Source organism: Halomonas sp. GD1P12 (assembly GCF_025725645.1).
In the GTDB taxonomy this organism is placed as follows: Bacteria; Pseudomonadota; Gammaproteobacteria; order Pseudomonadales; family Halomonadaceae; genus Vreelandella.
On the sequence record NZ_CP107007.1, the window covers coordinates 2098287 to 2153771 of the forward strand.

Annotated in this window: 58 protein-coding genes and 1 other RNA gene (2 of these 59 running past the window's edge); 23 read left to right on the top strand and 36 right to left on the bottom strand. The window is 63.2% G+C overall.

Going from position 1 to position 55485, the window contains the following annotated elements:
• The 7 genes from OCT39_RS09790 to rsmI form a co-directional block, all read right to left on the bottom strand.
• On the bottom strand, positions 1-858 hold the 5' portion of the coding sequence (locus OCT39_RS09790; RefSeq protein ID WP_263584288.1) for a UDP-N-acetylmuramoyl-tripeptide--D-alanyl-D-alanine ligase. The gene continues 486 nt to the left of window position 1, outside the view; the window shows 858 of its 1344 coding nt (coding positions 1-858); it begins with the start codon at positions 856-858; its stop codon lies beyond the left edge, outside the window.
• On the bottom strand, positions 858-2351 hold the full coding sequence (locus OCT39_RS09795) for a UDP-N-acetylmuramoyl-L-alanyl-D-glutamate--2,6-diaminopimelate ligase (protein WP_263584289.1): 1494 nt from the start codon (positions 2349-2351) through the stop codon (positions 858-860). Before OCT39_RS09795 ends, OCT39_RS09790 begins: the two co-directional genes overlap by 1 nt.
• Before the next feature lie 15 nt (positions 2352-2366).
• On the bottom strand, positions 2367-4073 hold the full coding sequence (locus tag OCT39_RS09800) for a peptidoglycan D,D-transpeptidase FtsI family protein (RefSeq protein ID WP_263584290.1): 1707 nt from the start codon (positions 4071-4073) through the stop codon (positions 2367-2369).
• The gene (gene ftsL, locus OCT39_RS09805) at positions 4070-4402 is read right to left on the bottom strand and encodes a cell division protein FtsL (RefSeq protein ID WP_263584291.1); all 333 of its coding nucleotides are present in this window, start codon (positions 4400-4402) and stop codon (positions 4070-4072) included. Before ftsL ends, OCT39_RS09800 begins: the two co-directional genes overlap by 4 nt.
• Before the next feature lie 2 nt (positions 4403-4404).
• Positions 4405-5355, bottom strand: coding sequence for a 16S rRNA (cytosine(1402)-N(4))-methyltransferase RsmH (gene rsmH / locus OCT39_RS09810; RefSeq protein WP_263584292.1), 951 nt, complete (start codon positions 5353-5355; stop codon positions 4405-4407).
• A 45-nt stretch (positions 5356-5400) separates the two neighbouring features.
• An RNA gene (gene rnpB, locus OCT39_RS09815) (RNase P RNA component class A) lies at positions 5401-5748 on the bottom strand.
• A gap of 76 nt (positions 5749-5824) precedes the next feature.
• A complete protein-coding gene (rsmI, locus tag OCT39_RS09820; protein WP_263584293.1) occupies positions 5825-6682 on the bottom strand; it encodes a 16S rRNA (cytidine(1402)-2'-O)-methyltransferase in 858 nt (285 codons plus the stop codon).
• A 128-nt stretch (positions 6683-6810) separates the two neighbouring features.
• Here rsmI and OCT39_RS09825 point away from each other — a divergent pair, with 128 nt between their 5' ends.
• The 4 genes from OCT39_RS09825 to OCT39_RS09840 are packed head-to-tail and all read left to right on the top strand — an operon-like array spanning position 6811 to position 9908.
• Positions 6811-8313, top strand: coding sequence for a penicillin-binding protein activator (locus OCT39_RS09825; protein ID WP_263584294.1), 1503 nt, complete (start codon positions 6811-6813; stop codon positions 8311-8313).
• Positions 8303-8674 (top strand): YraN family protein, encoded by a 372-nt coding sequence (locus tag OCT39_RS09830; protein WP_263584295.1) that lies wholly within the window; start codon positions 8303-8305, stop codon positions 8672-8674. Before OCT39_RS09825 ends, OCT39_RS09830 begins: the two co-directional genes overlap by 11 nt.
• Positions 8675-8693: 19 nt before the next feature.
• The gene (locus OCT39_RS09835) at positions 8694-9287 is read left to right on the top strand and encodes a phosphoheptose isomerase (RefSeq protein WP_252107541.1); all 594 of its coding nucleotides are present in this window, start codon (positions 8694-8696) and stop codon (positions 9285-9287) included.
• 48 nt (positions 9288-9335) lie between these two features.
• Positions 9336-9908: a BON domain-containing protein gene (locus OCT39_RS09840; protein WP_263584296.1), complete on the top strand. Its 573-nt coding sequence runs from the start codon at positions 9336-9338 to the stop codon at positions 9906-9908.
• Positions 9909-10005: 97 nt separating this feature from the next.
• Here OCT39_RS09840 and OCT39_RS09845 read toward each other — a convergent pair whose 3' ends face one another.
• The 5 genes from OCT39_RS09845 to zapE form a co-directional block, all read right to left on the bottom strand.
• Entirely contained in the window at positions 10006-10482 is a 477-nt protein-coding gene (locus OCT39_RS09845) for a ClpXP protease specificity-enhancing factor (RefSeq protein WP_263584297.1), read from the bottom strand.
• Between the two features lie 48 nt (positions 10483-10530).
• The gene (sspA, locus tag OCT39_RS09850; protein ID WP_263584298.1) at positions 10531-11157 is read right to left on the bottom strand and encodes a stringent starvation protein SspA; all 627 of its coding nucleotides are present in this window, start codon (positions 11155-11157) and stop codon (positions 10531-10533) included.
• Between the two features lie 204 nt (positions 11158-11361).
• Positions 11362-11751 carry a 30S ribosomal protein S9 gene (gene rpsI, locus OCT39_RS09855; RefSeq protein ID WP_252107534.1) on the bottom strand — a complete coding sequence of 130 codons (390 nt, stop codon included), beginning with the start codon at positions 11749-11751 and terminating at the stop codon, positions 11362-11364.
• A 13-nt stretch (positions 11752-11764) separates the two neighbouring features.
• The gene (rplM, locus tag OCT39_RS09860) at positions 11765-12193 is read right to left on the bottom strand and encodes a 50S ribosomal protein L13 (RefSeq protein WP_252107532.1); all 429 of its coding nucleotides are present in this window, start codon (positions 12191-12193) and stop codon (positions 11765-11767) included.
• A 227-nt stretch (positions 12194-12420) separates the two neighbouring features.
• The gene (gene zapE / locus OCT39_RS09865; protein WP_263584299.1) at positions 12421-13602 is read right to left on the bottom strand and encodes a cell division protein ZapE; all 1182 of its coding nucleotides are present in this window, start codon (positions 13600-13602) and stop codon (positions 12421-12423) included.
• Positions 13603-13822: 220 nt separating this feature from the next.
• Between zapE and OCT39_RS09870 the strand changes: the two genes are divergently transcribed.
• Positions 13823-14338 carry a YhcB family protein gene (locus OCT39_RS09870; RefSeq protein WP_263584300.1) on the top strand — a complete coding sequence of 172 codons (516 nt, stop codon included), beginning with the start codon at positions 13823-13825 and terminating at the stop codon, positions 14336-14338.
• A gap of 70 nt (positions 14339-14408) precedes the next feature.
• Here the strand turns inward: OCT39_RS09870 and OCT39_RS09875 are convergent, their stop codons facing one another.
• Positions 14409-15170 carry a Nif3-like dinuclear metal center hexameric protein gene (locus OCT39_RS09875; RefSeq protein WP_263584301.1) on the bottom strand — a complete coding sequence of 254 codons (762 nt, stop codon included), beginning with the start codon at positions 15168-15170 and terminating at the stop codon, positions 14409-14411.
• Between the two features lie 234 nt (positions 15171-15404).
• On the opposite strand from OCT39_RS09875, the gene OCT39_RS09880 reads away from it, so the two are divergent.
• Positions 15405-16646, top strand: coding sequence for a S1C family serine protease (locus tag OCT39_RS09880; protein ID WP_311960682.1), 1242 nt, complete (start codon positions 15405-15407; stop codon positions 16644-16646).
• Positions 16647-16699: 53 nt separating this feature from the next.
• On the opposite strand, the gene hisD is transcribed toward OCT39_RS09880, so the two are convergent.
• The 9 genes from hisD to OCT39_RS09925 all read right to left on the bottom strand — a co-directional run bounded on the left by hisD (position 16700) and on the right by OCT39_RS09925 (position 23509).
• Positions 16700-18013: a histidinol dehydrogenase gene (hisD, locus tag OCT39_RS09885; protein WP_263584302.1), complete on the bottom strand. Its 1314-nt coding sequence runs from the start codon at positions 18011-18013 to the stop codon at positions 16700-16702.
• A 10-nt stretch (positions 18014-18023) separates the two neighbouring features.
• Positions 18024-18680 (bottom strand): ATP phosphoribosyltransferase, encoded by a 657-nt coding sequence (gene hisG, locus OCT39_RS09890; protein WP_263584303.1) that lies wholly within the window; start codon positions 18678-18680, stop codon positions 18024-18026.
• A gap of 27 nt (positions 18681-18707) precedes the next feature.
• Positions 18708-19970 carry a UDP-N-acetylglucosamine 1-carboxyvinyltransferase gene (gene murA / locus OCT39_RS09895; RefSeq protein ID WP_263584304.1) on the bottom strand — a complete coding sequence of 421 codons (1263 nt, stop codon included), beginning with the start codon at positions 19968-19970 and terminating at the stop codon, positions 18708-18710.
• A 10-nt stretch (positions 19971-19980) separates the two neighbouring features.
• A complete protein-coding gene (locus OCT39_RS09900; RefSeq protein ID WP_263584305.1) occupies positions 19981-20232 on the bottom strand; it encodes a BolA family protein in 252 nt (83 codons plus the stop codon).
• 103 nt (positions 20233-20335) lie between these two features.
• Entirely contained in the window at positions 20336-20674 is a 339-nt protein-coding gene (locus tag OCT39_RS09905) for a lipid asymmetry maintenance protein MlaB (protein ID WP_263584306.1), read from the bottom strand.
• On the bottom strand, positions 20671-21330 hold the full coding sequence (locus OCT39_RS09910) for a phospholipid-binding protein MlaC (RefSeq protein ID WP_263584307.1): 660 nt from the start codon (positions 21328-21330) through the stop codon (positions 20671-20673). Before OCT39_RS09910 ends, OCT39_RS09905 begins: the two co-directional genes overlap by 4 nt.
• A 77-nt stretch (positions 21331-21407) precedes the next feature.
• Positions 21408-21872 (bottom strand): outer membrane lipid asymmetry maintenance protein MlaD, encoded by a 465-nt coding sequence (gene mlaD, locus OCT39_RS09915; protein ID WP_263584308.1) that lies wholly within the window; start codon positions 21870-21872, stop codon positions 21408-21410.
• Between the two features lie 15 nt (positions 21873-21887).
• The gene (gene mlaE / locus OCT39_RS09920) at positions 21888-22688 is read right to left on the bottom strand and encodes a lipid asymmetry maintenance ABC transporter permease subunit MlaE (RefSeq protein WP_263584309.1); all 801 of its coding nucleotides are present in this window, start codon (positions 22686-22688) and stop codon (positions 21888-21890) included.
• Complete coding sequence (locus OCT39_RS09925) at positions 22688-23509, bottom strand: ABC transporter ATP-binding protein (protein ID WP_263584310.1); 822 nt, start codon at positions 23507-23509, stop codon at positions 22688-22690. Before OCT39_RS09925 ends, mlaE begins: the two co-directional genes overlap by 1 nt.
• A 272-nt stretch (positions 23510-23781) precedes the next feature.
• Here OCT39_RS09925 and OCT39_RS09930 point away from each other — a divergent pair, with 272 nt between their 5' ends.
• The 11 genes from OCT39_RS09930 (at position 23782) to OCT39_RS09980 (ending at position 31680) form a co-directional block, all read left to right on the top strand.
• Positions 23782-24768 (top strand): KpsF/GutQ family sugar-phosphate isomerase, encoded by a 987-nt coding sequence (locus OCT39_RS09930; protein ID WP_263584311.1) that lies wholly within the window; start codon positions 23782-23784, stop codon positions 24766-24768.
• 36 nt (positions 24769-24804) lie between these two features.
• Complete coding sequence (locus OCT39_RS09935; RefSeq protein WP_263584312.1) at positions 24805-25335, top strand: KdsC family phosphatase; 531 nt, start codon at positions 24805-24807, stop codon at positions 25333-25335.
• Positions 25336-25456: 121 nt separating this feature from the next.
• Entirely contained in the window at positions 25457-26095 is a 639-nt protein-coding gene (gene lptC, locus OCT39_RS09940; protein ID WP_263584313.1) for an LPS export ABC transporter periplasmic protein LptC, read from the top strand.
• A gap of 2 nt (positions 26096-26097) precedes the next feature.
• Complete coding sequence (lptA, locus tag OCT39_RS09945; protein ID WP_263584314.1) at positions 26098-26589, top strand: lipopolysaccharide transport periplasmic protein LptA; 492 nt, start codon at positions 26098-26100, stop codon at positions 26587-26589.
• Between the two features lie 34 nt (positions 26590-26623).
• The gene (gene lptB, locus OCT39_RS09950) at positions 26624-27349 is read left to right on the top strand and encodes an LPS export ABC transporter ATP-binding protein (protein ID WP_263587325.1); all 726 of its coding nucleotides are present in this window, start codon (positions 26624-26626) and stop codon (positions 27347-27349) included.
• Positions 27350-27454: 105 nt separating this feature from the next.
• Positions 27455-28867 carry an RNA polymerase factor sigma-54 gene (locus OCT39_RS09955; protein ID WP_263584315.1) on the top strand — a complete coding sequence of 471 codons (1413 nt, stop codon included), beginning with the start codon at positions 27455-27457 and terminating at the stop codon, positions 28865-28867.
• 81 nt (positions 28868-28948) lie between these two features.
• On the top strand, positions 28949-29257 hold the full coding sequence (hpf, locus tag OCT39_RS09960) for a ribosome hibernation-promoting factor, HPF/YfiA family (RefSeq protein WP_263584316.1): 309 nt from the start codon (positions 28949-28951) through the stop codon (positions 29255-29257).
• A gap of 4 nt (positions 29258-29261) precedes the next feature.
• Positions 29262-29732: a PTS sugar transporter subunit IIA gene (locus OCT39_RS09965; RefSeq protein ID WP_263584317.1), complete on the top strand. Its 471-nt coding sequence runs from the start codon at positions 29262-29264 to the stop codon at positions 29730-29732.
• 96 nt (positions 29733-29828) lie between these two features.
• Positions 29829-30743: an RNase adapter RapZ gene (gene rapZ / locus OCT39_RS09970; protein ID WP_263584318.1), complete on the top strand. Its 915-nt coding sequence runs from the start codon at positions 29829-29831 to the stop codon at positions 30741-30743.
• Positions 30744-30798: 55 nt separating this feature from the next.
• Entirely contained in the window at positions 30799-31068 is a 270-nt protein-coding gene (locus tag OCT39_RS09975; RefSeq protein WP_263584319.1) for an HPr family phosphocarrier protein, read from the top strand.
• Between the two features lie 72 nt (positions 31069-31140).
• Positions 31141-31680 (top strand): hypothetical protein, encoded by a 540-nt coding sequence (locus OCT39_RS09980; protein ID WP_263584320.1) that lies wholly within the window; start codon positions 31141-31143, stop codon positions 31678-31680.
• Positions 31681-31754: 74 nt separating this feature from the next.
• Here the strand turns inward: OCT39_RS09980 and pmbA are convergent, their stop codons facing one another.
• Positions 31755-33095 (bottom strand): metalloprotease PmbA, encoded by a 1341-nt coding sequence (gene pmbA, locus OCT39_RS09985; protein ID WP_263584321.1) that lies wholly within the window; start codon positions 33093-33095, stop codon positions 31755-31757.
• 93 nt (positions 33096-33188) lie between these two features.
• Between pmbA and yjgA the strand changes: the two genes are divergently transcribed.
• Positions 33189-33719, top strand: a complete 531-nt coding sequence (yjgA, locus tag OCT39_RS09990; protein ID WP_263584322.1) for a ribosome biogenesis factor YjgA — start codon at positions 33189-33191, stop codon at positions 33717-33719.
• Between the two features lie 22 nt (positions 33720-33741).
• Here the strand turns inward: yjgA and tldD are convergent, their stop codons facing one another.
• The 7 genes from tldD to OCT39_RS10025 are packed head-to-tail and all read right to left on the bottom strand — an operon-like array spanning position 33742 to position 43638.
• Positions 33742-35193 carry a metalloprotease TldD gene (tldD, locus tag OCT39_RS09995; RefSeq protein ID WP_263584323.1) on the bottom strand — a complete coding sequence of 484 codons (1452 nt, stop codon included), beginning with the start codon at positions 35191-35193 and terminating at the stop codon, positions 33742-33744.
• Positions 35193-39032, bottom strand: coding sequence for a YhdP family protein (locus OCT39_RS10000; RefSeq protein WP_263584324.1), 3840 nt, complete (start codon positions 39030-39032; stop codon positions 35193-35195). Before OCT39_RS10000 ends, tldD begins: the two co-directional genes overlap by 1 nt.
• The gene (rng, locus tag OCT39_RS10005; protein WP_263584325.1) at positions 39032-40495 is read right to left on the bottom strand and encodes a ribonuclease G; all 1464 of its coding nucleotides are present in this window, start codon (positions 40493-40495) and stop codon (positions 39032-39034) included. Before rng ends, OCT39_RS10000 begins: the two co-directional genes overlap by 1 nt.
• A 54-nt stretch (positions 40496-40549) precedes the next feature.
• The gene (locus OCT39_RS10010; protein WP_263584326.1) at positions 40550-41152 is read right to left on the bottom strand and encodes a Maf family protein; all 603 of its coding nucleotides are present in this window, start codon (positions 41150-41152) and stop codon (positions 40550-40552) included.
• Positions 41149-41643 carry a rod shape-determining protein MreD gene (gene mreD, locus OCT39_RS10015; protein WP_263584327.1) on the bottom strand — a complete coding sequence of 165 codons (495 nt, stop codon included), beginning with the start codon at positions 41641-41643 and terminating at the stop codon, positions 41149-41151. Before mreD ends, OCT39_RS10010 begins: the two co-directional genes overlap by 4 nt.
• Positions 41636-42577: a rod shape-determining protein MreC gene (mreC, locus tag OCT39_RS10020; RefSeq protein WP_263584328.1), complete on the bottom strand. Its 942-nt coding sequence runs from the start codon at positions 42575-42577 to the stop codon at positions 41636-41638. The genes mreD and mreC overlap by 8 nt, the downstream gene beginning before the upstream one ends.
• Positions 42578-42600: 23 nt before the next feature.
• Positions 42601-43638 carry a rod shape-determining protein gene (locus OCT39_RS10025; RefSeq protein WP_018915723.1) on the bottom strand — a complete coding sequence of 346 codons (1038 nt, stop codon included), beginning with the start codon at positions 43636-43638 and terminating at the stop codon, positions 42601-42603.
• A gap of 226 nt (positions 43639-43864) precedes the next feature.
• Here OCT39_RS10025 and gatC point away from each other — a divergent pair, with 226 nt between their 5' ends.
• Genes gatC through gatB form a run of 3 tightly spaced genes read left to right on the top strand, consistent with a single transcriptional unit; the run spans position 43865 to position 47126 of the window.
• Complete coding sequence (gatC, locus tag OCT39_RS10030) at positions 43865-44152, top strand: Asp-tRNA(Asn)/Glu-tRNA(Gln) amidotransferase subunit GatC (RefSeq protein ID WP_263584329.1); 288 nt, start codon at positions 43865-43867, stop codon at positions 44150-44152.
• 59 nt (positions 44153-44211) lie between these two features.
• Entirely contained in the window at positions 44212-45672 is a 1461-nt protein-coding gene (gene gatA / locus OCT39_RS10035) for an Asp-tRNA(Asn)/Glu-tRNA(Gln) amidotransferase subunit GatA (RefSeq protein ID WP_263584330.1), read from the top strand.
• Positions 45672-47126: an Asp-tRNA(Asn)/Glu-tRNA(Gln) amidotransferase subunit GatB gene (gene gatB / locus OCT39_RS10040; RefSeq protein WP_263584331.1), complete on the top strand. Its 1455-nt coding sequence runs from the start codon at positions 45672-45674 to the stop codon at positions 47124-47126. Before gatA ends, gatB begins: the two co-directional genes overlap by 1 nt.
• A 78-nt stretch (positions 47127-47204) precedes the next feature.
• Here gatB and sixA read toward each other — a convergent pair whose 3' ends face one another.
• From sixA to OCT39_RS10060, 4 genes are all read right to left on the bottom strand, one after another.
• On the bottom strand, positions 47205-47684 hold the full coding sequence (gene sixA, locus OCT39_RS10045; protein WP_263584332.1) for a phosphohistidine phosphatase SixA: 480 nt from the start codon (positions 47682-47684) through the stop codon (positions 47205-47207).
• Positions 47674-48744: an NAD(P)H-dependent glycerol-3-phosphate dehydrogenase gene (locus OCT39_RS10050; RefSeq protein ID WP_263584333.1), complete on the bottom strand. Its 1071-nt coding sequence runs from the start codon at positions 48742-48744 to the stop codon at positions 47674-47676. Before OCT39_RS10050 ends, sixA begins: the two co-directional genes overlap by 11 nt.
• Positions 48745-48880: 136 nt before the next feature.
• Positions 48881-50785 (bottom strand): molecular chaperone HtpG, encoded by a 1905-nt coding sequence (gene htpG, locus OCT39_RS10055; protein WP_263584334.1) that lies wholly within the window; start codon positions 50783-50785, stop codon positions 48881-48883.
• Between the two features lie 151 nt (positions 50786-50936).
• Entirely contained in the window at positions 50937-51269 is a 333-nt protein-coding gene (locus tag OCT39_RS10060; protein WP_263584335.1) for a YkvA family protein, read from the bottom strand.
• A 135-nt stretch (positions 51270-51404) separates the two neighbouring features.
• Here OCT39_RS10060 and OCT39_RS10065 point away from each other — a divergent pair, with 135 nt between their 5' ends.
• Positions 51405-53369 carry a transglycosylase SLT domain-containing protein gene (locus OCT39_RS10065; RefSeq protein ID WP_263584336.1) on the top strand — a complete coding sequence of 655 codons (1965 nt, stop codon included), beginning with the start codon at positions 51405-51407 and terminating at the stop codon, positions 53367-53369.
• A 19-nt stretch (positions 53370-53388) separates the two neighbouring features.
• Here OCT39_RS10065 and OCT39_RS10070 read toward each other — a convergent pair whose 3' ends face one another.
• Positions 53389-54057, bottom strand: coding sequence for a LysE family translocator (locus OCT39_RS10070; RefSeq protein ID WP_263584337.1), 669 nt, complete (start codon positions 54055-54057; stop codon positions 53389-53391).
• A 130-nt stretch (positions 54058-54187) separates the two neighbouring features.
• Between OCT39_RS10070 and OCT39_RS10075 the strand changes: the two genes are divergently transcribed.
• Entirely contained in the window at positions 54188-54391 is a 204-nt protein-coding gene (locus OCT39_RS10075; protein ID WP_252107491.1) for a cold-shock protein, read from the top strand.
• Between the two features lie 72 nt (positions 54392-54463).
• Here OCT39_RS10075 and OCT39_RS10080 read toward each other — a convergent pair whose 3' ends face one another.
• Positions 54464-55485 carry the 3' portion of a hypothetical protein gene (locus tag OCT39_RS10080; RefSeq protein WP_263584338.1) on the bottom strand. The gene runs 367 nt beyond the window's last position, so the window shows 1022 of its 1389 coding nt (coding positions 368-1389); its start codon lies off the right edge, out of view; it ends in the stop codon at positions 54464-54466.

The following is a 55485-nucleotide window of genomic DNA, read 5'->3' on the forward strand; positions in this document are numbered from 1 at the left end:
ATTGCTGACGTTGTGCTTGCCGGCAAGCTTGAGCTGCACCTCGCCAAGCGAAGCACCGTTTTGAACAAGCGTGAAAGCATACCGCCCTTGCGAGTCGCAGGAAAGAGCCCGGGCGCAGACATCCGCCTCAGCCTCGACGGCGTAGCTCACCACCGGCCCAGGAGCGAGCGCCGCCCAGGTCAAGAAGTAGTGATCCTCGGCGTTAAGCACGGCAATACCCGCGGGCGAGAGCCCGAGCAGAATTTCGCTTTTGGCTTGGGCGATCTGCCCCAGGCCGCCAAATTCGCCGACGTGCGCGCCGGTCACGTTGGTGATGATGGCAACCTCCGGCGCGGCGAGCCGGCTGGTCCAGGCGATCTCACCCAGATGATTGGCGCCGAGTTCCACCACCGCTGCCCGATGCTCGGGGGCCAGGCGCAGAAGCGTCAGCGGCGCGCCAAAGTCGTTGTTCAGATTGCCCTGGGTTGCCAGCACCGGGCCGAGCGGAGCAAGCAGCGCTGCCGTCATCTCCTTGACCGTGGTCTTGCCGCTGTTGCCAGTGACGGCCACCAGAGGATGGGCAAATTGCTGGCGCTGCGCGCGACCCAAAAGCCCCAGCGCCAGGCGCGTGTCGGCGCAGACGATCTGGGGCAGCGCGCTCTCGATGGGTGTCTCGACCAGCGCCGCCGCGGCGCCCTGCTCCAGCGCTTGCGCCAGAAAGTCATGGCCGTCGAAACGCTCGCCTCTGAGCGCTACGAAAAGCGCGCCAGGAATGACTTGGCGCGTATCGGTAGTGACGCCCGAAAACGAGCACGCCGGAAAGTCATCGGCAAGCGTGACGTTGAGCGCCTTGGCGACTCGCTGTGAGCTCCACTGCATCAGCGCACGCCTCGAGCGGCCAGCGCCTTTTGCACCTCGAGATCGTCGCGGTAAGCATGACGCACGCCGTCGATCTCCTGGTAAGGCTCGTGCCCTTTACCGGCGATCAAAACGACATCCTGGGGGCTGGCCTGGGCGACCACCTCCGCAATGGCGGCGCGACGATCGCCCACCTCGCGAAACGAGGCGTTCTCGCTAAAGCCTTCGATGATCATCCGGCGGATGACGTCGGCGGGCTCGCCGCGCGGATTGTCATCGGTGATGACGCAGTGATCGGCGAGAGATTCAGCGACGCGCGCCATTTCCGCGCGCTTGCCGGTATCGCGCTCGCCGCCGCAGCCAAAGACGCACCAGAGCTTGCCGGCATCGCCCAGGTGCTCACCAAGCGCGCCGAGGGCGGCGCCGAGGGCATCCGGGGTATGGGCGTAGTCGATGACCACGCTCGGGGCGCCCTGCTCCTTGAGCAGCGCCATGCGACCGGGCACCGGCGCAAGCCGGCCGGCGGCGTCGAACAGCGCCTCCAGCGGCTCGCCCAAACCATAGAGCGTGGCGATGGCGAGCAGCACGTTGTCGAGGTTGAATCGCCCCATCAGGCCAAGCTCGAGCGTCTTTTCGCCGTCCGGCGTAGCAATCAGGGCGTTCTGCCCCAGCGCGTGGGGATGCCAGCCCACGACGCGCAGCGTGCAGGCCTGATCTTCACCCACCGCCAGCACGCGCACGCCTTTTTCAAGCCCGGCCAGCATGAGCCGGGTCAGCGGGTCTGCGGCGTTGACCACGGCGAGAGTAATCTCGGAGCGACGAAAAAGTTTGGCCTTGGACGCCGCGTAGGCGGCCATGCTGCCGTGATAATCCAGATGATCGCGGCTCAGGTTGGTGAACACGCCGACGCTGATCGGACAGCCGTCGAGGCGCCCCTGATCGAGCGCGTGGGACGACGCCTCCAGCGCCACGCGCCGGGCGCCGCTTTGGGCAAGCTTTGATAGCGCGTGCTGGAGCGCCAGCGGCCCCGGGGTGGTGAGGCCGCTATCGCTCAAACGGTCGAGCCGACCGGTGCCGAGCGTACCGATCACCCCCGCTGGTGTGTTCAGCTGTTCGCTGAGTGCGGCAATGTAGTGGGTCACCGAGCTTTTGCCGTTGGTGCCGGTCACGCCAATGAGGTCGAGCCCGCCGGGTACGGCAAAGAGCGCTCGACCAAACTCACCCAGCCGGCGCGACAGATGCGGAAGATGCAGCACCTGGCCTTCCAGATGCACGCTCGGGCCATCGGCCTGGGCGAGTACCAGCGCCGCGCCCTGCTCGAGCGCTGCGTCGATAAACTCGCGGCCATCCCGGGCGCTGCCGGGCACCGCGACGAATACGTCGCCGCTTTTGATCGCGCGGGAGTCGCTGGTGATGCAAAACTCATCGGCAAGCGCCGGCAGCGCCGATGGCAGCTGCTGAGGCGGCCATCCTTTGGTCAACGCCTCCCAAAGGCGGGCGGGGCTGGACGTCATCTTGTCTCCTTTACGCTATTGCACTTCGTAATCGGGCGGCACGTCGAGCAGGCGCAAGGCGTTACCGGTGACGCTGGAGAAAACCGGCGCGGCGACCGCGCCGCCATAGAACTGCCCGGCCCGCGGATGATCGATCATCACTACCGTGACGATGCGCGGGTCGGAAATTGGCGCAATGCCGGCGAACACACTGCGGTAAGCGTTTTCGGCATAGCCCTGCTGGCCGGTCTTGCGCACCGTGCCGGTCTTGCCGCCGACCCGATACCCTTCGACCCGGGCACGGCGCCCGCCGGAATCAGGCCCGACGGAGCTTTCCAGAATGTCGAGCAGATCGTTGGCAACGCTTGGCTGAATCGCCGGAATGCCCTGGGGCGGCTCGGAGAGGCGCAGAATCGAAGGCGGCATGCGCACGCCGTCGTTGGCAAGCGCGGTATAGGCGCTGGCGAGCTGCACCGCCGAGGCCGACAGCCCGTACCCGTAGGAGAGCGCGGCGCGCTCGCTGCGCGACCAGCGCACCGGCGCCGGCAGGCTGCCCGTGGACTCGCCGGGAAAGCCGGTGCCCGGGCTCTGGCCAAAGCCAAGCTGGTTATATTTTTCCCAGATCGCGGTGTCGTCGAGCTGGAGCGCGAGCTTCGACATCCCGATGTTGGAAGATTTTTCCAGAATGCCGGCCAGAGTGAGCTTGCCGTGGTTGCTGACGTCGCGAATGGTGAAGCGGTCGATACGCATCCAGCCAGGGGAGGTGTCGATCACCACGTCACGATCCACCACGCCACTCTCCAGCACCGCCGCCATGGCCAAAGGCTTCATGACCGAGCCGGGTTCGAACACGTCGACCAGCGCCTGGTTGCGTAGCCCACGGGGGTCGAGCCCGGCGCGGTTGTTGGGGTTGTAGGACGGCAGGTTGGCCATCGCCAGCACTTCGCCGGTGCGCACGTCCATGGTCACCAGCACGCCGCCGTCGGCTTCGTTCTCCGCCACTGCCGCGCGCAGTTCGCGATAGGCCATGTACTGGATGCGCTGGTCGATGGAGAGGGTCAGCTCGCCGCCGGGCTGAGCGTCGCTGATCACACCAAGCTCGCGCACCAGCCGTCCGCGCCGGTCGTTGAGCACGCGGCGCTGGCCCGGGTGGCCAGCCAAAAAGGGCTGGTAAGCAAGCTCGAGGCCTTCCTGGCCCACATCGTCGACGTTGGTCACGCCCAGAAGCTGGGCGGCGACTTCGCCGGCCGGATAGTAGCGCTTGTACTCGCGCTGCTGATACACGCCGGGGGTGCGCAGATCGAGAATACGCTGGGCCGCCTCCGGCGTCATCTGGCGGCGAAGATACATGAACTCGCGGCTATCGTAACGCTCGACGCGCGCCTCGAAATCATCAAGGCTCATCCCCAGTGCCTGGGCGAGCATGACGCGCTGAATGCCATCCGATGGCAGCTCCTGAGGGTTGGCCCAAAGTGTCACCACGGGCGTCGAGATCGCCAGCGGCTCGCCGTTTCGATCGGTGATCATGCCGCGGTGGGAGGGGATCACTTCGTGGCGCAGCGTGCGCGCATCGCCCTGGCTTTGCAAAAAGGGCCGATCAATGACCTGTAAAAGCGTGATGCGCCCGACCAGCACGCAGGCGGCCAGCGCCACCAGAATCAAAATGAACAGAAAGCGCCCGCCCGCCAGCGGCGGCGCTACGGGGTGCTGTCGGGACGAGCCTCCCCGGCGGCGTTGATTCATGGCCGAATCACCTCGACATCGTCTACATCGGGAATGCGCATTTCAAGACGCTCGGTGGCGATCTGCTCGACCCGGGCCGGCGTCGACCAGGCGCCCTCTTCGAGCAGCAGCTGGCCCCACTCGGTTTGCAGCTGGTTCTTCTCCTGCTCCAGACGCTGGAGCTGGGCGAACTGGGTACGCGTCATGTGGGTGGTCACCACCACGGCCAGGGCGGTCAGCAGACAGGCCAGAAACAGCGCGGCAATGATCAGCGGCCACGCGCGCAGGCGCAGCTTGAACGGCCATTCGCTGCGCATGACAGACCACCAGTAATCGATTCGATCCAGCATGGCTAGCCTCGCTTTTTGGCCGCCCGCATGACGGCGCTTCGCGCGCGCGGATTCTGCGCCACTTCGTCCTCGCTTGGCCGCACGCCCTTGTTGAGCGCCTCGAGCCGCCGATTGATCTGATCGTCACGAATCGGCACGCCGCGGGGCAGGTCGTTATCGCCGCGCACGTGGTGGCGAATGAAGCGTTTGACCCGGCGGTCCTCGAGCGAGTGAAAGCTGATCACCACCAGGTGCCCACCCGGCGCCAGCGCCTCGAGCGCCGCCTCGAGCGCGGCGTCGAGCTGATCGAGCTCGCCGTTCAAGTGAATCCGCAACCCCTGGAAGGCCTTGGTCGCGGGGTGGCGCCCTTTCTCCCAGGCGGGGTGGGCGGCCTTGAGCACCTCGGCCAGATCGAGAGTATGGGTAAAGGGTTTTTCCGCGCGGCGGGTCACGACCGCACGCGCCAAACGCTTGCCAAAGCGCTCCTCGCCGAGAGCCTTGAACACGTGAGCGATATCGGCTTCGCTGGCGCGCGCCAGAAAATCCGCTGCGCTTTCGCCTTGGGTCGGATCCATGCGCATGTCGAGCGGGCCGTTTCGCATGAAGCTAAAACCGCGCTCCGGGTCGTCGAGCTGTGGCGACGACACGCCGACATCCAACAGGATGCCGGCGAGCTTGCCGTGAAGGCCGAGCTCTTTGGCGTACTCGCCAAGGCGAGCGAACTCGCGCCGGGTGATCGCAAAGCGTGGGTCGTCGATCTCGGCGGCGGCAGCGATCGCCTGCGGGTCGCGGTCCATGGCCAGAAGCCGGCCGTTCTCATCGAGGCGTGAAAGAATCAGGCGCGAATGGCCACCGCGGCCAAAGGTCCCGTCCAGATAGACACCGTCGGTTTGATGAACGAGGGTATCGACCGCGCCGTCCAGCAACACGCTGGTGTGGCGAAAGTCGGAAACGGGCTGGCTTACAGAGGACATGTTACGCACGCTGTGTTGAAAGGCCCTGACGGGCCTTTTATGGAAATGGGGAGTCGGCCGATAAGCCGGGTTCTGTCGTGGACAGTCATTCCTCTAGGCGCTTTGTCGCCAAAGCGCTCAAGCAACCTACCCGGACCCAGCGCGGGCCACGCCAATGGGTCCCTATTTGGTCTTGCTCCGAGTGGGGTTTACCTTGCCACGCACTGTTGCCAGGCGCGCGGTGCGCTCTTACCGCACCCTTTCACCCTTACCGGTCCACAAGGAACCGGCGGTCTACTCTCTGCTGCACTTTCCGTCGGCTCGCGCCGCCCAGGCGTTACCTGGCACTCTGCCCTATGGAGCCCGGACTTTCCTCCCCTGCGCACGCGCAGCGGCGACTGTCTGGCCAACTCCGGCGGCAAGCATACCAGCGCCCTGCCCGCGCCTCAATGCTCGGTTTTCATTACGCGTTTCAAGACCCTTACCTACCTTATGAGTCGGGTTTCATCATTTGAAGCCGCGCGTACCACTCTTTCTTGCGCCCGCCTAGAAGGTTCGCTGCAATCGCCGCGCCCTGCTTGACGCCCACGCCCTCATCGAGCAGCGTTTTCAAAAGCGTTTCGTCGTCGATGCTCTGCTCGCGCACCTCGCGTGCTGCCGGCGCGCCGCCGATCATGACCACGAACTCGCCGCGCGCCTGATTGGGGTCTGCGGCCAGAATATCGAGAAGCTCTGATGCCACCCCCTGCAAGAAGGTCTCGAACGTTTTGGTCAGCTCACGGGCCAGCACGATGGGACGCTCTGGCATCTGCTCGGCGAGCGCCTCGAGGGTGGCCGCTATCCGGTGAGGGGATTCGTAGAACACCAGCGTCTCTTCGCGCTTTTGGTAGTTCTCCAACACCTGGCGCCGGGCGCCGGCCTTGGCGGGCAAAAAACCGGCGAAGATGAAGCGGTCGGTGGGTAGCCCCGCCCCGCTAAGCGCGGCCGTCAGCGCACACACCCCGGGAATGGGGACGATATGGCGGTTGCGCGAACGCAGCGCTCTTACCAGAATGAACCCCGGGTCACTGATCAGGGGCGTTCCGGCATCGCTGATCAAGGCGATACTTTCGCCGGCTTCGAGATAGGCGTCGAGCGTGTCTACCCGGTGCGCTTCGTTGTGCTCGTGAAGCGACAGCAGAGGCTTGCTGATCCCCAAGTGACTTAAAAGCCTTGCGCTGTGCCGGGTGTCCTCGGCGGCGATGCGCGATACGCTTTCAAGAATCCGGGCGGCACGCGGCGTCAGGTCCTCCAAATTCCCAATTGGCGTGGCAACCACGTACAATGTGCCCGGAGGCTGGTAGCTCATATTGGCTCCTGATTGACTATTCTGGATTGACCGATAGCTATCGCTGATGGTGCGCTATGCTTGTGCAAGGATTAAGGGATTCGTCCTCGGCTTTAAACAGCGCCAACGAAAAAACCAAGGAAGCATACATGAAACGTTCACTCCGTGGCCTGCTCGCCACCGCCTTTACGGCTTTACTGATCAGCGGCTGTGCCATTCAACAGCCCGGCGGTGTCGACCGCATATCCGACGAAGACGCCGGGCGGCTGTTGAGCCAGGCCGAACAACAGGGCCCCGAGCAGGCCTCGCTGAGCCGGCTCGAAGCCGCCACCATTCTGGCAGGCCAGGGCCAGCGTGAAGCGGCGTTCGACGCCGCTGCTGCGGTGGACGAAGCGAGCCTGTCCGAGCGCGACCGGGTACGCTGGGCACTGCTTTACTCTGAACTCGCTCGGGCACTCGACGACCCACGCGCGGTACTGCGCGCAACGCAAGTGCTGGATGACGAGCTACCGATGCAGGGTAATGAGCAGCAAACCCTGCGCGAGCGGGCACAGTGGGCCCGCCAGGCAATGGACGAGCCGGGCCGTGTTCAGGCCACCCTGCCGGCACTGGAGGGCGAAGACATTCGCCGAATCATGGTCGCACTACCCCAGTCCGGACCACTCAGTAGCGTTGCCGACACCATCAGTAACGCCATGCGCGAGCACAACAAGGTTCGCGGCCAGGGCGTCGAGCTGACCTTCATCGACTCCTCGCAGTACTCCACTGACGAGCTTTACAGCCGCGCCCAGCAAATGAACGCCCAGTTGATCGTCGGCCCGCTGGACAAGGAAGACGTTACCCAACTCGAGCAGCGCGCGAGCGTTCCGCTTCCGACGCTGGCGCTGAACTACGGCAGCAGCGCACAAAACCAGGCCGCGGGCCTTTTCCAGTACGGCTTGTCCGCTGAAGACGAAGCCCGCCAGGTAGCGCGGCGCGCCTATCAGGACGGTCGCCGCCAAATAGCGGTCATGGTGCCGGACAACGATTGGGGCCGCCGCGTGGGCGAGGCCTTCTGGAACGAGTTCCACCAACTGGGCGGCGAAGTACCCAACGCCGTGCGCTATAACCCGAGCAACGACGTCTCAAGCGCGGTGGAAACGGCACTGAACGTCAGCGGCGGTCGCGCTCAGCTGGGTGACACCGATGGGCTATTCTTGCTCGCGTTGCCCGAGTACGCCCGCCAGGTGCCGCCGATGATGGACTTCTATTACGCTCAGAAGCTGCCGATCTACGCCACCTCGCACCTGCACGAAGGCACCCAGGAGCGGCGCTTGAATCAGGATCTCGATGACGTGATGTTCGTCGACATCCCGTGGCAAATTCCGGACGCTGCGGTGGGCGGAGCCGAAGCGCTGCCCTTCTACTCGAGCTACCAGGCGCTTCACGGCGAAGGCGACGCCTCGCTGTTCCGCCTTCAGGCGATGGGCGTCGATGCGCTCGAGCTTGCTACGCACCTGTCCGATCTCTCCTCCCTTCAAGGCTTCAACGGCAGCACCGGCACGCTGTCGATCGCCGGCGACGGACGTATTTACCGCGAACTGCCCTGGGCGCGCTTCCAGAACGGCCGCCCCGCGCCGATTCTGTCGCCGGGACTTTTGGGTGACGAATAAGCCGCAAACCGCGCGCCGTCGCGGTGCCGCCACCGAGCAGCTTGCGGCTCGGTGGCTCGAAGAGCGAGGCTTGACGCTTGTCAGCGCGAACTATCAGATCAAGGGCGGCGAGCTCGATTTGATCATGCGAGATGGCGACACGCTGGTATTTGTCGAGGTCAAGCACCGCGCCACGACGCGAAGCGGCCACCCGCTCGAAACCATCACGGCACAAAAGCAGCGCCGCCTGATTCGGGCGGCGTCGCTCTATTTAGCGCGCACGGCTGTCTCGACACCCTGTCGTTTTGATATTCTAGCGATCACCGGTCATCCACCTGCTCTCGAGTTTCATTGGGAGAAGGCGGCGTTTGACGCATACTGACTTATACCAGGAAGCCCTCATGGACTTTCAATCCCGAATTTTGAGCCACTTCAATTCAAGCATTGATACCAAAACCTACGCCAGCGAAGTGCTGCCGCCGTTCATCGAAGTCGCCAGCCAAATGATGGTCCAGTGCCTGGTCAACGAGGGCAAGATTCTTGCCTGCGGCAACGGCGGCAGCGCCGGCGATAGCCAGCACTTCTCGGCAGAGCTTTTAAACCGCTTCGAGCGTGAACGCCCGAGCCTTCCGGCGCTGGCGCTGACCACCGACACCTCCACGCTCACCTCGATCGCCAACGACTATAGCTACAACGAAGTCTTCTCCAAGCAGATTCGGGCGCTGGGCCAACCCGGCGATATACTGCTGGCAATTTCGACCAGCGGTAATTCTGCCAACATCGTCCAGGCGATCCAGGCGGCTCATGATCGCGACATGGCGGTGGTCGCGCTGACCGGGCGCGACGGCGGCGACATGGCCTCGCTTTTGGGCCAGGACGACTGTGAAATCCGCGTGCCGGCCACCTCGACCGCGCGCATCCAGGAGGTACATCTGCTGGCGATCCACTGCCTGTGCGATCTCATCGACGAGCAGCTATTCGGCGGCGGCGCTTAGGCCCACCGCTCACACGACCTTTTTTATTCATATTTTCAGGAGTCGGCGATGGCCCTTCGCAACGCATTTCGTTCCTTTTGCCTGATCACCGCCTGCAGCGCGGTGCTGCTGGCCGGCTGCGCCAACAACTCGGCGTCCAACCCGTCCAACTACGCCCAGCGCAGCGACGACGTCGAGGCGGTCGACGCCACCATCGAGCGCCAGATCGAGCGCGCTCTCGATCAGGCGGACGCCCGTCTGGGCGACGCGCGCATTCGCGCCCACAGCTATAACGGCACGGTGCTGCTGGTCGGCCAGGTGCCGAGCGAAGAGCTACGCACCATGGCGGGTGAGGTGACCGGCGGCTTGCGTGGCGTCAACCAGGTACACAACCAGCTCTCGATCGCCGCCAACCTGCCCACGAGCCAGCGTTTGACCGATACCTGGCTGACCACCAACGTGGTAAGCCACCTGGCCACCAACGAGCACATCGATTCATCGAAGCTCAAGGTGACCACCGAGAACGCCAGCGTCTACCTGATGGGCATGGTGACGCGTCAGGAAGCGGATCGCATCGTCAATGCGGCCTCTGCCGTCAGCGGTATCCAGCGCATCGTCAAGGTATTCGACTACATCGACTGATCGGCGCCTTGAAGGCCTGAATCATTGGCGCGATCACAAGCCACGAAAAAGCCCCGCACACTGACCGTGTGCGGGGCTTTTCGTGCGAAGGGTGCGGCTATTTGACGACGCGAAGCGTTGGCTTCTTTTTGGCCTTGCCCTTCTCCTTACTCGGCGCATCGCCCTGACTTTCGTCGGCAGGGCCGGTGACGCTTAGCTGCGGGCCAGTGCTTTCGCTCTCATCGATCTCCGAGGTTTCGAGCTCCTCATCGTCGCTGTCGAGTTCCGGCTCCTGACCAAACACCATGCCCGCGCCGTTTTCACGGGCGTAAATGGCGATCAGCGCCTCAATCGGCACCATGACCTGCATCGGCTGGCCACCAAAGCGTGCGCTGAAGCCGATGGCCTCGTTCTCCATGAACAGATCGCGCACCGCCGTTGGGGCGACGTTCAACACGATCTGACCGTTTTGCACGAATTGACGCGGCACCTCGACGCCGGGCTGGGTCGCATCGACCACCAGGTGCGGGGTCAGCTCGTTGTCCAGAAGCCACTGGTACAGCGCCCGGGCAATATAGGGACGGCTCGACTTCATAAGACTCCCCTTGTTTCCATAACGCCCCGCGAGCGGGACCAAAAGCATTTACGCGCGCATCTCTTTTTCGCGCTCGTTCAGGGCAGCCTTGAACGCATCGCGCTCGAATACCCGCGCCATGTAATCCATCAGCGGCTTGACCTGCTTTTCCGGAAGCTCGATGTTGAGCTCCGGCAAACGCCAAAGGATCGGTGCAAGGCAGCAGTCCACCAGGGTGAACTCTTCACTCATGAAGAAAGGCATATCCTCGAAGATCGGCGAGATACCGATCAGACTTTCACGAAGCTCCTTACGCGCCTTCTCGGCCTCTTTCTTGCCGCCGGTGCGGATCTGGTCGAGCATCGGGCACCACTCGCGCTCGATGCGGTGCATCCAGAGCCGGCTCTGAGCGCGGGCAACCGGATAAACGGGCAGAAGCGGCGGATGCGGGAAACGCTCGTCCAGGTACTCCATCATCACCTTGGACTCGTACAGCACCAGATCGCGATCCAAAAGCGTGGGTACGCTGTTGTAGGGGTTGAGATCGGCTAATTCCTGCGGCGGCTGATCGTCGCTAACGTCAACGATGTCGACGGCGACCCCTTTTTCAGCCAGAACAATGCGCACTCGATGGCTAAAATGATCGTCATTACCGGAGTAAAAGATCATAGAAGACCGCTTGGCCACAACACCCATGAAAGCATCCTCGCATCAAAACAATAGACAATAATAACATGTCAGCGCCCGCCTGGGGGATACGGCCCCGCGCCATCCCAAAGCGCCCAAGGCACCTTAACATTTTCAGCGCGGTTTGGACCCGGGTGGCGTCAACGCAACGACCTGACACAAAAAACGCCCAGGCCAAGGGCCTGGGCGTTTTCTTCGAAGCGCGTAAAAAAATTAACGCTTGGAGAACTGCGGACGACGACGTGCTTTACGCAGACCGACTTTCTTACGCTCGACCTGACGCGCATCGCGAGTCACGTAGCCGGCGGCACGCAGCGCAGGACGGAAGTCTTCGTTGTACTCCATCAGCGCGCGGGTGATGCCGTGACGAATGGCGCCGGCCTGGGCAGAGCCACCGCCGCCTTCGACAGTCACGTAGACGTCGAACTGGTTCAGCGTTTCGGTCAGCTCGAGCGGCTGGCGAACCACCATACGACCGGTAACGCGACCAAAGAACTCGTCAAGCGCGCGGTTGTTAACGGTGATATTGCCGGAACCCGGCTTGAGGAACACACGAGCGGTGGAAGTCTTGCGGCGCCCGGTACCGTAGTATTGCTGTGACATGGCGAAGATTTCCTTAAATGTTCAGTTCAAGCGGCTGTTGGGCGGCGTGGGGATGCTCGGTTCCCGCGTACACTTTGAGCTTGGAGTGCATGGCGCGACCCAGCGGACCTTTCGGCAGCATGCCCTTGACGGCAAACTCGATGATACGCTCCGGCGCATGATCCTTGAGCTGGTTGAAGGTCATGGAACGCAGACCGCCCGGGTATCCGGTGTGACGGTAGTAATTCTTGTCAGTGGCTTTCTTGCCAGTGACCTGAATCTTCTCGGCGTTGATCACGACGATGTAGTCGCCGGTGTCAACGTGAGGCGTGAATTCGGGCTTATGCTTGCCACGCAGGCGGCGAGCGATTTCGGTAGCCAGACGACCGAGCGTTTTGTCCGTGGCATCGACAACATACCAGTCGCGCTGGACGGACTGCGGCTTAGCACTGAACGTCTTCATGGATGAAATTCACCAGATAAAGTGTATTGGGTAACGCGGCCCAGGGCCGTGCACCATCCCTATTTTTTTTGGTTACGACCCGTCAAACGCGGCCAGTAACGGTTAGCGAGGCGGCATTCTACACGAGCAGTAGCGACAAGTTAAGCGCCCGGGCGAATTTTTCTCCGGGCGCCATCGTCACCGCGCCAGCGCTTGTGAATTCTGGTTCATGAGCCCGGGCCCAAAAGTCAGGGCTTGTGCGCCAGCGCCAGGTACTCCTGAGACTGCATCTCCTGAAGCCTTGAGAGCGTTCGCTCGAACTCGAAAGCGAGCTTGCCATCGGTGTAAAGCGACTCCACCGACACCTGGGCCGACATCAAAAGCTTCACTCCGCGGTCGTAGAACTCATCGACCATATTGATGAAACGCCGCGCCTGGTCTTCTGTTTTAGCGCTCATTTGGGGCACGTTCGACACCAGCACGGTGTGAAACTCCCGGGCGAGCTCGATGTAGTCGTTCTGGCTACGCGGGCCGTCGCACAGCTCGCGAAACTCGAACCAGGCGGTCCCTTCATAGAGCCGGCGTGTTTTGAGCACGCGGTGGTTGACCTCGAGCGGCGCGCCCTCCTCTCCGCTTTGACCGGCAATTTCCCTGAAGCTTCGCGCAAGCTCTTTTTCGGCGGCCTCGTCGCAGGGGGTATGGAAGATCTCGGCACGCTGTAGTGCGCGCAGGCGATAATCGACGCCGGAGTCGACGTTGACCACCTCGCAGTGGCGGTTGAGTAGATCGATGGCGGGGAGAAAGCGCGCGCGCTGCAGGCCATCCTTGTAGAGATCATCCGGCACGATGTTGGAGGTCGCCACCAGTACGACGCCGCGCTTGAACAGCGCCTCCAGCAGGTTGGCCAGAATCATCGCATCGGTGATGTCCTTGACGAAGAACTCGTCAAAGCAGATCACTCGCGCTTCAGACGCGAACTTGCCGGCGATCAGCTCCAGCGGGTTCTTCTCGCCCTTGTAGTGATTGAGCTCGTTGTGCACCCGCTGCATGAAGCGGTGAAAGTGGGTGCGCATCTTCTCGGAAAACGGCAGCGCCTCATAGAAGGTATCGACCAGGTAGGTTTTGCCACGCCCCACGCCGCCCCAGAAGTAGAGCCCACTGACCCGCGGCATCGGCGCCTCATCCGGGGTTTTCTTCTTGCCGACGAACCCAGCCATGCGCGCCTTGAATCCCTTGTTGGCGACCACGGTCTTGGGCGTGGTCGAGGGGGTGGCCAACAGGTCGTCGTAGAGGCGCTGCAGGTGCTCGACTGCTTTCTCCTGGGCGGCATCGTATTGAAAATCATCGCGCTCGAGATCACTTTTGTAGCGCGCCATGGGCGTGGACGGATGCGTGGCGGAAACCTTTGCCGAGGCGGCTTTCGATGACATTCAAACACTCTCCCGGTTTAAAGCGCGGCCAGTCACGGAACTGCCGCAAGGCGGTGTAGTGGGCAAGCGCGATGCAACGCGCTGTAAATTCGGCTGATTATACGCACGATGACGCCCTGGCGCATCGGCGCATTGACCCACAAGGCCTACAGGCGCCTATAATGAAGTTTGCGTAAGCGCTGCGCTTGAACTGATCCAACCTGGTTTTAGGGAGAAAACTGTGGAAGCAAACTCACCCTTGTTATTCGTGCTCATCGGCCTGGTCATTGGCTTTTTGATCGGCCTTTTGTGCTATCGCCTCATGAGCAAAGGGGAACGCCATCGGGCATCACTGAAACAAACGCTTCTGGAGCGCGAGCATCAGATTGCCGAGCTGAAAAAGGCCCAGGGACGCCATGTTGGCGAGGTTCGCCAATGCCTGGAGGCGATTCGACATCAGGCCGATGAGCTCGAGGACAAGCTCGACACCAACACCGAGCAGTGGGAGCTCGCCCACACTCCGGCAGCCCCCTTCGACGAGACCGTTCAGGCGAGCAAGACTACCGCCCCGGCCAAACCTGCAAAGCCCGCCGCACCGGCGCCGGCTGAAGCGACGTCAAAGACTCCGCAAACCTCAGAGACCCCGCCAACGCCGCGCGACTACGCCGACGGCAAGGGCGGTACGCTCTCCGAAGAGTACGGCCTCAAGGACTCCAGGGCCAAGGAACCCGCCGTGGATCAGCCGCCGCGTTATTGATGGACTGGCGCATCACCACCCAAAAAGCGAGGGCGTCGAGCCCTCGCTTTTTCGTTTGAAGGCGCAAGAATCACGCCGGGTTATCGATATCCACGAAGCGGTGGGTCAGCCCGTACTCGTCGGCCAACCACTCACCGAGCGCCTGAACGCCGTAGCGCTCGGTGGCGTGATGGCCAGCGGCCAGATAGTGAATTCCCATCTCCCGAGCCAGGTGGGTGGTTCGCTCGGAGATCTCGCCGGAGACGAACGCCTGAGCCCCCGCATCAAACGCCTGAGTGATCATGTCCTGGGCGCCGCCGGTACACCAAACGATGCGCTCGATACTCGCCACGTTGGGCGCTTCGATCACCGTGGGCGCACGCTCGAGTACGGCTTCGACGCTGGCTGCAAGCGTTTGAATCGACTGCGCCTCGGGTAGCCGACCGGCGTACAAAAGCCCCTCGCCCAGCTCGCCGTCGAGACACCCTTCCACCTTCCAACCCAGCCGCCGAGCGAGCTCGACGTTGTTGCCGAGATCCGCGTGGGCATCCAGCGGCAAATGATAGGCCAGCAGGTTGATGTCGTGATCGAGCAGCGTCTTGATGCGCCGGTACTTCATGCCGGTCAGCGCCACCGGCTCGTTTTTCCAGAAGTAGCCGTGATGCACCAGCACCGCGTCGGCCTGCCAGGCCACGGCCTCGTCGAGCAGTGCCTGGTTGGCGGTGACGCCGGTCATGAGGCGGGTGATGGACTCACGCCCCTGGACCTGAAGGCCGTTGACGGTGTAATCCTTGAAGCGCGAGGCGCGAAGCTGATGGTCGAGGGCGCTGGCTAGCTGGTCGCGGTTAACCACGTCGTCTCCTTTTAGAGCTAAGCTACTGAGGAAGGTGGGCAAAAGTGTTACCCTAACGGTTATTGCAGAGCTTTATGTCGTTGCAGAACTCGATGTAGTTGCAGAATTTGATGTTGCTGCAAAACGTGATGTTGCTGCAAAACGTTATAGTGTAAAGCCCGCGCCGCGTTACCGCGAACCGGCACGCGGCTCCCATCGAGACCCAGTGATCGCCAACGGCTGAGGATGTACCGCATGCACCGCTACGTGCTGCCCTATGTGTGGCCTATCGTGACCGGCGTCCTTTTAGCGGCGTTTTTACTCTTCGTTTTTCCGAATCATCTGCCCAACCCGTTTCGATCGACGCCCGAGCCCGCGCCGCCGCAGGCGATGGTGCCGACCTCGCAGAATAGTATTGAGGCACCAGAGCGTCCGCGCCCGGAAATTCGCCAGGCCGCTCCGCTCGACCGCACCCAGGGCCCGGCAAGCTACGCCGACGCGGTGGACCAGGCCGCCCCGGCGGTGGTCAACATCTACTCGTCGCGCATCGTCGAGCGCGACCAGCACCCACTGATGTCCGACCCCTTCTTTCAACAGTTTTTCCGCGGCGATGACCCGACCGCGCACCAGCGCATGCTGTCGAGCCTGGGCTCCGGGGTGATCATTAGTCAGGACGGCTACGTACTGACCAACCACCACGTCATCAACGACGCCGACCAGATCCAGGTGGCGCTGCGCGACGGGCGCGAAACCCTGGCCGACGTGGTCGGCACCGACCCGGAAAGCGATCTGGCGGTACTGCGTATCGACCTGGACGATCTTCCGGTGATCGAGCTAAGCGACTCCCAGGAAGTCGCCGTGGGCGACGTGGCGCTGGCGATTGGCAATCCCTTCGGCGTGGGGCAGACGGTCACCATGGGCATCATCAGCGCCACCGGCCGCAGCCATCTGGGGCTCAACGCCTACGAGGACTTCATTCAAACCGACGCGGCGATCAACCCGGGCAACTCCGGCGGCGCGCTGGTCAACGCCGAAGGCGCCCTGGTCGGCATCAATACGGCGATTTTTTCACGCTCCGGCGGGTCTCAGGGCATCGGCTTCGCCATTCCGGCGAACCTGGCCCACAGCATTTTGAACGAGCTGGTGACGCGCGGTCGGGTCATCCGCGGGTGGCTGGGTATCGAGGCGCAGGCGCTGTCGCGGGAGCTGGCGGCATCGTTTGGGCTGCGCACCCCGCAGGGCGTCATCGTGGCAGGCGTGGTGAGCGGCGGCCCGGCGGCCCAGGCGGGCCTTCAGCCCGGCGATGTGCTGCTCTCCATCGACAACCAGGCCATTCTGGATGCCCGCGCGACCATGAGCGACATTGCCTCGATCGCACCGGGCACCACGCTGCCGCTCACCGTGGTACGCAACGGTGAGCGTATCGAATTAACGCTGGAAGTGGGCGAGCGCCCCACGCCGACCGAAATGACGCTCGACCGGCGCGCCGAGTCCTGAAAAAAGGCAGCGCCAGGCGCTGCCAAAAATCTCAGGGTAGCCCTTACCGACGCTCAATCGCGAATACGGTATTCCGCCGAGCGGGCGTGGGCGGTGAGCGACTCGCCCCGGGCAAGCACGGAGGCCGTTTTGCCAAGCGCCGAGGCGCCTTCGGCAGAGCAGTGGATGATCGACGAGCGCTTTTGGAAGTCGAACACGCCCAAAGGCGACGAGAACCGCGCGGTGCCCGAGGTGGGCAGTACGTGATTCGGCCCGGCGCAGTAGTCACCCAGCGCCTCGGCGGTATAACGGCCCATGAAGATCGCACCGGCGTGACGCACGTGCTCGGCAAGCCGCTCGGGCTCGGCCACCGACAGCTCCAGGTGTTCGGGGGCGACGCGATTGACCAGCGCCAGCGCATCTTCCTCGTTTTGGCACAAAATCAGCGCGCCGCGCCGAGCGAGCGACGCGCGCACGATCGCCTCGCGCTCGAGCGTAGGCAAAAGCCGCTCGATGGCGCGCTCGACGGCGTCGAGGTGCTCGGCGTCCCAGCTAACGAGAATCGCCTGGGCGTCCTCGTCGTGCTCGGCCTGGGAGAAGAGATCCATCGCCAGCCACTCCGGGTCGGTCTGCCCGTCCGAGACCACGAGAATTTCCGAGGGCCCGGCAATCATGTCGATGCCGACCTGACCAAACACCGCGCGCTTGGCGGTGGCCACGTAAATGTTGCCCGGCCCGACGATCTTGTCGACCCGCGGCACGCTTTCGGTGCCAAACGCGAGCGCCGCTACCGCTTGGGCGCCGCCGATGGTGAAGACGTAGTCCACCCCGGCCAGGTGCGCCGCCGCGAGCACCAGCTCGTTGAGCACACCGTCCGGCGTCGGCACGACCATGACGATCTCGCCGACACCCGCCACATGGGCGGGAAGAGCGTTCATCAACACCGACGAGGGGTACGCCGCCTTGCCACCGGGCACGTAGATACCGGCGCGGTCGAGCGGCGTCACCTTTTGCCCTAACACCGTGCCGTCCGGCTCTTCATACTGCCAGCCGCTGGGCTTTTGATGCTCGTGGTAGCGCCGAATGCGCTCGGCAGCGACGTTTAACGCCTCACGCTGATCCGAAGGCAGGCCATCGAAGGCGGCCTTGAGCCGCTCTGGCGCAAGGCAAAGCTCGGACATGCTGGCAACACTGAGGCGATCAAAGCGATTGGTCGCCTCGATCACCGCCTGATCGCCGCGTGCTTTGACATCGGCAAGAATGGCGCTCACCCGCGCCTGAACCTCTTCGTTGGAAACCCCCTCCCAATCGAGCAGCGCGTCGAGCCTTGCATCAAACGCGCCGTCGGCCGTGGAGAGCCGGTGGATCAAGGCCGCTTTATCACTCATCGAACACCTCTCAGGGTTGGGCAGACGCTGCCTGGCGCTTTGAAACCGCGTCCTGCAGCCGTGAAAGCAAGGGTTTGATGCGATCGTGCTTCATGGTCATGGCAGCCTTGTTGACCACCAGCCGCGTGCTGATCTCGGCGATCAGCTCCCGCGGCTCCATACCATTGGCGCGTAGCGTGTTACCGGTGTCGACGATATCGACGATCTCATCGGCGAGGTTCATCAGCGGCGCAAGCTCCATGGCGCCATAAAGTTTGATCACCTCGGCCTGAATGCCCTGCTCGGCGTAGTAGCGCCGGGCCACGTTGACGAACTTGGTGGCGACCCGGCGACGCGCTTTCAAGGGCGCCTGCCCGGTAACACCCGCGGTCATCAGCTTGCAGCGGGCAATGTCGAGATCGACGGGCTCGTAAAGGCCTTCGGCGCCGTGTTCGAGCAGCACGTCCTTGCCGGCGATCCCCAGATCTGCCGCGCCGAGCTGGACGTAGGTAGGCACATCGGTGGCGCGAATGACGACCAGTTTGACATCGCTCAGGTTGGTATCGAATAACAGCTTGCGGCTTTTGCCGAGATCCTCCGCCGGCGTAATGCCGGCGTCGGCCAGAAGCGGCAGCGTCTCTTCCAGAATGCGCCCCTTGGAGAGCGCCAGAATCAGTTGCTTACTCATGGATTAGGCCAGTGGTTGGTCGCGTGGCTAGCCGGGAATGCGGCGAATCTTCGCCCCCAGCAACTGCATTTTTTCTTCGATGCACTCGTAGCCGCGATCGATATGGTAGATGCGGTCTACCAACGTCTCGCCTTCGGCCATCATCGCCGCAATCACGAGAGAGGCCGAGGCGCGAAGGTCGGTGGCCATCACCGGCGCGCCAGAGAGCCGGTCTACCCCGGTGATCAGCGCCGCGTTGCCCTCGAGCGCGATGTTGGCGCCCATGCGGTTGAGTTCCTGAACGTGCATGAAGCGGTTTTCAAAGATGGTTTCCACCACCCGCGAGTGGCCTTCGGCCACGGCGTTCATGGCCACGAACTGCGCCTGCATGTCGGTAGGAAACGCTGGATACGGCGCGGTGCGAATATTGACCGCTTTCGGGCGCTTGCCGTGCATGTCGAGCTCGATCCAGTCTTCGCCGCAGGTGATATCGGCCCCCGCCTCCTCGAGCTTGGCGAGCACCGCCTCCAGAATGTCGGCCCGCGTGCGCGTCACCTTCACCCGTCCGCCAGTCATCGCCGCCGCGACCAGAAACGTCCCGGTTTCGATGCGATCCGGCATGACGTCGTGCTCACAGCCGTGAAGCGACTCGACCCCTTCGATGACGATGGTGTCGGTGCCGTGCCCCTTGATGTTCGCGCCCATCTTGATCAGGCACTCGGCCAGGTCCACCACTTCCGGCTCGCGGGCCGCGTTTTCCAGCACCGTTTTACCTTCGGCGAGCGTGGCCGCCATGAGCAGATTTTCGGTACCGGTGACGGTCACGGTATCGAAGTAGATGGTCGCGCCCTTGAGGCGGCCATCGACGCTTGCGCGAATGTAGCCGGCTTCGACGCGAATGGAGGCGCCCATTGCCTCCAGCCCGCGGATATGCAGATCCACCGGGCGCGAGCCGATCGCACAGCCGCCGGGCAACGACACATCGGCCTGGCCAAAGTGGGCAAGCAGCGGGCCGAGCACCAGAATCGAGGCGCGCATTTTCTTGACCAGCTCATACGGCGCGTGGCACTCGGTGACCTGGGAGCCGTCGAGCTGAATGCTCAAACGCTCGCCCATCACCGGCTCAACGCCCATGCGGCCCAGCAGTTCGAGGGTCGTGGTGATGTCCTGCAGGTGCGGCAGGTTGCCGATCACGACCGGCCCTTTCGATAGAAGGCTGGCGCAAAGAATGGGGAGTGCCGCGTTTTTCGCGCCGCTCGCCCACACTTCACCGTCGGCGCGGCCGTTGCCGGTAATCAGGAGTTTATCCATGCTCCGCCTCTTATTGGGCGTTTTCCGGCGCGGTTTGCCACTGCGCCGGAGTATAGGTTTTGATACTGATCGCGTGCAGCGCGCCGGAGGCGATTTCGTCGCTCAGTGCCTGATAGACAAGCTGCTGACGCTTGACCGGTGAAAGCCCTTCAAAGGCTTCCCCCACGGCAACCACCTGAAAGTTGCAACCTTCCCCCTGAATATGAAAGTCACATCCGTCGATGCGGGATTCAAGCAGCGCTTTTACCTCGTTGGGTTGCATGAGACAGAAAACTCCTCTGGGGACGTCGGTGAATTGAACATCGGTCGTCGAAAACGGAGCCGACATCATAAAGAAAAGCGCCGCGCTTGGCGATGGGCGGGGATTAGTCGGTCAGCGCGTGGTGAGGATGAGCAACCAATTCGTCGAGCTCGGCCAGAACGGCGAGCCGCATCAAAGGCGCAGAAAGCGTAATTCGCTCGACATCGAGCCCGCGCTCGCGGCAGGTCCGAAGCCACTCGAGCAGCACGCTGATCGCCACGCTCGCGGCCACCTGTACGCCGGATAAATCGAAGGCGACCCGGGAGGTCGCCTCGTTTTCGAGCCACTGCGTGCCCGCAGCGGCCACTCGGGCCGCCACGTTCATGGTCAAGTCGCCTTCAACCACGAGCACCTCGTTTGAATGGCTGAGAGTGACGCCGCCGTGCTGTAACAGCTGGCTCACGCATCGCCTCCGCGCTCGAGCTCGTCGACGCCCACTTCCGGTGCCCAGTTGCGAATGACCGCATCGTAGTCGCGATTTTGCTGGCGCATCGCCTGGTCGAACTGGTTGCGGAACGTCAGCCCCAGATTGATGCCGTTAACGATGACGTTGACGACCTTCCATTCGCCGTTGGCAAGCCGCAGGCTGTAGCTGACCGGATAGACCTGGCCGTTGGTGGCGACAACTTCCATATCGACGCTGGCCTGGTCCTCGTAGCGCTGACCGCGCTGGTTGTCGAGTACGCGCAGATCCTCATAGTCGTAGGTGACCAGGCCCTTGGCGTAGGTGTCGATCAGCGTTTGACGAAACACCTGGGCGAAACGGCTGCGCTGGTCCGGCGTAGCGTTCTGGAAGTAGCTGCCCATGACGCTTGCGCCGATGTAGCGAAAGTCCGCCACTTCGTCGAGGGTATCGTCGACGACGTCCTTGAGCTCGTTGATATTGCTGGCGTAGTAGTCCTTACGCCCTTCCAGGCGCGACATGAAACTTGTGACGTTGTCACGAATCATCGCCTCTGGCGACTGGCTTTGGGCGCTTGCGGTCAGCGGCAGAGCAAAGGCCACCGCCGCCAGCAGCGCGGTCAGCCAGTAACGGAGCGGGTGTTGGATCGCTTGCATGGCACTTACCTCTTTGTGAGTGTGGGTCTTGTGAGTGTCGATCTGGTGAATATTGACCTATCTATACGGTTCAGCCGCTAGCTGCCCGCCATGTTGGATACGAACTGTTGAATGAGCTCCTCGAGCACCAGCGCCGACTGGGTGTCGCGAATCACGCCGCCATCCTCGAGCATCTCGGGCGAACCGCCGACGCTAAGCCCGATGTACTGCTCGCCCAGAAGCCCTGCGGTCAAAATCGCCGCGGTCGAGTCCTGGGAGAGCTGGCCTTCCAGCTCGCTGTCCAGACTCAGCACGACGCGGGCGTCGTACCACTCGGTGTCGAGATCGATGGATTCGACCCGGCCAACGGTGACGCCGGCCATGGTCACACGGGCTCGGGGCTTTAGACCGCCGATATTGGAAAAGTTGGCTTGAAGCTGAAAGGTTTGCGTTGGCGCCGACAGCGACAGCCCGCTGACCCGAAGGCCCAGGAACACCAGCCCGACAATGCCCGCAAGCATGAACAAACCCACGCCGAACTCCATGGTTTTACTGCGTTTCATCAACGTGCTCCGCTATCAAAGGCCGCCGAACATCACGGCGGTAAGTACAAAATCGAGCCCCAACACCGCCAGAGACGAGTACACGACGGTGCGGGTAGTGGCGCGGGAAATCCCCTCGGAAGTAGGCACCAGGTCATACCCCTGGAACACCGCAATCCAGGTCACCACCAGGGCGAACACCAGACTCTTGATCATGCCGTTGCCTACATCGACGATGAAAGAGACGCTGGCCTGCATGTTGCTCCAATAGGAGCCCTCGAACACGCCCAGCCACTCGACACCGACGAGGTAGCCGCCGTAAATGCCCACGACGCTGAACCCAATGGTCAAAATGGGCAGTGCAACGAACCCGGCCCAAAGCCTGGGCGCGACCACGCGCTTGAGCGGGTCGACCCCGATCATCTCCATGCTGGTGAGCTGCTCGGTCGCCTTCATCAGGCCGATTTCGGCGGTCAGTGCCGAGCCTGCGCGTCCGGCAAAGAGCAAGGCGGCTACGACCGGGGCCAACTCGCGCAGCAGTGACAGCGCCACCATTTGACCCAGCGCCTGCTCGGCGCCGAAGTCGACCAGAATAGTATAGCCCTGCAGCGCCAGCACCATGCCGATAAAAAGCCCGGAGACGAGCACGATGGCCAGTGACAGCACGCCCACGAAGTGCATCTGACGAAGCCACAGCGAAAAACCTTCCCTGGAAGGAACGCCAATGCCTGCCTGGGCGAGAAACGCGCCGGCCCGGCCCAATGCTTCGACGGTTTCGCACGCCTTACGGCCGAACCGCGTGATGCGGTGGCTGGCTTGCGTTAGTAGTGACCGCATCATCCTGTCCTTTTGGGGTGCGTCTGGCCCAGCATATCGCTATAAAATCCCGGCGCCGGGTAGTGAAACGGCACCGGGCCGTCCGGCTCGCCGTGAACGAACTGGCTCACCCGCGGGTCGTCGCTGGTATCGAAGGTGGCCGGCGTGCCTTCGGACACGACCTGACCATCGGCGATCAGATAGAGGTAGTCGGCAATACTCAGCGTCTCCTTGATGTCGTGAGACACTACCACCGACGTCAAAGCGAGCGCTTCGTTGAGCCGCTTGATGAGCTGGACCAGCACGCCCATCGAGATCGGGTCCTGACCAACGAAAGGTTCGTCATAGAGCACCAGCTCCGGGTCGAGCGCAATGGCGCGAGCCAGCGCCACGCGCCGGGCCATACCGCCGGAGAGCTCGGCAGGGGTTAACTCGCGGGCGCCACGCAGCCCCACTGCCTGCAGTTTCATTAGCACCAGATCGCGAATCATGGCATCAGGGAGGTCCGTGTGTACTCTCAGCGGAAACGCGACGTTTTCGAATACGTTCAAATCCGAAAACAGCGCCCCGCTTTGAAACAGCATGCCCATTCGCTTTCGCAGCGTGAACAGCGCCTTGCGCGAAAGCCGGTGCACGTCCTGACCGTCGATCAGAATCCGTCCACGGTCCGGCGTGAGCTGCCCGCCCATGAGCTTTAAAAGCGTCGTTTTGCCCGTACCGCTTGGCCCCATGATGGCGGTGACCTGACCGCGCGGAATACGAAGGTTCACACCGCGGAAGATGTCGTGGTCACCGCGAGAGAAATGCAGATTTTCGATTTCGATGAAGGGCGCGGGAGTCATGGGTGGATAAACCCTCCTCTTGGGGCGGATAGCTGACCAACTAACCGCAAACGCAGGAACGCGGGCTCATCAGGACCGGCTTTCAAAAAAAACAGTGTTTTCGAATAGTAGCGAACATTGTACCTTAACGCCACCTGTCGCCGCCTTAACCAACGCGCAAATCCTTGACGCCAAAGGCGCTAACGCCTTGTTAAAAATGGCCGTACCAGTGCGCCAGCGCAAAATGCTATTCTAGATCGCTGTCCCACGACATCTTTATTCAAGAGGCCCTCATGCCCGCGTTTCACGGCACCCCCGGCGCTTTACGCGAAAGCGCCCTGCGCACGCTTTCGATCGAGCAGGCCGCCATTGGCGAGCTCCAGGAGAAGCTGGACGAACATTTCGACCGGGCCTGCGCCCTGATTCTCGCCTGCCAGGGGCGCGTCGTGGTCACCGGCATGGGGAAATCCGGCCATATCGCCGGTAAACTCGCCGCCACGCTTGCCAGCACCGGTACGCCGGCGTTTTTCGTCCATCCGGGCGAGGCGAGCCACGGCGATCTGGGCATGATCACCCGCGCCGATGTGGTCATCGCACTGTCCAACTCCGGTGAAACCGCCGAGGTCACAGCGCTGCTGCCGTTATTAAAGCGTCTGGGTGTGCCCTTGATCAGCATGACCGGCCGGCCGGACTCTACGCTTGGCACTCACGCCGATGCGCATCTAAACAGCGGCGTTGCCCGCGAGGCGTGCCCGCTGGATCTCGCCCCGACCAGTTCGACCACCGCCGCCCTTGCACTGGGCGATGCGCTGGCGGTGGCGCTGCTGGAAGCGAGAGGCTTCACCGCCGAGGATTTCGCGCTATCGCATCCCGGCGGCAGTCTTGGCAAGCGCCTGCTTTTGCGCGTCAAGGACTTGATGCACAGCGGCGATCGCCTGCCGACGGTGGCGCTTGGAAGCCCGCTACGCGATGCGCTGCTGGAAATCACCCGTCAGGGGCTGGGCTTTACCTGCGTGGTGGACGATCAGGGGCGTCTGGCCGGTGTCTATACCGACGGCGATCTGCGCCGCACCCTGGACGAGCATTTCGACCTTCGCGAAGTCAGCGTCGACGAGGTGATGACACGGCCCGGCAAGCGCGTGGGGCCCAACATGCTCGCCGCCGAAGCGGTACGCCTGATGGAAGATAGCCGTATCACGGCGCTGGCGGTCGTGGATGAACACGAGCGCCCGATCGGTGCCTTACACATGCACGACCTGCTCTCCAGCGGCGTGATTTGATCAACGTTTACCTTACTTGATGATAACGGAGTCCCCATGGCCGTACCCGATGCTCTCAACGACCGCCTTCGTAACGTTCGCCTGCTCGCCATCGACGTGGATGGCGTCATGACCGATGGACGCCTCTATTTCCAGGCCGACGGCATCGAGATCAAGGCGTTTCACACCCAGGATGGACACGGGCTCAAACTGCTCAAACGCGCCGGCTTTCACGTTGCGCTGATTACCGGCCGCGACTCTCCCATGGTCAGCCAGCGCGCCGCCGCCCTCGGTATCACCCACGTCCACCAGGGGGTCGAGGACAAGCTCGCCACGCTTAAAGCGCTCTGCTCGCGGCTATCACTGGATCTCGATCAGGTGGCCTACTGCGGTGACGATCTGCCGGATCTCAAGTGCATCAAGCGCGCAGGCGTCGGCATCACCGTCCCCAACGCCCCGGACTATATGCACACCCACGCCGACTGGATCACCGATGCGCTCGGCGGCCACGGCGCGGTGCGCGAAATTTGCGACACGCTGCTGATGACCCAGGGCCACTGGGACGCGGTGATGGATACCTATCTTTAACATGACTACCTATCTTTAACATGACTACCTGTCTATAACCTTGCGGTCGCGATGATCGCGCGCAAGACTCAACGGCTCTCCTCGACGAAAGCCGCCCTTGAACCGACCCCGAGGTGACACGATGCCGGGCTCGACGGCAAGACGGATCAAAAAACGCCTTTGGCTTCCCGCCCTGGTCATCGCCCTGGGCGCCTGGCTTGTGTGGCTGGACCCGGGCGGCCCGGCGACGGTCGCGGTCGACCCGGACGTACAGCGCGAAGAGCCCGGCCACGTGCTCGAGAATGCAGGGCTTACGCTTTTCAACGACACCGGCGGGGTCTCTCAGCGCCTCGATACGCCGCGGCTGGTGCATACGCCCCAGCGCGCGCTGACCGAAATCGAGGCGCCGCGGGCAACGCTTTACGACAGTGAGCAGCGTCAATGGCTTGCCAGCGCCGATCATGGCACGCTGCAAAACGAGCGCCAGACGCTGATCCTGGAAGGCAACGCCCGGCTGCTCGCCCCGGACGAGGGCTGGCAGCTCGATACCGAGCGCCTACACTACGAGGGTCTCGAGCGCCACGCCTATACCGAGGCGCCCGCACTTTTGCAGCAGCCGCCCCAACGTATGAGTGCCGAGCGCATGGACGTCTGGCTCGATGAAAGCCAGGTACGCATGAGCGACAACGTGCGCGGCACGCATCCGCCGGTTCAAGCGCGACAAGCCGCCGACCCGACACCCCAGGACCCTACCGTTTCGGATTCCACCTTGCAGGAGTAGTTATGCACGCTTATTTACGAATCGCACTGCTGAGCCTGGCGCTGCCGCTGACCGCCCAGGCGCAAACCAGCCAGGCGCCCGTCGAAGTGGAAGCCGACCGGCTCGACCTCGACCAGCGTGCGGGCACCGCGGTCTATTCCGGCAACGTCAACATTCGCCAGGGCGAGATGCAGATTCGCGGCGACCGCGTCGAAATCACGCGCAACGATGCCGGCGAGCTCTCCCAGGCGACCGCCACCGGCGAGCGCGCCTATCTTCGCAACCAGCTCGAAAATGAGCCGGCGCCCATGGAGGGCTGGGCGCGACGCATCGTTTACCACGTCAGCGAGCGCCGGGTCGAGCTGATCGATCAGGCCGAGCTCACCCAGCGCAGCGACCGCTTTCGTGGCGGGCGGCTGGAGTATTTTATCGACCGCGAAGTGGTTCAGGCGCGCTCCGACGTCAGCGGTGGCGACAACCAGCGCATTCGCATGACGCTGCAGCCCGCGCAATAGGAGAGTCATCGTGTCGAGCACCCAACCTGAAGCGATCAAGACGCTTCACGCCCGCCACCTGGCCAAAAGCTACAAGCGCCGCCGGGTGGTCAAGGATATCAATCTGGAGATCACCCAGGGCAGCGTCGTGGGCCTGCTTGGCCCTAACGGGGCGGGCAAGACGACCTCGTTTTACATGATCGTGGGGCTGGTCAAGGCGGATGCCGGAAGCGTAGGTATCGACGAGCTGGATTTGACCCGGGCACCGATGCACGAACGCGCCATCGCCGGCATCGGCTATCTGCCCCAGGAGGCATCGATCTTTAGAAAGCTCTCGGTGGCCGACAACATCATGGCCATTCTGGAGACGCGCAAGGAGCTGGACCGCCCTGCCCGCCAGGCGCGCCTGGAGCAGCTGCTGGAAGATTTTCACATCACCCACATTCGCGACAACCTGGGGATGAGCCTCTCCGGTGGCGAGCGCCGCCGCGTGGAAATCGCCCGGTCGCTGGCCACTGACCCGGCCTTCATCCTGCTCGACGAACCCTTCGCCGGGGTGGATCCAATTTCCGTCGGCGAGATCAAGTCGATCATCCTTGCGCTCAAGGCGCGCCATATCGGCGTGTTGATCACCGACCACAACGTCCGTGAGACGCTGGATATCTGCGACATCGCCTATATCGTCGGCGACGGCCATATCATCGCAAGCGGCGACGCCGACGCCATTCTTGGCGATCAAAAGGTGCGCGAGGTCTATCTGGGCGCAGATTTTCGCCTCTAACCCGGTGACAACCATAAAGTTCCGGGTAGTGGCATATTTATTGCACTTGCGTCGAACCCCGTCTCGCTCTAGTGTGGAGCTTTACGAGTAACGAGTGGTTCTTCGATGGTCATGAAAGCTTCTCTACAGCTGCGCGTCGGTACGCAGCTGACCATGACACCGCAGCTGCAGCAGGCTATCGCCCTGCTGCAGCTCTCGACGTTGGACCTGCGCCAGGAGATCCAGCAGGCGCTCGACGCCAACCCGCTTTTAGAGCAGGAAGACGAATTCGGCGAAGAGACAACCCAGGAGACGCCAGAAACCGAGTGGGAAGAGAGCATCCCCCAGGAGCTTGCCACCGACAGCGAATGGTCCGACACCTACCAGGACATGGCCGCCGGTGGCAGCGGCGAAGGCCCGGATTTCGAGCGCCAGGCCACTGGCCAAAGCCTTCAGGGGCATCTGTTGTGGCAGTTGGCGATGACGGATACCAGCCCACGAGACCATGCCATTGCCGAAAGCCTGATCGATGCGCTGGATGCCAACGGCTACCTGACCCAGCCGCTTAACGACATTCGCGAAGGCCTTAAGGCCCAGGGCCTGGACGGCCTGAGCCAGCGGGAGGTGGAAAACGTGCTGCTGCGCGTGCAGCAGTTCGAGCCCACCGGCGTGTTCGCCCGCGATCTGCGCGAGTGTCTGCTGCTACAGCTGGCAGCGCTTGCCGACGATACTCCGCTGCTGATGCAGGCCCGGCGCCTGGTGCGTCAGTTTCTGGAAGCGCTGGGCAAAAACGACCTGCGCCTGTTGAAACGCCGCCTCAGCCTCGATGACGAGCAGCTCGACGATGTGGTTCGGCTGATTCGAAGCCTCGACCCGCGCCCGGGCAGCGCCTTTGGTGCCACCAACCAAAGCTACATCACCCCGGACCTGGTGGTCCGTCACGACCAGGAAGGCTGGCATCTCGAGCTCAATCCGGAGGCGCTGCCCAAGCTTCGCGTTCAGCCGGACTACGCCAGCCTCATCAAGCGCGCCGACAAGAGCCAGGACAATCAGTTCTTGAAAGAACACCTGCAGGAGGCGCGCTGGCTGATCAAGAGCCTGTCGAGTCGAAACGACACCCTTTTGCGCGTTGGCCGCGAAATCATCGCTCGCCAGATCGGTTTTCTGGAGCGCGGCGAAGAAGCGATGAAACCGTTGATTCTCGCCGACATCGCCGAAGCGGTGGAGATGCACGAGTCGACGATCTCGCGGGTCACGACGCAAAAATATATTCACACGCCCCGCGGCGTATTCGAGCTCAAGTACTTTTTCTCGAGCCAGGTGAGCGGTCAGGACGGCGGCGACAGCCACTCCAGCACCGCGATCCGCGCCCGGCTCAAAAAACTGATTCAAGACGAAACGCCAGGCAAGCCGCTATCGGACAGCCATTTGGTCACGCTACTCGAGGCCAACGGCATCAACGTGGCCAGGCGCACCGTGGCCAAATACCGCGAAGCGATGGGCATTCCCTCCTCCAGTGAGCGGCGCCGTTTACGTTAAACGGGAAACTTGCCGGCAGGGCTTTGCAATGGCGGAAAAAGGGTTACAATCGAAGGACAGTCCTGGATTAGGAGTACGTCGATGCAAGTGAACATTACCGGTCATCACCTGGAACTGACAGACGCCCTGCGTGACTACGTCAACGAGAAACTCGAGCGTATCGAACGCCACTACGACAACATCACCACCGTGCAGGTGACGCTGTCGATCGAAAAGGAGCGTCAGCAGGCCGCCTGCACGCTGCATGCTTCGGGCGCCGACGTACACGCCGAAGCCGAGGACAACGATATGTATGCCGCCATCGACGCCCTGGCCGACAAGCTCGACCGCCAACTGGTAAAACACAAGGAAAAAGCACAGGCCCGCGCCCAGGGCGCTGGCGTGCGTTAATTCGATGACCCTGGAAACCATACTCCCCCCGGAGCGCGTGCTGTTCGACGTCCCCGGGGGCAGCAAAAAACGGGTGCTGGAGTTCTTCAGCACGTTCATCGCTCAAAACACACCGAGCCTGGATAGTCAGGAAGTCTTCAGCCGGCTGGTCGGTCGTGAGCGCCTTGGCAGTACCGGCATCGGCAATGGGGTCGCGATTCCCCACGCCCGAAGTCCGCACTGCAGCGCGCCGATCGCCGGCTTTCTAAAGCTCGCCGAACCCGTCGACTTCGACGCCATCGATGGCGATCCGGTGGATCTGGTGTTCGTGCTGCTGGTACCGGAAGAGGCGGACGACACGCATCTGGCGCTTTTGGGCCAGGTCGCCACCATCATGAACGACGCCACGACCCGCGCGCAGTTTCGAAAGTGTGAAAGCCAGCGCGAGCTTTTAGAGCTGGTCACCGCCCGCATTCGCGAGCAGGCGCAGGGGTAAGCCCACCACCTTCGCTTTTCCCGGCCCTTCAATCGCAATCGCGCTTACGTACAGGCGTGTGCCGATAAGAGCGCTCACTGACCGAAGAGAGACACGATGCAACTTGTGATCATCAGCGGCCGCTCCGGGTCGGGGAAGTCCATTGCGCTTCAGGCGCTGGAAGATTTGGGCTACTACGCCATCGACAACCTGCCGGCAATGCTTTTGGGCTCGCTGGTCGAAGAGCTTGGCCAGCACGGTGAGCGCACGCACCTGGCGGTGAGCATCGATGCACGCAATCTGCCCACCGCGCTCGAACGCTTCCCTGCGCTGCTCCAGGACATCAAAAACGGCAGCACCCGCGTTCAGGTCATTTATCTGACCACCGACGCGCGCACGCTGCTCGAGCGCTACTCCGCCACTCGTCGGCGCCATCCGCTCACCCGCGACAGCGACATGACGCTGGAAGAGGCGATTTCCCAGGAGGAGCAGACGCTATTCGGCATTCGCGAGCTGGCGGATCTGATGATCGACACTTCGCGGCTCACGGTGCACGATCTGCGCCGACGCATCACCGACCAGCTGGGGCACCAGCGCCAAAGCCAGCTTACGCTCACGCTCGAGTCCTTCGGCTACAAGCGTGGCGTGCCGCTGGACGCCGATATCGTCTTCGACATTCGCTGCCTGCCCAACCCCTACTGGGACCCGACGCTACGCCCCCACACCGGTCGTGACGACGCGATCGTCGGTTTTCTGGAGAGCTACCCGGTGGTCGGTGATATGCGCCAGGACATTCTCGATTGGCTCGAGAAGTGGCTGCCCGCCTACCAGAATAGCCAGCGTAGCTACATGACCGTTGCGATTGGCTGCACCGGCGGCCAGCACCGCTCGGTCTACATGGTCGACCGGCTGGCGCAGGATCTGCTCGCCTCGCGCGGGGGTGTTCAAGTGCGCCACCGGGAGCTGGGCCTTCACTTTAGCCTCGACGCCACGAGCGGCTCAAACGCTGTTGACGACCGATCAACGGCGTAACGCAGGGGCCGGGATCAGCACCACCATAAGCAACGAGCGGAAAACAGGGAAACAGGTGCCAGAAAGACGTTTGACACTGACCAATCAGCGCGGCCTGCACGCCCGCGCCGCCACCAAACTCGTAACCTGCGCGCAGCGTTTCGAGGCGAGCGTGCACGTCTACCGGCAGACCCAGAAAGCCGATGCCGCCAATATCATGTCACTTTTGATGCTGGCCGCACCCTGCGGCACCGAGCTCGTTGTAGAGGCCACGGGCGACGACGCCGAGGCGGCGCTGGACGCCCTACAGGCGCTGTTCGAGGCGCGCTTCGACGAGGACGCCTGATCCCCGTCCAGGGCGCTACGCCTTTTCATCGATCGGTTCTCAGCGGCCGATGCTCATCTATCGGGCCCCATCATGCAGCTCATTCAGACCGGTAAGTACTCCCGGGTCTATTTCGACCCGGCCCGCGATCATTTCATCAAAACCTTTCATCCCAAGGCCTTCGACCGGCTGCGCTATCTAACGCGCATTCGCCCCTACCCTGGGCACAACTTCGCCCTGGTCGCCGCGCGCCTGGAGGCGCTCGGTATCGCCACGCCGCGCATCGTCGAGGCCCGCCCTTACCGATTGGTCACCGACAACGTCCACGGTGAGCCGCTCAGGGCCCACATTCTCGACTCCCCAAATCTACAGGAGCAGTATCTGGACGCGCTGGCCGCTTTCGATCACGAGGGCATTCACTGTCGCGGCCTGCACACCGAGAATTTTCTGGTCCATGAGGGCCGCATGGTGGCCATCGACCTCGACGCTTACAAGCTGCCGCGCTGGCGGCGCTACCCACGCCGGGAGTATCTGGACTGCCTGAGTCGCTCGCTCGCCGGGCCCGAGTACTTTTTGTTCGAGCGTCTGCTCGAGCGCCTGAACCTGGACGCCCAGTACCGCCCCAAAAGCTAATTTGAAAAACGCTACCCATAAAAAAACCCGCGACGCAGTTCGAGCCGTCGCGGGCTATCGTACGTGTTGCGCGTTTAGTCGCCGGCGACGGTCATGGCGTCGACCAGCCAGCTTCCCGTGTGGATACTGCCCCGGGTATCGATGTCGTCGCCCAGCGCCTGGAGGCCCTTGAACATCGTCATCAGATTACCCGCGATGGTGAACTCCTCGACCGGATACTGGATCTGGCCGTTCTCGACCCAAAAACCCGCAGCGCCGCGGGAGTAGTCGCCGGTTACGCTGTTCACGCCCTGGCCCATCAGTTCGGTCACCAGCACGCCGCGCCCCATGCGCGCCAGCAGTGACTCCAGGCTTTCCTGCGGCGCTTCGAGGCGGATGTTGCGCGCCCCGCCCGCATTGCCGGTCGTGGTCATGCCAAGACGCCGGGCGCTGTAGGACGAGAGCATATAGCTTGCGATGCGCCCATCTTCGATAAAGCGGTTGTGGCGCGTCTGCACGCCTTCACCGTCGAAGGGCGAGCTTGCCATGGCGCCGACTTCCAGCGGGCGCTCCTCGAGGTTGAACCACTCGGGAAACAGCGGCTCGCCCAGCTTGTCGCACAAAAAAGAGGCCTCGCGGTAGAGCGCGCCGCCGGCCAGCGCTCCCATGAGATGCCCCACCAGCCCGGATGCCAGAGACGGGTCGAACAGCACCGGGAACGTGCCGGTCGGCGGGCGTTTGGCGCCCAGCCGGCGCAGGGTACGCCTGGCCGCTTCGCGCCCCACGCTTTGTGGGTCTCTCAGCGCCCGCGGGTCGCGGGCGCTGGTGTAATCAAAATCGCGCTGCATGCCCTGCTCATCCTGGGCGATCAGCATGCAGGAGAGCGAGTGACTGCTGCCCTTTTGCGTGCCTACGAAACCGTGGCTATTGGCGTACACCCGCACACCCTCGCCGCTTGAAAGCGAGGCGCCTTCGGACTGATGAATGCCGGCCACCTCGCTCCCGGCGCGCTCGCAGGCAAGCGCGAGCTCCGTGGCGCGCTCGGTATCCAGCGCCCAGGGGTGATGCACGTCGAGATCAGGCAGGTGGGTGGCCATCAGGGAGGCCTCGGCGAGTCCCGCCGCCGGGTCCTCACCGGTATAGCGCGCAATCGACAGCGCCTTCTCGACTGCCGCCTTGATCGAGGCGGAACTCGCGTCACTGGAGGACGCGCTGCCCTTGCGGCTGCCCACGTAAAGCGTCACCGCGATGCCTTGATCCCGGGAAAGCTCGACGGTTTCGACCTCACCCAAGCGCACGCTCACCGACAGCCCCTGGTCGACGCTGGCGCCTACCTCGGCCTGGTCGGCGCCCAGCTTTTTGGCCAGCGCCAGCGCCTCTTCGGCCCGCGCGACGAGCTCCTGCTGCTGCGCGGCCGCGTCGAATGCCTGTGCCATAACGTTCTCCTTATCGCCGCTGTCGCGGGCGGATCAATGTAAGGGTCGCAGCTGATATACTAGCCGGCGACAAATCTATCAAGTGAGTGACGTATGCCTAAAAAACGCCCTGCGGTCGAGTCTTTCGATGAGCTCGACGACGCCCCGGAGCGGCCCAGCAAATCCCAGCTCAAGCGCGAAATGCACGAGCTGCAGGCGCTGGGCGAAACGCTGATTGCGATGAGGCCCGCCGAGCGCGCGCGCTTTCCGCTCTCCGACGACATGCTCGCCGCCATCGATGAAACCTCCCGCATTCGCTCCCATGAAGGTCGCCGGCGCCACATGCAGTACGTAGGCAAGCTGGTGCGCAAGGAGGATCTGAACGCGATTCAGGCGGTGTTCGACGCCATTGAAGCGGAGAAGAACCAGCGCGATCACGCCTTTCACCGCCTCGAAAAGTGGCGCGACCGGCTGATCGACGAAGGCGACCCGGCGGTCGATGCGTTCATGGCGGAGCACCCCACCGCGGATCGCCAGGCCATTCGCCAGCTCGTTCGCAACGCTCAAAAGGAGCGTGAGCAGGAAAAGCCGCCGGCCAGCGCCCGCAAGCTTTTCAAACACCTTCGCGAAACGCTCGTTCTCTAATCCTCTTTCACCGCCAGGCGCATCAGGACTGGGTGCCGCCCACGGTCAGCTCGTCGAGCTTGAGCGTGGGCTGACCCACGCCAACCGGCACGCCCTGGCCTTCCTTGCCGCATACGCCGACGCCGGTATCCATCGCCATGTCGTGGCCGATCATCGACACTCGCCCCATCGCCTCGGGGCCGTTGCCGATCAGCGTCGCCCCCTTGACCGGCGCGGTAATTTTGCCGTCCTCGATCATGTAGGCCTCGCTTGCCGAGAACACGAACTTGCCCGAGGTGATATCCACCTGGCCGCCGCCAAAGCTCACCGCGTAGATGCCGCGCTTGACGCTTTTGATGATCTCGTCCGGGTCGTCCTGACCGGCCAGCATCACCGTATTGGTCATGCGCGGCATGGGTAGGTGGGCAAACGACTCGCGCCGCGCGTTGCCGGTCGGCGCCATGCCCATCAGCCGCGCGTTGAGCTTGTCCTGCATGTAGCCGGTAAGAATACCGTCCTCGATCAACGGCGTATTCTGGCCAGGCGTACCTTCGTCGTCGACGCTCAGCGAGCCGCGCCCGTCCATGATCGTCGCGTCGTCCACCACGGTCACGCCTCGGGCGGCGACCTGCTGCCCCATGCGCCCGGAAAACGCCGAGCTGCCCTTGCGGTTGAAGTCACCTTCCAAGCCGTGGCCGACGGCTTCGTGGAGCAAAATGCCCGGCCAGCCCGCACCGAGCACTACCGGCATCTGACCCGCTGGGGCATCGATGGCCTCCAGGTTGACCAGCGCCTGGCGTACCGCCTCCCTGGCGTAAATCGCCGGCGCGCCCTGCTCTTTTAACGTGGCCATGGAGTAGCGCCCGCCGCCGCCGGCGCCGCCGCGCTCGCGGCGGCCGTTTTTGAAGGCAATCACGCTGACGTTGAAGCGCACCAGCGGACGAATGTCCGCGGCGAGCGTGCCGTCGCTTGCCCGCACCAGCACCACCTCATAAGTGCCGGAAAGCGAAGCGCTGACCTGGCTGACACTCGGATCCGCCGCCCGCGCTACCCGGTCGGCCTCCATCAACATGGCCACCTTCTCCTCAGCGCTAAGCCCCGCCAGCGGATCGATCCCGGCATAGAAGTGCTCGGCATGAGTCATCGCTACCGGCTGGCCGGCGCGCTTTTGGCCGCTGCGCACGATGCCCGCCGCGGTACGCCCGGTATCCAGCAGGGCGTTGGTGTTGATCTGATTGGAGTAGGCGAAGCCGGTCTTCTCACCGGCTAGAGAACGTACGCCTACGCCACCGTCGATGTTGTAGCTGGCCTCTTTCACGCGCCCATCTTCCAGCACCCAGCCCTCCTGCCAGGTGCGCTGAAAGTAGAGATCCGCGTAGTCGACCCCGGCGCCAAGCGCGACGTCGAGCCCGGTGTCCAGCGCCTGTAAATCCAGCCCCCCGGGCGTCAACAGGATAGAGGCGGCAAAATCCAAATCACTCGTGTGTGCGGTCATTAGGGGCCTTTTAGCGTAACGCGCGGCGAGGTCCAGGGACCCTGCACGCGAAAATGTAAAGTGGTCGCTCGGTTTAGCGTCTCGCCAAACAGCTGGTCGGCAACGAACAGCGCCGCGCCCGCCACCGGCGCGCCCACCGCGAGCGCGGCGATGGGGAGCGTCTGGCTAACGGGCAGTGTGACGCCAAGATGCTGGTCGAGTTCGCGTTGGAGCAGGTTAACATGTCCATTGAATCTTAACGTGGCGGCCGGCGCTTCGATTTGCAAGGGTTCGCGAAGCGTTAAACGCCCACCGGCGACCGTTGCACTGCCTTTGAGACGATCAAAGGCCATGCCTTCGCCGGTGATGTCGGTAAAATCGAGCCGTAGACGACGCAGGAGGTTGTCGAAATTCAAGAGCCCGACGAGCTTTGCCGAGGGCGAGTTCATCGATAAAAAGCGGCCGTCACGAATATCGGTATCGAGCTCGCCGGTGGCGCGGGCCAGATCGACCTGCCAGGGCGCCCCCAACCATTCGAGCGACGCGTTAGCGCGAGTCACGCGACTGGTCATCGGCACCGGCTGACCGAGCTCCTCGAGCGCGGTGCCAAGGTCCCCACCGCGCACGGCGATATCCGCCCGGGTCTGGTGATCCTGCCAGAAAAGCTCGCCGGTCAACGACAGTTCGCCCAGCGTAAGCCCCACCGGCGACAGCGCAAAGCGTCGCTCCCCGGTTTGCCAGTAAGCGGTGAGCGGGCCGATGCGGTGATCATGAAGGCTGACTTCGGCAAGCCTCAAGCGTCCGTTGGGCACATCACCAAGCCAGGCCGGGGCGCTGAACACCTCGGGCGGCGAGGTCTCGACCGCCGCAAGCCAGGAGTCCGGCGCCGGAGCAGATTCACTGCCCAGCGAAAGCCCCACCAGCCGGTCGGCGTCGAGCGAGGCCACGGTAATGTCCAGAGGCCGCTCAGGCGCTGGCTGATACGCCACCCGGCCGGAGACGATATCGCCGCCAACACGGGCATTGAGCGTTTGATCAGCCAGCTGCGCCGACAGGCTGAGCGCCCCCAGGCAGCGCTGATTGACGCTCAAACACGGCGTATCGAGCATCAGACTCACCGGGGTATCGAAGCGCGGAATTTCCGGCGGCCCATCGCGTTGGCTGCCGCCCTCGGCAATCGGGGCGAGCGCACGCTGCCAGTCGAGCACGTCAAGCCGTGCAAGATTCGCCTGGAGCGCCAGCCCGCCGCCGGGAGGCACCTCGGGTAGCGTCGCGGCGCGGCCAATGGCCACCGCCCCGTCGACGGCGTCACCTAGCCGCAGCCGAGCCTCGACCACCTCGCCCAGGCGAGCATGTAGCGCGCCATTTTCGACCTCGCCTTCGATCTCGAGCGGCCAGGGCGTACCGCGGGATTTGTTGAACGGTGCGGGCAAGCGGCTTTCGACGCCCACCAGATCGCTTTGAAACCCAAGCCAGATGCTGGGCTCCAGACGAATGTGGCCGTTCCAGTCAGCCCGGCCATTCAACAGCGCATTGGTGCGCTGAGGGTCCACCCCGGCCAGGGTGAAAAGCTCGCCGGTATCGACCACGCCGGCAAGCGAAATACCGCTTTCCGGCACGTCGAAGTCGGCGCGAACGGGCCCGTCGAGCAGTCGCCCCTGGGCGTTACCCAAAAGCGCAAAGCGCTCGCCGCGCTGCTGCCAGTTCAGCTCGCCGCCGATGTCGGTAAGCGGGGCCTGCGCGAAAGCGGCGTGACTTAGCCGCGAAAGCGATGGACGCGCCGTGATGTCGAGCGCGAGCGTGTCGGGTTCGTCCAGCTCAAGGGTGAGCTGCAGGTCGCCATCGACCTCGCCGCTGGCGCGCACATCGCTTAGAAACGACGTGTCGACCTCCGGTATGGCCTGAATGAAATCGATCATCGAGGCCGCGCTGCTGGCGAGTTCGCCGTCGACCGCCAGGCGGTCATCCTCGAGCGTCACCTCGCCATCGCGCGCCTGGACCCCCAGGCTCTGGGCGCGGTCGACGCGCGCGCTGAGCGTCTGGCCTTTAAAGCTCAGCCGACCAGCGACGTCCTCGATCATCGGCCAGCCCTCGCCGATCGGCAAGAAACCCTGCTCGATATCGAGCGCCAACGCCACGGTGGGCGGGTTGCCCGAGCGGTTTTCACCAATAGGAAGCCCTAGCCGCAGCGAGCCGCTGGGCACGACCCCGCCCACGTCGTTTGAAAGCCACTCCAGAAGGCCCTCGTCCAACACCTTCACCGGGAGCCACTGGGGCAGCGGCGTGGCGATAGCGTCGACGTTGGCAAAATCGATATTGAGGCCGAACTGGCCGCGGCCCTGGCCGTTGATCAAACCAAAGCCCCCGGTGATCTCGGCGCCGTTCCAATCGATGTCGAGCTCGCGGCCGCTGACCATGGTATTGGGCCCGTCGTAGACCCACTCCACCATACCGCGGGCGTGGCGAAGCGTCATGGGCTCGGCGAACACGCCGGGAAAGTTGAGCTGGCTGTCACCGTCGCTTGAAAACGTTACCCGTCCGCGACGGTCCCGCGCCTGTACCCAGGCATCGAGCGGCCCGCCTCCCGGCGCCTGCTGCCAGGGCTCGACGCTTACGTCGTTGAGTGCGACGTCCACGCCCCAGTGGCCGTCACGCTGACCAAGTGCAATCCCCTTCACCTGGCCGCTGGGCGAAAGCGTTTGCAATACCCGAGTCAGCGATTCGGGCAAAAAGGCGTACTCTCGCCAGGCCGTCAGCGAAGCCAGTTCAAACGCGCTGGTGCGCAGTGCCCAGCGGCCAGGCTGGTGGGTCAAATACCAGTGGCGCGGCAGAGCCGGGCCTTCGCTGACGTTGTCCGGCTGCGCCCACTCGACGCTTTTGGCGTCGCCGCTGAGCCAGGCCTCGCCGCCGTCGCCGTCGCGCTCCCACTCGCCGCTGGCCTGAATATCGCGCAGAACGGCGAACTGCTCCTGCTGTCTGAGCGTCAGCTGGGGAATACCGACGCCGGCGCGCACCCGATCGAGCCGGCCGCCGAACCACTCGCCCCAAAGCCGCACCGACCCGCCGGCCTGCTCGATGTAAGGCATGTGATCGGCGCGGAACACGTCGCCGAGTGCCACCAGATGATCGAGCTGAAGCTCCAGCTGTACCGCGGCGGAGAAGTCGCTCGGCCCGCCGGGGCCCGGCTGCATTTCCGCCTGCACGATTAGCGCAGGCAAGGCGCGTTGGTCAGCGGGTGTATCTGCATCGAGAATATTGACCGTACCTTCGAAGCGGGCGAGCTCGTCGCTACCGCCGAGCAGCAAACGCGGCGCGTTCAGCGCCAGGGTCTGCTCGCGTCCGTGCAGGGTCAGCTGACTATCGCGCAGCCAAAGCCGCTGCTTGAGCACCAGCGCGGTCCAGCGGTCGATCCGGTTGAGATCCACGCTGGGCTCCTGGGCGAACAGCAGCGGAAGCGTTGCCGGGTCGGGCCATCCCCAGGATCCATCGTCGAGCTGGTAGAGGTGAACGTCGAGTTCGCTTATCCGGGCATCGCTGAAAATCGGCGCAAACGCCTTGAGCGAAGCCCAGGTGTCCAGGCGAAGGTAAGCACTTGGCAGCGTTAAAAGCGGCGCCTGGTCAGTGCTGGCCGTAAGCCCCTCCAAACGCAGTACCAGATCGTTTCGCTCGAGCGACAGCGACAGATGCTCGATGGAGACCGGCGCGCCGATGTGGGTCTCGAGCAGGGACTCGATCGAGGGAATCAGGCTGTCGGCCTGGCTAAACGAAAGCCGCAGCACCAAAAGGGCCACGGCAATCAGGGCAAGGAGCGCGGCTACCAGCATCAGCAGTCCGCGTAGAAGATAAGCCACTGGCGTCATTACATCAGCACGATATCGTACTGTTCCTGTGAGTAGTGCTGCTCGACCTGAAAGCGAATGGTCTTGTCGATGAACGCCTCCAGATCCGCGACCGCCGCGGACTCCTCGTCGAGCAGCCGGTCGACCACGGGCTGGGAGGCCAGTACTCGGTAAGTATCGGCGCTGTAGGCGCGCTCTTCGCGCAGAATCTCGCGAAAGATTTCGTAGCAGACGGTTTCCGGCGTTTTCAGGGTGCCGCGTCCGTGGCAGGTCGAACACGCCTCGCAAAGCGTTTGCTCGAGGCTTTCACGGGTGCGCTTGCGCGTCAGCTGTACCAGTCCGAGCTCGGTCACACCGGTGCACTTGGTCTTGGCGTTGTCGCGCTCCAGCGCCTTCTCCAGCACTCTGAGCACCTGGCGCTGGTGCTCGACGTCCATCATGTCGATGAAGTCGATGATGATGATACCGCCCAGGTTTCGTAGGCGCAGCTGGCGGGCGATGGCGGTGGCCGCCTCGAGGTTGGTCTTGAAGATGGTCTCCTCGAGATTGCGGTGGCCCACGTAGCCGCCGGTGTTGACGTCGATGGTGGTCATCGCCTCGGTCGGGTCGATCACCAGATAGCCGCCGGACTTGAGCTGCACCTTGCGCGCCAGCGCCTTTTGAATTTCGTCCTCGACACTGTAGAGATCGAAGATCGGCCGCTCACCGGGATAGTACTCGATGCGATCCACCGCGTAGGGCATGAACTCCTCTGCGAACTCGACCAGCTTGACGAAGTTCTCTCTCGAGTCGATGCGCACCTTTTCGATGTCGTCACGCATCACGTCGCGCAGAATACGCATGAACAGCGGCAGGTCGTCGTAAATGACGCTCGGGGGCGTAGCGCTCACCTTGCGCTCGCTCACCTTGCGCCAGATACGCAGCAGAAAGTACATGTCGCTTTCGAGCTCCTCGTCACCCACGCCTTCGGCAGCGGTGCGCACGATGAAGCCGCCGGTGATCTCCAGGCTTTGTGCTTCGATACTTCTGTCGAGCAGTGCCTTCAGCCTCTCGCGCTCGCCTTCGTCCTCGATGCGCTGGGAAACGCCGTGGTGGGGCGAGTCGGGCATGTAGACCAGATAGCGCGACGGAATCGACAGATGCGTGGTCAGCCGCGCACCCTTGGTGCCGATCGGGTCCTTGGTGACCTGCACCACCAGCGCCTGGCCCTCGTGCAGAAGTGCCCCGATCGGCGGGTGCGGCTCGCCGGCGCCCGCCTCGGCCATCACTTCGTGGGCGTGAATGAAGGCGGCGCGCTCGAGGCCAATATCGACAAAGGCAGCCTGCATTCCAGGCAGAACCCGCACCACCTTGCCTTTGTAGATATTGCCTACGATCCCGCGCCGGCGCGAACGCTCGATCAGCGCCTCTTGCAGCACGCCGTTTTCGACCAGCGCCACGCGGGTTTCCATGGGGGTCAGATTGATCAGGACTTCACCGCTCATGCGCTCTTCCTTATGGGCTCGCTGGCCTCAAGGGGGTTCCATGTCCCAACCACTTTACAGGCGAGCCGACCAAACGGACACACCCTGACGCGAAAGTAACGCCGCCGTCTCGAAAAGCGGAAGTCCGACCACCGCCGAGTGGCTGCCCCGAATTTCCTCGACGAATACGGAGGCCAAGCCTTGAATCGCATAGCCCCCGGCCTTGTCCCAGGGCTCGCCGGTCTCCCAGTAGCGCGCGATTTCAGCATCACTGATCGCTCTCATGCGCACCTCGGTGGTGACCACCGTTGAGAGCGTACCCGCAGGGCCGATCACGGCGACCCCGGTCATGACCTGATGGGTCCGGCTGGAAAGCGCGGCGAGCATCTCGCGGCCGTGAGCAGCGCTTTCAGGCTTGCCCAGCACGCGGCCATCAAGCACCACGGCGGTATCGGAGCCAAGTACGGCTAGCCCGGTCGCACCAAAGCACGCCCGGGCCTTGGCGATGGCCAGGCGCTCGACGTAGTCGTGGGCCGACTCGTTTTCCAGGGGCGTTTCATCGATGTTGCTGGCGCGCACCTCGACCGCCACGCCAATGGAGGCCAAAAGCGCCTTGCGCCGAGGCGAGGCAGAGGCCAGACACAGCGTCGGCGCGCGGTGGGCGCCATCAACACTCACGACGCGCCCTTGACCGCTCGGCGCTCGAGCGCCAGGAGCATGGTGGCAAGCCAGGGCCACAGCAGCCCGCTGATCAGCGCGGAGATCAAAAACGAGAGATGGATGGTGAAATTGCCGGTCAGCACCCGCAGCCACTGCTCGATGAGCTGCACGAGCCCTAGCAGCACCAGCACCAGCACCGCCTGCTGAACCAGCGAGTAGGCGCGAAAGCGCGGGTACACCAGCGCCGCCAGAAACGCGAGCGTGGTGTACACCAGCGCGTGCTGACCCAGTACGCTGCCCTCGATCAGATCCAGCATCAGCCCGATCATGAAACCGTGCAGCACCCCCACGCGGTCCGGCACGCGCATGCACCAGTAGACCAGCATCAAACCGATCCAGTCCGGGCGAAAGGCTTGCCAACCATCGGCCAGCGGCATGACCTGCAGGCACAGCGAGAGCACCAGGCTCAGCCATACCACCACCAGCGGAATCACCGGCGCTCTAGCCATTGGGGACCTCCGAAGACGCCGCCTCGTTAAGGCGCTGCGAGGCGTGGATCGCCGCCGGCGAAATCGTCATCGAAGCGTCCCACAACGGTGGTTCGTCCTCCTGTTCCAGCGGCGGCGGAAACAGCAACAAGAAGTGGCGCGAACGGGTCAGCTGCGCCGACGGTACCGCACTCACCTGAGCAAAAGGCTGGCCCGGGTCGTGATAGACCTCGGTGACCCGCGCCACCGGGTAGCCCGGCGGAAAGCGCCCGGCAAGCCCCGAGGTGGTCAAGAGATCGCCTTCGCGGATATCGGCGGTGTCCGGCACGTGAAGGACGCTGACGCTGTCGTAGCGCCCGGTGCCCTGCACGATGAAGCGCAGCCCGTTACGATTCACCTGCACCGGCAAGGCGTGGCTGGCATCGGCCAGCAGCAGCACCCGGCTCGAGTAGGCCGACACCGCCGTCACCTGGCCGACCAGCCCGAAGGCGTCGATCACCGGCTGGCCGACGTAGGCGCCGTTGCGGTGGCCGCGGTCGATCACCATTTGGTGGCTGAACGGGTCGTTATCGAGCGACAAAAGCTCCGCCGACATATAGGGAATTTCGGTACGCTCGGCGGCGCTCAAAAGCTCGCGCAGCTCGGCGTTTTCGGAGGTCAGGTTGGCCAGGCGCTGGCCGCGGTGTGAAAGCGTCAGAATCTGCTCGCGCAGAAGACGGTTTTCATCCACCAATGCCTGCTGGTCGGAAAGCACGAGCGACCCCCAGTTCAGTAAGTCGCTTGGGAGGCTCACGACCCACTGAACCGGCGCCACGACCATGGTGAGCTGAGCGCGTACGTCTTCCATGCGCGTAAAGCGCTGGTCGACAAACATCAAGGCGCTTGCCGCCAGCACGCAAAAGAAGAACCGGTAGCCCGGAATGGGGCCGTGCGAAAATAGCGGTTTAATAGGCAACCCCTCGCAGTAAACCGCTGGAATCAGTCGCTCGAGAGCAGCTCGAAGGTATGCTGATCGATCATTTCCAGCGCTTTACCACCGCCGCGCGCCACGCAGGTCAGCGGGTCTTCGGCGACGATCACGGGAAGGCCCGTCTCTTCGGCGATCAGCTTGTCCAGATCGCGCAAGAGCGCCCCGCCACCGGTCAACACCAGGCCGCGCTCGGCGATGTCCGAGGCAAGCTCGGGCGGTGACTGCTCGAGCGCGCTTTTGACCGCGGCGACGATCGAGCCGAGCGTCTCCTGCAGCGCCTCGAGAATCTCGTGGGAGTTGAGCGTGAAGCTTCTGGGGATGCCTTCGGCCAGGTTACGCCCGCGAACATCGATCTCTCGAAGCTCGCCGCCGGGGTAGGCGCAGCCGATCTCTTCCTTGATACGCTCGGCGGTAGCTTCACCGATGAGGCTGCCGTAGTGGCGGCGCACGTACGCGGTGATCGCCTCATCGAAACGGTCACCGCCTACGCGGATGGATTCGGAGTAGACGACGCCGTTGAGCGAGATGATCGCGATTTCGGTAGTACCGCCACCGATATCGACGACCATCGACCCCTGCGCTTCCTCGACCGGCAGTCCAGCGCCGATCGCGGCGGCCATCGGCTCTTCGATCAGAAACACTTCGCGGGCGCCCGCGCCTTCGGCGGATTCACGAATGGCGCGGCGCTCGACCTGGGTCGACATGCACGGCACGCACACGAGAACGCGGGGGCTGGGGGTCAAAAAGGTGCTTTGATGCACTTTACGAATGAAGTGCTGGAGCATCTGCTCGGTCACGGTGAAGTCGGCGATGACGCCATCCTTCATCGGACGGATCGCCGTGATGTTGCCCGGCGTGCGGCCCAGCATCCGTTTGGCATCGGCGCCGACGGAGGCGACGCTACGCATATTGCCCGATTGGCGAATGGCGACGACGGAAGGCTCGTCCAGGACGATGCCGCGACCGCGTACATAAATCAGTGTGTTGGCCGTACCCAGATCGATCGATAGATCGCTGGAAAACAGCCCCCTCAAGCGTTTGAACATGGATGTTGTTACCTAGTGCAGACCGGGAACCCTGTGCGGATGCAAACGGTATCACCGCAACCCCTTGGCAGCAAGCACGAGTCGCTCCCCTGCCCGTTGTGTGGATTGTGTGGTACCTTTTGCGGCTATTTTAGTGACGTTCTGTCGATTGACGGCGTCTTGTTGACCGTACGTATACCGCCCAACGCGAAATACGTTCCATTACGTTTGTGAGGAAACCGCGATCATGGCACTTGAAGAATCTCACGTGCGCCGGGCCGCGCACCTGGCGCGGCTGGCGATCAGCGACGACCAGGCCGGCCGTTTTGTGGACGATCTCAGCCGAATTCTGGACATGGTCGACCAGCTTCAGCAGGTGAATACCGACGGCGTCGCCCCGCTCGCCCATCCGCTCGACGCCACCCAACGCCTGCGCGCCGACGAAGTCACCGATTCCAATCAGCGCGACGAGTATCAGCGCTGCGCGCCAGCGGTGGAAGACGGCCTATACCTGGTGCCTCGCGTGGTGGAGTGAGGCCACCTCCTCCCGCCCTTTCGACTTTTCATATTCGCCCCGAACGGAGCTTTTGGGTCATGCATAATCAAACCGTAACCCAGCTGGCGGCCGCCTTGAAAAGCGGCGAGCTCTCGAGCCGAGAGATCACCGCCCACTATCTACAGCGGATCGAGCGGCTCGACGACAAGCTCAACAGCTTTATCAGCGTGACCGCCGAACAGGCGCTGGATAACGCCGAAGCCGCCGACAAGGCGCGCGCCGCGGGCGACACCCACGCGCTTGCCGGTATTCCACTGGCGCTCAAGGACATATTCTGCACCAAAGGCGTTAAAACCAGCTGTGGCTCGAAAATGCTGGATAACTTCGAAGCGCCTTACGATGCGACCGTGGTCGAAAAACTGAATGCCGCGCGCACCGTAAGCCTTGGCAAGACCAACATGGACGAGTTCGCCATGGGCTCCTCCAACGAGAACAGCCATTATGGCCCGGTGAAAAACCCCTGGGATCTCCGGGCCGTGCCCGGCGGAAGCTCCGGCGGCAGTGCAGCGGCGGTCGCGGCGGGCCTGGTGCCAGCCGCGCTCGGCACCGACACCGGCGGCTCGATTCGCCAGCCCGCCGCGTTTTGCGGCATCACCGGCCTCAAGCCCACCTACGGGCGCGTTTCGCGCTTTGGCATGATCGCCTACGCCTCGAGCCTCGATCAGGCCGGGCCCATGGCGCGCAGCGCAGAGGATTGCGCGCATCTTCTCAACGTCATCGCCGGTCACGACGTGCGCGACTCCACCTGCGCCACCCGCGGCGTGCCGGACTACACCGAGCAGCTCGATGCGCCGCTTTCCGGGCTCAAGATCGGCCTGCCGAAAGAGTACTTCGGTGACGGCCTGAATCCGGACGTCGAGCGCGCGGTGCGCGAGGCGGTGAAGGTGTACGAGTCGCTCGGCGCGACCGTGCGCGAGGTGAGCCTGCCGCACACCCACTACGCCATTCCCGCCTACTACGTCATCGCCCCGGCAGAAGCCTCGTCGAATCTGTCGCGCTATGACGGCGTGCGCTTTGGCCACCGCTGTGAAGATCCAAAGGATCTGATCGACCTTTATACCCGCACCCGCCAGGAAGGGTTCGGCGAAGAGGTGAAGCGGCGCATTTTGATCGGCACGCACACGCTCTCGGAAGGCTTTTTCGACGCCTACTACATCAAGGCGCAGAAAGTCCGCCGTCTGATCCGTCAGGACTTTCTCGATGCGTTCGAGGACGTCGACGTGCTGATGGGCCCGGCCGCGCCGACCACGGCGTTTGACCTGGGCGCAAAAAAGGACCCGGTGTCGATGTATCTACAGGATATCTACACCATCGCCGTCAACCTGGCGGGCATTCCCGGCATGAGCGTGCCGGCTGGCTTCGTCGACGGCCGCCCGGTCGGGCTTCAGATTCTTGGCACCCACTTCGCCGAGGCGCAGCTTCTGAACGTGGCCCACCAGTTCCAACAGGCCACCGATTGGCACCTTCAACGTCCCGCACTCGCCGAGGAGAACGCCTAATGCAATGGGAAACCGTCATCGGGCTGGAGGTTCACGTTCAGCTCGCTACCCGCTCCAAGATCTTCTCCGGGGCGTCGACCGCGTTCGGCAGTGAGCCCAACACCCAGGCAAGCGCGGTAGACCTGGGGCTACCCGGCAGCTTGCCCGTGCTCAACGAGCAGGCCGTGGCGATGGCCGTTCAGTTCGGCCTCGCAGTACACGCCGGCATTCCCGAAGTATCGGTGTTCGATCGCAAGAACTACTTCTATCCGGATTTGCCCAAGGGCTATCAGACCAGCCAGATGTACCACCCCATCGTGGGCCCGGGCGAGGTCGAGATCACCCTGGATGACGAGGTGACCAAGCGCATCCGCATCCACCACGCGCATCTGGAAGAGGACGCAGGCAAGTCGCTGCACGAAGACTTCCAGGGCATGACCGGCATCGACCTGAACCGCGCCGGCACCCCGCTTCTGGAGATCGTTTCTGAGCCGGACATGCGAAGCGCGAAAGAGGCAGCGGCGTATCTCAAGGCAATCCACTCGATCGTCACGTATCTCGGCATTTCCGACGGCAACATGGCGGAAGGCTCGATGCGCTGCGACGTCAACGTCTCCGTGCGCCCCAAAGGACAGGAAGCGTTTGGCACCCGCGCCGAGATCAAGAACGTCAACTCGTTTCGCTTCGTCGAGCGCGCCATCGCCTTCGAGGTCGAACGCCAGATCGAGCTGATCGAGGACGGCGGTAAGGTGGTCCAGGAGACGCGCCTGTTCGACCCGGAGCGCGACGAGACGCGCAGCATGCGGACAAAAGAGGAAGCCAACGACTACCGCTACTTCCCCTGCCCGGACCTTTTGCCGGTCGTACTCGACCAGGCGTATCTAGACCATTTGAAAGGTCAGCTGCCGGAACTACCCGCCGACAAGCGCGCGCGCTTTCAAAACGAGCTGGGGCTGTCGGCGTACGACGCCAACGTGCTCTCTGCCAGTCGCGAAATGGCGGAGTTTTTCGAGGAAGTGTACCAGGTCTGCGGTGACGCCAAGCAGGCGGCCAACTGGGTTCAGGGCGAACTCTCCGGGGCGCTCAACCGGGAAAACCTGGGCGTTGCGCAAAGCCCGGTGTCAGCGCAGCAGTTGGGTCAGCTCATCAAGCGCGTGGTCGACGGCACGATCAATGGCAAGGCTGCCAAGGAGGTCTTCCAGGCGCTGTGGAACGGCCAGGGGCGCGACGCCGACGAGGTGATCGAGGCCAAGGGCCTGAAACAGGTGACCGACACCGGTGCCATCGAGGCGATGATCGACGAGGTGATTGCGGAGAACCCGGCCCAGGTCGCGCAGTACCGCGACGCGGAGCCGGAAAAGCGCGGCAAGATGATCGGCTACTTCGTCGGTCAGGTGATGAAAGCCTCGCGCGGCACCGCCAACCCGCAGCAGGTCAACGGTCTCTTGAAAGAGAAGCTCGACGCGCTGCTTTGATCCCTTTTGCAGGGCAGTTGCTTAACGCCAAAACGGCGGCCTTCGGGCCGCCGTTTGGGTATCTGACGCTCGGCCCTGCTAAAGCTGACCGGGCTCAATAAAGCGCACGAGCCGGGCCACCCCGGCCGCCCATACCGGCGCCGTGAGCTCGGCGAGGGCGCCGGTAGCAAAGGCGGGGCCACGGGTTTCGCGCCCCTCGACCAGATAGCCACACAGCGCGCCGACCAGCGGCATGTGGCTCACGAGCATGATCGTCTCGCCTTCCGGCTGCGCCAGGAGCCAATCGCTCACCGCCCGCGGCGCATCGTCCGGCGTGATGTTCGATAGCGTTTCGACCGGCACGCCGAGCGCATCGCTCACCGCGGCGGCGGTTTGCTGAGCGCGCCGATAGGGGCTCGCGCAGAGCCTGACCGCCCCCAAATCGTCCTGAGCCGCAAGCCAGCCGGCCATGCGCGCCGCCTCGTACTCGCCCTGGGCGGTCAGCGTGCGCGCATGGTCGACCTGCCCAGGCCCTGCTTCGCCGTGGCGCATGATCAAAAGGCGAGCATCACTTGCCATGGGCGCCTCCCGTTTCGCTGTGCGCCCGATGGACGGCCTCTCGGGGCAACACGAACTCCACGTCGCTGCTGTGCTCGTTCATCATCAGCATGCCGGCCATCTCCTTGGGCGCCACGCCTTCGAACAGCACCCGGTTGAGCCCTTCGGCAAGCGGCATGTAGACGTTCATCTCCCGCGCCTTGTCGCGCACGAGCCTGACCGTATTGACGCCTTCCGCCACCTGGCCCAGCGCGTCGATGGCCTCCTGGAGCGTACGCCCTTCGCCCATGGCAAAGCCCACGCGATAGTTGCGCGAAAGCTTCGACGAGCAGGTCACGATCAGATCGCCCACCCCGGCCAGGCCCAGAAAGGTCATCGGGTTCGCCCCCTGGGCGACGGCGAAGCGGCCCATTTCCGCCAGCGCCCGGGTCATCAGCATGCTGCGGGTGTTCTCGCCCATGCCAAGCGCGGCGGCCATGCCAGCGGAGATGGCGTAAATATTCTTGAGCGCCCCGCCGAGCTCCACGCCGTGGCGGTCGTTGCTGGCGTAAACGCGAAAGTAGCCACAGCCCAGCGCCTGCTGCACACGGGTGCGAGTCAGCGGGTCCTGGCTTGCCACCACGGTGGCGGTCAGCTGCTTGTCGGCGATTTCCGAGGCAAGGTTGGGGCCGGCGATCACCCCGATATGGGGAAAACCCGTCTCCTCTTCCAGCACCTGACTCATCAGCAAAAAGCTGTCCTGCTCGATGCCCTTGGTGGTGCTGACGAGAATTTGCTCTTTTGTAAGCCACCGTTTGGCCTGACGCACGACGTCTCGAAAGGCGCTGGAGGGAATGGCGACGAGCACCAGCGCCGCGCCCTCGACGGTTTCGCGGATGTTGGTCGAGGCGATGACCGCCTCGTTGATTGCGTAGTCGGGCAGGTAGCGCCCGTTTCGGTGCTCGGTGTTGATCTGCTCGACCAGCGCCTCGTCGCGCATCCACTGGCACACCTGGGCGCCGTTATCGGCGGCGATACTGGCAAGCGCAGTGCCGAAGCTTCCGCCGCCGAGCACCGCAACCTTGATCTGCTCCAAAGCCATGACGTCATCCTACTCTTTCGGGCGATGCAGCTACTTTATCACTTATCGCTTTGACCAGGACGCTGGATAACGGCCTGTTTTCTAGCGCTAAAAAAAACGGCCCGCCAAAAGGCGGGCCGCATTGCTTAAACGCTGATCAGGCGGTAAGAACGCTATTCAACCGCTTGACGTAGGCGGCCGGGTCGTCGAGATGGCCACCTTCGGCGATGATGGCCTGGTCGAGCAGGATGTGGGCCAGCTGGGTGAACTGCTCGCCCTCGGCGCCTTCCAGGCGCGCCACCAGAGCGTGATCCGGGTTGAGCTCGAGAATCGGCTTCACCTCGGGCATCGGCTGGCCGGCGGCCTCCATGATGCGGCGCATCTGGTAGCCCATTTCGTGCTCGGGCAGCACCACGCAGGCCGGGGAGTCGGTCAGGCGATGGGTGATCTTCACTTCCTGAACGCCCTCGGCCAGCGCCTCTTTCACTCGCTTGACCAGCGTCTCCTTCGATTTGGCGGTCTCTTCCTGGGCCTTCTTCTCCTCTTCGTCTTCCACATCGCCAAGGTCGAGCTCGCCCTTGGCCACGTCCGCAAACGACTTGCCGTCGAACTCGGTCAGATGGCTCATCAGCCACTCGTCGATGCGATCCGACAGCAGCAGGACTTCGATGCCTTTCTTGCGGAAGATTTCGAGGTGCGGGCTGTTCTTCGCTGCGTTGAAGCTGTCCGCGACCACGTAGTAGATTTTCTGCTGACCTTCCTTCATGCGCTCGATGTAGCCGGCCAGCGACTGATCCTGAGCGGCGGTATCGGTATGCGTCGAAGCGAAGCGCAGAAGACCGGCAATGTTTTCGCGGTTGGAGGGATCTTCGCCCGGGCCTTCCTTCAGCACGCTGCCAAAGGTGTTCCAGAACGTCTGGTACTGCTCGCTGTCTTTCGAGAGCTTCTTGAGCATGTCCAGCGCGCGCTTGGTGAGTGCGCCCTTGATCTTTTCGACCTTCGGGTCCTGCTGAAGAATTTCACGCGACACGTTGAGCGACAAATCGCGAGTATCCAGCACCCCCTTGATGAAGCGCAGGTAGAGCGGCAAAAACTGCTCGGCGTCGTCCATGATGAACACGCGCTGTACGTAAAGCTTCACGCCGCGGGCACCGTCGCGCTCGAACATGTCGAACGGCGCGCGGCCGGGCACATACAGAAGACTGGTGTACTCGAGCTTGCCTTCGACCTTGTTGTGGCTCCAGGTCAAGGGGTCGCTGAAATCATGGGCGACGTGCTTGTAGAACGCCTTGTACTCGTCGTCGCTCACCTCGGATTTCGGACGCACCCAAAGCGCGGTGGCTTCGTTGATGGTCTCCCAGGTCGTGACTTCGCTACCTTCGATCTCGTTGCCGTCATCGTCCTTTGCAGTTTCGACCTTCGGCATACGCACCGGCACTTCGATATGATCCGAGTACTTGCGCACCAGCCCTTTCAAGCGGTAGTCGTCGGCGTACTCCTTGGCATCGTCCTTGAGGTGCAGGGTAATTTCGGTGCCGTGAAAATCGAGCTCGAGGTCGGCGACGCTGAACTCGCCCTCGCCCTTCGAGCGCCATTCCACGCCTTCACCTTTCTCGCTGCCCGCCTTGCGAGTGCGCACGACCACTTCATCGGCGACGATGAAACCGGAGTAGAAACCGACACCGAACTGGCCGATCAGCTTGGCGTCCTTTTGCTGCTCGCCGGTGAGCTGTTGCATGAACTCGGCGGTACCGGAGCGCGCGATGGTGCCCAAATTGGAAATCACGTCGTCGCGGTTCATACCGATGCCGTTGTCGCGCAGCGTCACGGTGTTGGCGGCGGCATCGTGCTCGATTTCGATACGCAGGTCGCTGTCGCCTTCGTACAGCGCGTCGCTATCGAGCGCGGCGTAGCGAAGCTTGTCGCAGGCATCCGCAGCGTTGGAGATCAGCTCGCGGAGAAAGATCTCCCGGTTGGAGTACAGGGAGTTGATCATCAGGTTCAGAAGCTGTTTGACTTCCGTTTGAAAACCAAGCGTTTCTTCGTGGGTTGCCGTGCTCATGCGTAGCCCTCAATTGCCTATTGCTGCGTTACCAATGCGCTTTTTTAGCGCGAAACGTTCGTGTGAACGTCAATATGGGGCCAGGCCGAATGATTTCAAGAACACGGTGATACCGAGCAAGGGCCCGGGGTTCAAGGCTCAGGTTCAAGGATCAGGTGTCCAGCGGTTCCGGGTCGCCGTACTTCCACGCCCGATAGCCAATCAAACGCCGGTCGATGCGATCCAGAAGCCAGCCAATGATCAGCGCGTCATCGACGACGCCGATGAGAAAGAGAAAGTCCGGAATCAAATCGAAGGGCATGATCAGATAGCCAAGCGCCAGCGCCATCATGCCAAACGCCGACCAGGGCACCGGACGGTAGCGGCCGCTCACGACATCGCGCGTCATGGGGAAAAACAGTTTCAACGCCCGCGCGATACGCTTGAACGCCCCAACACGGCCTTTCAAGCGCCCAAGCCACCACCCTTTCATCCATCGTGCCATGAGTATTCGTCCTTGTGAAAAATGCAGGTCAACGCGTCAAGTCCCCCAATTGTAGGGGCAAGCGGCGCCGTTATGGTCCACTATAGACGCTCAATACCCCAGCAGTCAGCGCCACCCGTTTAAAGAGAGGAAGCCATGCCGGTTTTGCGATTACGTTTTCGCCTTAAAGCGCTGGGCGTCGCCGCGCTCGTCGGTTTAGCCGCCCAGGGAGTTGCCACGCCGAGCCTGGCGGCAACGGACGCCCAAATGAGCGCGGCACTCAACGCTGCCCGCGACCAGCAGTGGCAGCGCGTCGACGAGCGCGCCATCGCCGGCCACGTGCTCGAAGGCTACGTCGAGTATCATCGCCTGCGCGGGCGTCTTCCCAACGTCTCTTCCGGCGAGGTTCAGGACTTTCTCCAGCGCTACAGCGATTCGCCACTTTCCGAGTGGATGCGCGGCCAAGCAATCGCCAATTACGGCTACGCCGGGCGTTACAACGACCTGTTGGCTATCGCCGACGGCGTGCCGGACGGCACCGCCCGCCAATGCTACTACTACACGGCACTGCTGGACCGGGCGCCTTTGGAGGCGCGCGCCGCAGGGCTCGATCTCTGGCGCACCGGCAGCTCCCAGCCCAACGCCTGCGACACGCTCTTCAATCGCCTGCGCGCCGACGGTACGATCGATGACCGCGCGGTGTGGGAACGCAAGATGCTGGCCTGGCAGGCCGGTGACATCGGACTTTCGAACTACCTTAACGGCCTGCTGGGCGGGCAGTGGCAAAGCGCCATCGACACCGTGGAGGCCACCCACCGCAGCGCCTCGATGATTGCCCAGGCGCCGGCGTGTTTGGGCCCACAGTGCGCGGCAAGCGCGGCGTTCTATCAGGCCGGCATGCAGCGCTACACCCAGGAAAACACGCCCGCCGCGCTGAGCGCCTGGCAGAGCCTGTCGCCCCGGCTGGCGCTCGATAGCGACGCGCAGCGCGTCATCGAGGAAGAACTCGCCTTTTATGCGCTGGTTCGAAGCGTACCCGGCGCGCTTGGCTGGGTGGACAGCGTGCTGCCTTCGCTTGGCAGCGAGCGAGTGCTCGAGCTCCGCGTGCGCCGCGCGCTCGAAGATCGCCAGTGGCAGGACGTCATGCGCTGGATCGCCCAGATGCCGCCGACCCAGCAGGAGAGCAGCCGCTGGCAGTACTGGCTGGCTCGGGCCAACGAGCAGTTGGGTAACCGGGACGCCGCCGAGGCGCGCTATCGCGAGGCAGCGCTGGACCGCAGTTTTTACGGCTTCGCCGCCGCGGAGAAGCTCGGCATTCCCTACCGGTTGAACAACGAGGTCAGCTACTTCGACGAGGTGTCGCGCGAGCGCACCGCAAACCTTCCGGTGGTGCAGCGCACCGAGGCACTGCTGCGTATCGGTGAAGACGGCCTGGCCAACAGCGAGTGGCTTTACGCCGCGCGCACCTTGCCCCCGCTGGAGGCCCGGGCGCTGGCAGACTACGCCGCCCAGCGTCAGTGGTACGCGCGGCTGGTGCAAACCACCATCGCCGGCGAGATGTGGGATGCGCTGGAGTGGCGCTTCCCGCCGGCCTACCGTGAAAGTTTCATGCGCTGGGGCAATCAGACCGGGGTCGACCCTTACCTTTTAATGGCGATTACCCGTCGCGAAAGCGCCTACAATCCGGTGGCGCTCTCGCCCGCCGGTGCCCGCGGCTTGATGCAGCTGATGCCGGGCACCGCCGCCCAGGTGGCCCGCCAGCTGGGCCTGGCCGACCCGGGGCCTTACGGGGTGCTCGACCCGGAGCTCAACATCCGCCTGGGCAGTACCTATATTCGTGAAAAGCTCGACCGCTACCGCGGCAACCGCCTGGCGGCCACGGCAGCCTACAACGCCGGCCCCGGCCGGGTCGACCAGTGGCTGGGCAGCGGCATGGAGTCGTTCGACCTGTTCGTTGAGAGCATTCCGTTTCGCGAAACCCGCGACTACGTCCAGGCGGTGCTGAGCTATCGGGTGATCTTCGAAAGCCTGGCCCGGGGCGGCGACAGCCAGGGCGTGACGCTCTTGAGCGATAACGAGCAGCAGAGTCGCTACGACCGCGCCCTGCTCACGCTTCGCTAGCCACACCCTCAGCGCCCGGCTAGACCGGGCGCTGCTCGAGCGCCAGGCGCAGGCCGAAGAGCACCAGCACCGCGCCAGTCGTGGCGTTGAGCACTCGCGCAAAGCGAGCGCTGGCCAGCCATCGCCCGGCACTTCCCACCAGCAGCACCACGCCAATTTGCCAGACGTTGGCAATCACGAAATGCACGCCGGCGAGCCACAGCGACTTCAAAAGCACGGGCTCGGTGGGGGCGATGAACTGCGGTAAAAACGCCATGTAGAACACCACCGTTTTGGGGTTGAGCACGTTGGACAAGAGCCCTTCGCGAATCGGCCTCCACAGCGGCACCGGCGAGTGCAGCGGCGAGTGCGGCTGGTCGAGCGCGCCGACGGGCAACGCCACGCCGCGCCTGGCGGCCAGCAGGCTGGTGATGCCCAGCCACACCAGATATCCAGCCCCGGCGAGCTTGAGCAGATTGAACGCCATCGCGGACTGCAACAGAATGAGCGAGATACCCAGCGCGGAAATCGTGGCGTGCACGAACAGCCCGCAGCAGATCGCAAGGCTGGTGACGACGCCGTCGCGCACGCCGCCGCGAGCGGTATTGCGAATCACCAGCAGCGTGTCCACGCCGGGGGTGATCGAGAGCAGCGTGATCGCGATCAGAAAGGGAATGAACTGGGCATCTACCAGCGTAATAGGGCTCATAAAGCGGCGCTCTTTGCGTTAAAAGAATCCTGACGTCGTCACTGGACGACCCCTTTTTTTACTTCTAAAGTGATTTTGTAGGCGCTAAAAGCGCCTATCTATTATTAAAAGCTCGTTAAGGAAACGAAAGATGGCAACTGGTACCGTCAAGTGGTTCAACGACACGAAAGGTTATGGCTTCATCTCTCCGGATGACGGCGGCGACGACCTTTTTGCGCACTTCTCAGAAATTCAGGCTGAAGGCTTCAAGACCCTGCAGGACGGTCAAAAAGTCACTTTTGAAGTCACGCAAGGCAAGAAAGGCCTTCAGGCTTCTAACATTCGCGTTTCCTGATCGGCGCGCGAAGATAAAGGCCCGCCTGGCGGGCCTTTTTATTGCCTGAACATCGACTAAAGTGCCGCCGGGTCACTGCGCGGCGTTCAGCTCATCGAGATCGCGCTCCTGCTCGTCGAGCGGCGCCTCGTCATTTTCAGCGTCGGCGTCGTTTACTTCTTCACCTTCTACTTCGCCGGTTCCGTTTGATTCCAGCGCGCCGGGCTCCTCTGTAGCCGCACTCGAGCCATTGTCGCTCTCGTCATTGGCGCGCTGATCGATCGAAGCGTCGTCGCTCGCTGCGTCAGCCTCCTCTACGCTTTCGCCACCCGGCGCGGCGGCGGCTTCTTCAGTCTCGGCCGCGGTTGCGTTTTGCGACGCCTCGGTACCGTCGTCATTGGCAGGCGCTTGCGCCGTATCGTCGCCGGGCGAAGCGGAAGCACCCTGCTCATCGCCGGCGCTGGTATCGCCGCCCGGGGCCGCCGTCGCTTCCTGGGGGGTAGCGGCTGGCCCGGGCTGAGCGGCACCGCTTGCCGTCTCGCTCGAAGACGCGGCGTCGGCGTTGGTGCTCCCTGCGCTATCGCTCATCGAGGCGCTGGATGACGGATCAACACTCTGCTCGGAAACGTCGCTCTGAGCAGCGCTTTGTTGCGCGGCGGATCGGTCTTCGTCATCGTTATCGTTGCCGCCACGGTTGGCGATGAGCGCGGTGGCTACCGCCGCGGCGCCGGCGATCGCGGCGGTACTGAGCATCGAGCTTCCGCTGCCGGGCTGGTGGGCGCTTGTGCCCAGCGCCGCGGCGTTCGTTGCGCCGGTGCTACGCTCGCGCTCCATCTCCTGGAACTGCTCGTTCAGACGCTGCTGCGCCTCTTCGAAGCGCCGCTCGGTATCCTCGATCAGGGCATCGACATCCGTCGCGTCCAGGTTCTCGTTCTGGCGCTCGCTTTCGGGCAGGCTACTTTCGACTTCCCAGTCGCTGGAGAAGCTTTCACTCTCCGCGGGGTCGAGTTCCGGCGTCTGGTTCTCGACCTCCTGGAACTGCTGCTCGAGCTGGCGCTGCGCCTCCTCGAAGCGGCGCTCGGTTTCGGCGATCACTTCATCGACATCGGAGCGGG

Bases quoted from the DNA above. Each gene is read 5' to 3' on its own strand.
- OCT39_RS09795 (WP_263584289.1), bottom strand. From the start codon at position 2,351: ATGACGTCCAGCCCCGCCCGCCTTTGGGAGGCGTTGACCAAAGGATGG.
- OCT39_RS09800 (WP_263584290.1), bottom strand. From the start codon at position 4,073: ATGAATCAACGCCGCCGGGGAGGCTCGTCCCGACAGCACCCCGTAGCG.
- ftsL (WP_263584291.1), bottom strand. From the start codon at position 4,402: ATGCTGGATCGAATCGATTACTGGTGGTCTGTCATGCGCAGCGAATGG.
- rsmH (WP_263584292.1), bottom strand. From the start codon at position 5,355: ATGTCCTCTGTAAGCCAGCCCGTTTCCGACTTTCGCCACACCAGCGTG.
- rsmI (WP_263584293.1), bottom strand. From the start codon at position 6,682: ATGAGCTACCAGCCTCCGGGCACATTGTACGTGGTTGCCACGCCAATT.
- OCT39_RS09825 (WP_263584294.1), top strand. From the start codon at position 6,811: ATGAAACGTTCACTCCGTGGCCTGCTCGCCACCGCCTTTACGGCTTTA.
- OCT39_RS09835 (WP_252107541.1), top strand. From the start codon at position 8,694: ATGGACTTTCAATCCCGAATTTTGAGCCACTTCAATTCAAGCATTGAT.
- OCT39_RS09840 (WP_263584296.1), top strand. From the start codon at position 9,336: ATGGCCCTTCGCAACGCATTTCGTTCCTTTTGCCTGATCACCGCCTGC.
- OCT39_RS09845 (WP_263584297.1), bottom strand. From the start codon at position 10,482: ATGAAGTCGAGCCGTCCCTATATTGCCCGGGCGCTGTACCAGTGGCTT.
- sspA (WP_263584298.1), bottom strand. From the start codon at position 11,157: ATGGGTGTTGTGGCCAAGCGGTCTTCTATGATCTTTTACTCCGGTAAT.
- rpsI (WP_252107534.1), bottom strand. From the start codon at position 11,751: ATGTCACAGCAATACTACGGTACCGGGCGCCGCAAGACTTCCACCGCT.
- rplM (WP_252107532.1), bottom strand. From the start codon at position 12,193: ATGAAGACGTTCAGTGCTAAGCCGCAGTCCGTCCAGCGCGACTGGTAT.
- zapE (WP_263584299.1), bottom strand. From the start codon at position 13,602: ATGTCATCGAAAGCCGCCTCGGCAAAGGTTTCCGCCACGCATCCGTCC.
- OCT39_RS09880 (WP_311960682.1), top strand. From the start codon at position 15,405: ATGCACCGCTACGTGCTGCCCTATGTGTGGCCTATCGTGACCGGCGTC.
- hisD (WP_263584302.1), bottom strand. From the start codon at position 18,013: ATGAGTGATAAAGCGGCCTTGATCCACCGGCTCTCCACGGCCGACGGC.
- hisG (WP_263584303.1), bottom strand. From the start codon at position 18,680: ATGAGTAAGCAACTGATTCTGGCGCTCTCCAAGGGGCGCATTCTGGAA.
- murA (WP_263584304.1), bottom strand. From the start codon at position 19,970: ATGGATAAACTCCTGATTACCGGCAACGGCCGCGCCGACGGTGAAGTG.
- OCT39_RS09900 (WP_263584305.1), bottom strand. From the start codon at position 20,232: ATGCAACCCAACGAGGTAAAAGCGCTGCTTGAATCCCGCATCGACGGA.
- OCT39_RS09910 (WP_263584307.1), bottom strand. From the start codon at position 21,330: ATGCAAGCGATCCAACACCCGCTCCGTTACTGGCTGACCGCGCTGCTG.
- mlaD (WP_263584308.1), bottom strand. From the start codon at position 21,872: ATGAAACGCAGTAAAACCATGGAGTTCGGCGTGGGTTTGTTCATGCTT.
- mlaE (WP_263584309.1), bottom strand. From the start codon at position 22,688: ATGCGGTCACTACTAACGCAAGCCAGCCACCGCATCACGCGGTTCGGC.
- OCT39_RS09925 (WP_263584310.1), bottom strand. From the start codon at position 23,509: ATGACTCCCGCGCCCTTCATCGAAATCGAAAATCTGCATTTCTCTCGC.
- OCT39_RS09930 (WP_263584311.1), top strand. From the start codon at position 23,782: ATGCCCGCGTTTCACGGCACCCCCGGCGCTTTACGCGAAAGCGCCCTG.
- OCT39_RS09935 (WP_263584312.1), top strand. From the start codon at position 24,805: ATGGCCGTACCCGATGCTCTCAACGACCGCCTTCGTAACGTTCGCCTG.
- lptC (WP_263584313.1), top strand. From the start codon at position 25,457: ATGCCGGGCTCGACGGCAAGACGGATCAAAAAACGCCTTTGGCTTCCC.
- lptA (WP_263584314.1), top strand. From the start codon at position 26,098: ATGCACGCTTATTTACGAATCGCACTGCTGAGCCTGGCGCTGCCGCTG.
- OCT39_RS09955 (WP_263584315.1), top strand. From the start codon at position 27,455: ATGGTCATGAAAGCTTCTCTACAGCTGCGCGTCGGTACGCAGCTGACC.
- hpf (WP_263584316.1), top strand. From the start codon at position 28,949: ATGCAAGTGAACATTACCGGTCATCACCTGGAACTGACAGACGCCCTG.
- OCT39_RS09965 (WP_263584317.1), top strand. From the start codon at position 29,262: ATGACCCTGGAAACCATACTCCCCCCGGAGCGCGTGCTGTTCGACGTC.
- rapZ (WP_263584318.1), top strand. From the start codon at position 29,829: ATGCAACTTGTGATCATCAGCGGCCGCTCCGGGTCGGGGAAGTCCATT.
- OCT39_RS09980 (WP_263584320.1), top strand. From the start codon at position 31,141: ATGCAGCTCATTCAGACCGGTAAGTACTCCCGGGTCTATTTCGACCCG.
- pmbA (WP_263584321.1), bottom strand. From the start codon at position 33,095: ATGGCACAGGCATTCGACGCGGCCGCGCAGCAGCAGGAGCTCGTCGCG.
- yjgA (WP_263584322.1), top strand. From the start codon at position 33,189: ATGCCTAAAAAACGCCCTGCGGTCGAGTCTTTCGATGAGCTCGACGAC.
- tldD (WP_263584323.1), bottom strand. From the start codon at position 35,193: ATGACCGCACACACGAGTGATTTGGATTTTGCCGCCTCTATCCTGTTG.
- OCT39_RS10000 (WP_263584324.1), bottom strand. From the start codon at position 39,032: ATGACGCCAGTGGCTTATCTTCTACGCGGACTGCTGATGCTGGTAGCC.
- rng (WP_263584325.1), bottom strand. From the start codon at position 40,495: ATGAGCGGTGAAGTCCTGATCAATCTGACCCCCATGGAAACCCGCGTG.
- mreD (WP_263584327.1), bottom strand. From the start codon at position 41,643: ATGGCTAGAGCGCCGGTGATTCCGCTGGTGGTGGTATGGCTGAGCCTG.
- OCT39_RS10025 (WP_018915723.1), bottom strand. From the start codon at position 43,638: ATGTTCAAACGCTTGAGGGGGCTGTTTTCCAGCGATCTATCGATCGAT.
- gatC (WP_263584329.1), top strand. From the start codon at position 43,865: ATGGCACTTGAAGAATCTCACGTGCGCCGGGCCGCGCACCTGGCGCGG.
- gatA (WP_263584330.1), top strand. From the start codon at position 44,212: ATGCATAATCAAACCGTAACCCAGCTGGCGGCCGCCTTGAAAAGCGGC.
- gatB (WP_263584331.1), top strand. From the start codon at position 45,672: ATGCAATGGGAAACCGTCATCGGGCTGGAGGTTCACGTTCAGCTCGCT.
- sixA (WP_263584332.1), bottom strand. From the start codon at position 47,684: ATGGCAAGTGATGCTCGCCTTTTGATCATGCGCCACGGCGAAGCAGGG.
- OCT39_RS10050 (WP_263584333.1), bottom strand. From the start codon at position 48,744: ATGGCTTTGGAGCAGATCAAGGTTGCGGTGCTCGGCGGCGGAAGCTTC.
- htpG (WP_263584334.1), bottom strand. From the start codon at position 50,785: ATGAGCACGGCAACCCACGAAGAAACGCTTGGTTTTCAAACGGAAGTC.
- OCT39_RS10060 (WP_263584335.1), bottom strand. From the start codon at position 51,269: ATGGCACGATGGATGAAAGGGTGGTGGCTTGGGCGCTTGAAAGGCCGT.
- OCT39_RS10065 (WP_263584336.1), top strand. From the start codon at position 51,405: ATGCCGGTTTTGCGATTACGTTTTCGCCTTAAAGCGCTGGGCGTCGCC.
- OCT39_RS10070 (WP_263584337.1), bottom strand. From the start codon at position 54,057: ATGAGCCCTATTACGCTGGTAGATGCCCAGTTCATTCCCTTTCTGATC.
- OCT39_RS10075 (WP_252107491.1), top strand. From the start codon at position 54,188: ATGGCAACTGGTACCGTCAAGTGGTTCAACGACACGAAAGGTTATGGC.